This window comes from Shewanella algidipiscicola, from assembly GCF_900380485.1.
Taxonomy (GTDB): Bacteria; Pseudomonadota; Gammaproteobacteria; order Enterobacterales; family Shewanellaceae; genus Shewanella; species Shewanella algidipiscicola.
In genome coordinates this window covers 1-57,671 of sequence record NZ_OXJV01000019.1, presented here as the reverse complement: position 1 = coordinate 57,671, position 57,671 = coordinate 1, and the positions used below count along the sequence as shown (strand labels likewise).

Genomic DNA, 57,671 nt, shown 5'->3' with positions numbered 1-57,671 from the left:
GAGTCAAACTGTTACTCATTTCATCATCGAAATTTAGCCAGCATTGTTATAATTTTTCGCAAGTATACCAAAAATTTACGCTTTAATTCTAATTCCTGCCATGCATTAGCATTGATTCTGTGGATAAATGGAGAAATGTAACCAACATGCAAACAAAAAAGCCCTACACCCAAGGCAAGTGTAGGGGAAATGTAGCCATATAAGGCCTACCAGAGAAGATGCAACAGTTCGCAGTTATTCTAACAATAGTTTCTGAGGGGGATTCATTAGGGGATAAGCTGTCAACTCTGGTACTTGTTGACGCAATTGCGACTCCAGCGCAACCAGCTGCTGAAAGTCATCACACAGTTTGTCGGCACGCTGCTGCAAATCATTACTTTGTTGCTCAATTTGCACTTCGATATCTTTACCGACATTATCCATCTTGGTAGCGAACGCTTGCATTTTTTGCTCAAACGAGTCGCCATCACCTTTCATCATCTCGCTACCTAACGTCATCATCATGCTACCAATAGAGCTTTGCACTAACTGCTCCATCTGTTGCTCAAATTCTTGGCCGAAAGTCTCTTCCAGTGAAGACTCTGTAGCACCTAGGTAAAATTTATCACCATTTTGATAAGCAACAGTATCAATTCGCTGACTTAACCCCGTCATCATTTCATCAATTTTTGCGCCACTCGCATCACCAAGTAAAGGGGTTAATGCCATACTGACCGCTGTTGATGCGATACTAACAGCATCATGAACAAGATCGATAACCTCTGGCAGCTGTCTCGACACTTCATCGGCATATTGGTTAATCAAGGTTCGTTGTTTGGCATCGAGTTGCACCTCTACGCCATCGACATACAATTTACCGACCTCGATGCGATACACCTCTTTTTCGGCCTCTGATATCACCAGTTTCTGAGGCTCTACCGCCACATCATAATTGAGGCTAACTTCACACTGGCTATTATCATTGCTAAAAGAGAAATGATTACCTTTTTCGCTGGCCTGCACACTACTGCTGACAGCCAGTAATGCACACAATCCCAAAGAGGTATTGATGTAATTCATATTATTAATCCTTAATCATAAATTGCCGATATCGATTGCTATCTGTATCACGCTGTCGTCATCATCAGATATTGGGCATGAGATACCACTATAGTTAACACTCGATAAGTTGACTTTAACTAAGCCAAATGAATACAGATTTTATGCCAAAACACATATACATTATATTATCAATCAGTTATCAAGTTTAGGTGCAGGTGTTTAACCGAGGCGTTAGCAATTTTGACCAGTAGTTAGTCGCTATTGCTAACTCATAAAAGATTAGAAAATCGAGCGACCCAGAGATTGAGATAGCATTTCAAGGGCTGCGGTACCAGCAAGTGAATTACCATTTTTATCTAACTCAGGCGACCAAACACACACGCTCATATCACCTGGAATAACGGCAATAATGCCTCCGCCAACACCACTTTTACCCGGCATGCCGACGCGATAAGCAAACTCCCCTGCACCATCGTACAGGCCAGATGTAGCCAATAAGGCATTGAGTTTACGTGTCTGAATAGGTGACACAATCGCCTCACCCGATAAACTTTTACCGCCATTCGCCAAGTAAAGCATCGCCTTAGACAGATCGGCGCAGCTCATGCGCATGGCACAATAATGAAAATAGTTTTTTAAGACTCTATTGACATCATTATTGAAATTACCAAAAGATTTCATCAAGTAGGCAATAGCCGCATTTCGGGCGCTGTGATCATATTCTGATGCAGCCACCTGCTTGTCATAGACTATATGTGGGTTACCGCTGAGGGCTCTGACAATTTCCAGCATACGCTGTTTAGGTGCGCCAAGGCGTGTGTGCAACAGATCGGCAATAATTAAAGCGCCAGCATTAATAAACGGATTACGCGGCACGCCACGTTCAAGTTCAATTTGCACTAGGGAATTAAATGATTGTCCCGACGGCTCTTTTCCTACGCGAGACCAGATATCTAGTTCTTCATACAGGGTGAGAGCCACAGTCAGGCTAAATACTTTGGAGATACTTTGTATCGAAAAAGGCTCTAAATAATCACCAGCACCTATGGTAGTACCATCAATGGTGGTGACGGCAATGCCTAACTTACCGGGATCGACATTAGCTAATGCAGGAATATAATCGGCGACCTTGCCTTGGCCGAGCAGGGGGCGAACTTGCGCCACCACCTGCTCTAATAATGCCTGTTCGGGCATTAATTCCACCAAATATCATAAAGCTCGCTAACTTCAACCTTGGTTGTCGGTTGTTGCTGCCAAAACGCACGTACCGCTTCACGGTCTTCTTCGGTGCACTTACCGATAGACTGAGTGGCAATAATACCTTCCCACTCTTTATGTCCACCACCGTGGAAGCCTAACTTACGCGCCTCTATCACTTGGGCAATAAACTGATCCACTATAGTGTCGATCTGCTCTTCTGACACTGAATCGTCAAATGTCCAGTTAACATCAAATCCAAACTCTTGAAACTCATCAATACGCAGTTTTTTGCGAAGACGACGGCTACGTGTTGCCATATTTTACCCCGTTAATTGCTAACAATACTTACTCAAATACAGCCAAATTAATCATTTGATTATCATGGCAATGTTAAAATCTTATTCACAGCGTTCGAACATTAGATCCCATACGCCATGGCCGAGGCGATGACCACGGGCTTCAAACTTAGTTAAGGGACGATGCTCTGGTCGTGGCACAAAATCGCCGGTAACAGACTGATTTTTATAACCAGGTGCCGCGCTCATTACCTCAAGCATATGCTCGCTGTAATTTTCCCAATCGGTTGCCAAATGAAACACACCACCAATCTTAAGGCTGTTACGAATCGTCTGCACAAATTCAGGCTGCACAATACGACGCTTGTGATGACGTTTTTTGTGCCAAGGATCGGGGAAAAACAGCTGCACCCGCGCAAGAGAGCCAGGTAAGATACTGTTTTCGAGCACTTCAACCGCATCATGATGGAACACGCGTAAATTGGTCACGCCCGCTTCGGCGGCATCGGCTAAACATGCGCCAACCCCTGGCTTATGCACTTCGATACCAATAAAGTTCAGCTCAGGAGCGGCCTTAGCCATCTCAACCAGCGAGGCCCCCATACCGAAACCTATCTCAAGTACGGTATCTGCTTCACGGCCAAATATGGCGGCTAAATCCAGTGGCTGTGGCGAGTAATCTAGCCCCATCACTGGCCATTGTTGCTCCATTGCAACCGCTTGACCTTTTGTTAAACGCCCTTCTCGTAATACAAAGCTTCTTACTTTACGAAGGTATTTACCCTCTTCATTAAATTCAGCGGTGGTAACGTCACTCATTGTTTTAGCCTCAATAATCTGCCAGCGATGGCCATATAGTCTCTGATGTAGCTTAAATTAGGGTTATCTGCCGATAACGGCGCCTCACCAGCAAGATTGTAGTTAACCTTGATACTAGGGCCTGTTGATCTTTGCTGGTTGAATTTTGTTCTAGACAAAAACGTTTTAATCGAGGCGAGTGGATTGCAGCCTAGTCATCTAAGCAAAATTCACTTAACAAAGAGTAAAACGTTTTTAGCCGAACCCTTCGGGCAGCGTTTGTTGGGTATTTTTACTGCGTTCTCAGCTTTTTATGTAGAATAACTACACTACAACGCTTCTGCCTTGTATAAATACCCAGCAATTCGCTGCAAAAACAACCTTGAAAGATCAACAGGCCCTAATATATTTGGAAATCATAAAAAGAAAGGCATTATGCAAAGTTACTGGTGCAGTGCAAGCCCTATTGTCGCCAAAGTATACCAATAATCATCATAGATGCGACCAACGCTATAGGTTAACGCCTATTTAGGTTGAGAAACCAAGATACGCTCTATACACTGTGCGCCATGAAAAAAGAGCCATTTCACCAGCGCATTGTTAGCTGGTACGCCGAACACGGCCGTAAGCACCTTCCTTGGCAACAAGATAAAACCCCTTATAAAGTATGGGTGTCAGAGATCATGTTGCAGCAGACGCAAGTCGCAACCGTTATTCCCTATTTCGAAGCCTTTATGCAGCGGTTTCCGAGCATAAAAGAGCTCGCACTGGCCGAGCAAGATGAAGTCCTGCACCATTGGACAGGCCTAGGCTACTATGCCAGAGCCCGAAACTTGCATAAAAGTGCCCAGCTTATCGTCACCCAGCATGGCGGCGAGTTTCCTACCGAATTTGAACAAGTATTAGCCCTACCTGGCATTGGTCGCTCCACAGCAGGGGCGGTGTTATCGCTATCTCTTGGTCAACATCATCCGATTTTAGATGGCAATGTAAAAAGAGTGCTCGCGCGCCACGGCGCCATCGCTGGCTGGCCAGGAAAAAAGCAGGTTGAGGAGCAACTATGGCAGCTTACCGATGCCCTTACTCCAAAACAGCACATTACCCAATACAATCAAGCGATGATGGATATTGGTGCCAGCATCTGTACTCGCGCTAAACCTAAGTGCGAACAGTGCCCTGTAGCTGTCGATTGCAAAGCCCAGTTAATGGGGCGCCAAACCGAGTTCCCAGGGAAAAAACCTAAAAAAAGCATCCCAGAAAAACAAGCCTTTATGTTGGTGCTCCGTGATGACAAGCAAGTGATGATGATTAAACGTCCTCCGGCAGGCATTTGGGGCGGGCTCTGGTGTTTCCCTCAATTTTCCTCTCGAGCCGAGTTGGATAACTATGCCCAGCAACAGGCAATTAGGCTGCACTTAACCGAGCCGCTCACCAGCTTTAGGCACACCTTTAGCCATTTCCATCTCGATATCACCGCCATAGAGGGCACCATAGTCCAAAGTGACAGCCAAGATAAAGTGGCCGCGAAAGCCCATCTGGTAATGGAAGATGATGCATCACTCTGGTATAACATAACCAATCCACCGAAAGTTGGCCTTGCTGCGGCAACCGAGCGTATTTTAGCCAGCCTAGGTTCAGTAGTCATTAAGGAGTAATCATGGCGCGTATAGTGAATTGCCAATATCTAAAGAAAGAGGCTGACGGCCTAGCCTTCCAACTTTACCCTGGAGAGTTGGGTAAACGTATTTTTGACAATATTAGTCAAGAGGCATGGACACTTTGGCAAGCAAAACAAACCATGCTTATCAACGAGAAAAAGCTCAACATGATGAATGTTGACGACCGTAAGTTCCTCGAAGAACAGATGGTCAACTTTTTATTTGAAGGTAAAGAGGTCGAAATTGAAGGTTATGTCCCCCAGAAGGATGACCAGTAAATCCTCCTCGCATAACCTCGCAATAAATAGGCGCCACTTAACGATGAGTTAATGGCGCCTGTTTGCATTTATGGCAAGTCAGCCTTACCTGCCAAGCCACCTCTATTCAGCCTATTTGCTTTATCCTAGGGCCTGTTGATCTTTGCTGGTTGAATGTTGTTCGAGACAAAAACGTGTTAATCGAGGCGAGTGGATTGCAGCCTAGTCATCTAAGCAAAATTCACTTAACAAAGAGTAAAACGTTTTTAGCCGACCCCTTCGGGCAGCGTTTGTTGGGTATTTTTACTGCGTTCTCAGCTTTTTATGTAGAATAACTACACAACAAAGCTTCTGCCTTGTATAAATACGCAACAACTCCCTGCAAAAACAACCTTGAAAGATCAACAGGCCCTAGGCGCAGCTTGCCTATGCCACCACAATATCACCTTAATTTAAGTGCCCCCATACAAGGTGAATCAACATAGATATGACTGCCTTTAATGGCTAACAGTGCAAGACCCATCAAACAGAAAACCCTTAATGCTGACATTAAGGGTTTTTGGCTAAGCGTTAATGGCAATTAAAGCCGGCTATAGAGTCACATTAAAATTTATGCTCTAAACCGAAACCGAAGTATTTTTCATCGTTAACTTCAACTTCTAATGAACGGTTGGTATAGAAAGCAAATAGCTTAGTCGGTTTACCCAGTTTGTAATCACCACCCACTGACCATGAATCACCCAGATCTTCCATATCTTGATACTGCGCTTTCAGCACGATAGCCTCTATGGTGTAAGCCGCACTTAACAAGTAGCCCGTTTTACTCTCGGCGCCGACAACCGCTTCACCCAACTTAGTGTAAGTCGCCTCTTGCTGCTGATACATACCACCTAACACTAAATCGGCAATTTTACCTTGCACCGTGGCGCGCACCACCTCGTAGCCTTTTACGTCTGCATCATAGGCAACCGAGGCGAAGATAGGCGATTTTTTCAACTTAGCATCACCATACATGGCTGCAACGCTAAATCCATCTTGAGCATATTGTGAACTCGCACCTTCTGCGGCATAGGTCACCCCAAGGGTAAAACCGCTAAAGGCTGGCGTAATATAAGTCGCAGTCTGCTCGATACGGTTTTCACCTTTAAATAAGTTTTTCAGATCACCCGAGAGATCGTTAAACTGGTCAACCTTCCCCTGAGACACCTTAAGCATAGTATCGTTACGGCCAACAGAAAAAGCCCCGAAGTTACCTTTAAGGCCAACAAACTGATTGCGCGCCTTGAAGTTTTCCTTGGCTGAGTCACCGGTATCGACTTCATATTCCACAGTATAGAAAGCTTCGAGCGATTGGCTTAACTCAAAATCCCCTTTAACACCAAAGCGTGACGCGTTACTTTGAATCGTCGTTGTTGCATCACCATCGACATCATTAGATTGAGCCGTCACATTTAACTTTCCGTAAACAGTCAATGGATCCGCCGCCTGTGCAGATGCAAGAGTGGCAGTCGCTAACGCAGAAGCAAGCAGAGTTTTACAAAAAACGTTCATCATTAAATCCTTTCGACGTATGTTCGTCTGGGTTATTGGTTTGGACGGCCGAAAGTGTGCAATTTTTATGTTGCAGTTTTATTTCATGTTTTGGCATTGCCATCGCACTAAGCGTATGAAGACGATAAGATTGGCTCTCAAAGCCATACAGAGTAAGGCTTTGAGCAAGACTAAAAGTAATGTGACAGTTTGATGAATTATGCTAAAAGCGAACTTTTTATGACATTTTGCCGCTAAGCGATAGCGGTTTACCCGACGTCGACAATGGCTTACACTGCGGCTTTATTTTTGATTGGGCGCCTATCATGTGGTTTAAAAATCTTACTGTTTATCGTTTTAATAAACCTTTCTCTGTCGATACAGAAGCGCTAGAGAAGTCACTTGAAGACTTTACCTTTTCTCCCTGCTCAAGTCAGGACATCAGCAAGTTTGGCTTTTCAAAAGCATTAGGCAAACTCGGGCACACCTTAGTCCATAGCGCAGGTGACAGACACCTTATTTGTGTCACCAAAGAGGAGAAAATTCTCCCATCACAAGTGATTAAAGAAGCACTTGATGAAAAAGTGACGCAAATTGAAGATGCTGAAAATCGTAAACTGGCGAAAAAAGAGAAAGATGCATTAAAAGATGAGATCACCACGACCTTGTTACCACGCGCTTTTTCTCGTCGTAGCCAGACTCATGCGTTGATCTTGCCCGAAATCGATATGATTTTAGTCGACAGCTCAAGCGCCGCTAAGGCTGAAGAGTTACTCGCGCTACTGCGAAAGGCATTAGGCTCGCTACCAGTTATTCCATTGAGCTTTAAAACGCCTATCGAAACTCAGTTAACCGATTGGTTAAAAGCCAATAGCGCACCAGCGCCGTTTGAGATGCAAGATGAAGCCGAACTCAAATCTGACTCAGATGAAGGTGGTATTGTACGCTTCAAGCAGCAAGATCTGACCGAAAACGAGGTCCTTGCCCATATCGAAACGGGTAAGCAAGTACATAAGTTAGCACTACATTTTGCTCAATCCATTGCGTTTGTACTGCAATCAGATGCTGGCATTAAACGCCTGAAGTTTTCTGAAGAGTTTAGAGCAGGCAATGACGAAGTGGGCACCGAAGATCCTATCGCACGGCTGGACGCAGACTTTGCCTTAATGGGCAGTGAATTAATTGCTTTGATGAACGCCTTAGTTGAAGTGCTTGGCGGTTTCGAAGATAGCCTGTAAAGCACTTAATCACTAAGTTAGTGAGCAAGGCTTAACCCCCTTATGGGTTAACTGAGCTGCAATTGATAAAAAGCCACCGCAATCCGCGGTGGCTTTTTTGTCTTAGGTCTCTTGCCCCAATATTTTGACACATATAGGGTTTCATATGACAACCATATCCGCACGCATTAAGCGTTAACACCAGATATGCTAAAAACGTTAGATTGCTGCTTGCTGGCGACGTTACTCAAGACAACATAATCGCGGCCCATACTTAACCTTGAACTCATGTGACACAGCGCCGACGTCATAGGTAATGAAAGTGGATAAAGAGACCTCTTCAGATCAGGCTTTGATAACAGGTTATCCCTGCATTTAAAGCGAGAATTAAAACCTAACGGCTTAAGCTTATCGATCACCCTTGATACTTATTTTTACCTATTCGCGGTAAGTTAACCGTCAAGATGATCGCATCTGTTATTGCTTCGCCCATCACACCTCAAGCTTAACCGAGACAAGCCAGAGTTAGACTAAAGTCGAAATGACATTTGACTTCAGCATAAGAGAGGGCAATAAAAAGACATTTAAAATCAAAATCAAGTGCATAGCTGGTTTCTCACACACCAGCTTCTGTTATTATTGCTGCCTTATAAGGTTCGTGATTAAAACCTAAAATAGTATTGAGTTACGGACATAATTCCAAAATCATAATAAGCCCTTAACAAGGTGGTTGCGAGATACCCATGCGCGCTTTTTTCTACTGTCTATTAGTACCTGCATTCTTGTATTGCTCTGTGGCGACTGCTGCGTATAGTCAACTTCAACTCGTGTCGCAAGAGGTTAAATTGAGGGAAACGCCGAGTCAGCTTTTTCAGGAGATGATGCAATCCCTCAACTTTGATCTCAGCTTTAATAATGACACTGAATTTAGGCAAATAGCTCATGAGCATGGATTCGATGCTGAGGAGTTAGAAGAGCAACTGCAATGGCTGGCGCGCATTTACCTTGAATCTGACTTAGGGGAAAACGCCAGCATATCCAAAGCCTCAGCCATTATTACATCATTAGAAACCATTGCCGACACGCCTTATGATATGAGTAAATTATATATGCTAAAGGCACGCAAAATTGGCAGAGAAAAGCAAGATTACCAACAAGCTATCGCACTCTACACCCAAGCGCTTAATCAACTGGATAGCTCTGAAGATGTTCGTACTGTGCTGCTTAGGCACAATATTCATCATCAATTAGGCGACCTCTACCGTATCACCTTACACACCGCTCAGGCTCAGTTCCACCTTAATCAATATCGACAGCTAGCCTATCAGCTCAATAATGACTATCTCAGCGCCAACGCTGAAGCGGCACTAGGTAAGTTTTACACTAAAAATGAACAGTTTAACAAAGCATTACAGCATTACACCCAGGCTATTCGTCGCTCAGAAAACATCAACCAGCCCTTCTTGAATGCGATATTATCACTTAGGCTAGCGCGGGTTTATCGCGAACTGCAATCTTGGGATGAAGCACTACAATATGCTCACAAAGCGGCAGACGGTTTTAAAGCGCTCAACAACAATAATTACTTATCCAGTTGCATGACTGCCATCGCGATTGTTTATGCCGAGCAAGGATTATGGAATCAAGCCATCGATTATTATCTTAATGCGCAACAAATTGATGTTAAAAGCGGTAACCTCACCGCGCAGGCGCTTAACTTCCATAATTTAGGTGAAGCCTATTTTAATAACAATGAAGCCCAAACAGCATTAGACTTTTTAATAAAAGCCAACAGCTTATTTTTACAGAAAAAAAGCAAACATTATTTGGTATACAACGACTTACTTATCGCTCAAGTTGCCAGCAGTATTGAGGATTGGCACATGGTTAATAATTATGCCGCTAAGGCCTTTGTTTTGGCTAAAGAAAAAAGTCTCTTAGAGCAGATGGTTGAGGCATTACGCTATCGTACTCAGGCCTTTATAGCGCTTGGTGACACAGAGAAAGCTCACAACGCGTTGACTCAACTGCTCGATCTTAGCGATGAGCTTAATCAACAAGCCAATGAAAAGCCTGAATCCAACGAAAATAGTCTGGCAGAACAAAAACTTGTGCTGCAATTGAGCCAATTAAAAACTACGAGCAATATCCAACAGCAACAAAGTGCTCAATTTAAAACAGCATTAGTGATTAGCCTAGTCTTGGCAGCCATATTGTTATTAACCTGTATTTATCAATGGCGCAGTAAGCAACAAATTAGCCTACGAAAAGGGGCGTTAAAAAAGCGACTCACTAATGAGCCCGTCAGCGAAATTAATGGCTACCGTGGATTAACTGAATCCCTAAGCCAAGCCGATAAACTGGCCATGGTGGGATTAATCTCGCTAACTAACAAACACAATATTGACATCCAATGGGGGGTAGACGCCTACCAGCAAGTGATGCTGAAATTTATGTCGCAATTAGATCTACAGTTAGAATGCGACAGCTATTTAATTCGCCCCGGTGTGCTGGCTATCACCCTCAAGCAATCGATAGCACCAATGATGCTATTAGGCGATATTCGCCGCGTGCTTGAAACCCAACCGAAGCTTAATGATGCTCAGTTACATTTAGGCATATTAAGCTTGCCACTATTACAAGATCCCGATATTAAGCTCGAACCTAATATCTATTTTAACGTGCTTCAGATGATGGTGGCTGGTGCAATAAGTCTTGGCCATAATAAAGACTATTTTGTCTCTATTATTCCGCTGAGTTTTGCCCCTGTTGCTATATTTTCTCCGCCGCTCTACTCACACTTAGAAAAAGGTATCAGTCGCGGCTTGGTTAAAGTGGAATGCAACGATGATAAAACACTTATTCGTTGGCCAAGTGATCATATAACCATTGATTAAAAGGTTAAAATTGCGGATAAGCACGCATCTCTAGTCTAAAGTTCATTTGCTAAGGCTCATGAATGATATACCATTAGTGTTATCGAAATTTGCTTTAAAGTGCTATGCAACTGAACGATTGCTAGATGCGCTGCATAAGATATTTTTACCATTATGATTACGCTCAATTACAATTATAAGGTCTAGCATGAAAGACTCCATGGCAAGTGTGTCCCAACTATCACTTCTGCAGCAGAAGCTTCATAGTGCTAAAACCGCATTGAATGAGCTAAGCGAACAAAAAAACCAAAACCAACATGCTTTGCTGCAGTTTATTAGCCAGCTCAGTCTCGCCTGCAAAGGCCAAAGTATCGAACTCGATAACAAGTTAGCCAAATTGCGCCATAATCTGGCAAGTATCGAACATATCGAAGAGGTCTTGCCTGAGTTAGTCGAAGTTGAGCATTTAGTTAAACAGCAATATCACTATATGATGGCGCAGTTAGAAGATGGCCGCGCCAACTTAACTAAAGTGGTGCGCCAGCTACAGCGATTTGACTCATTACCCGACAAACTCACAAAAGAGCTCGCCTATTTTAAGCAAGATTTGGGTAAACCGTTTTACACCTGCTGGGATTACTTCCCTAAGGTAAAAAGTCTTGTCAATTTTTATAATGCAATTTTACAGGCACAATTAGCCCAAGATGATGCCCTCTCTGTGTTACCTAAACACCGCCAACTCGCCCATGAATTGGCTCAGATGGTCTCAGAAATCGAATTTCGCAAAGATCAGCGCGATCAAGTTTTAGTCATCAAAGACTATTTAGCCGGTGAGATTGATATTGACGGCCTCATCGATGCCTATCAAACCGTATTAACGCTATTGCTGGAAAATATTGCGCTAGAGAAAAGTGCCTCAAAAGAATTTTTGTATGTACTCAACGATGCGCTATCGGCTGTACGAGAAGTGGTCACCGACTCCTATAACAATAGTCAACGCAGTTTCCAACTCAAGCTACAGCTTAATCGAGAAATTAATTCGCGGGTGGATAACGTGGGTGAAGCAGTCATTGATATTAATGATATTGACCAGCTCAAATCACAGGTGGCTGAACAACTGGTTTCGATCCGCACCGCCCTCGGCCGCAAAGAAGCACTAGAGCAACGTGAACAAGCCCTGCTACGCAAATCCATCGAAACCATGCGTGATGAGCTTAATGAGCTAAGTAAAGAAGCCAGTGTCTACAAGGAACGACTATTTGAGCAACAAAAGCTCACTATGCTTGACTCCTTAACACAACTGCCTAATCGAGCGGCGCTTGAAGAGCGTATGGAGCTCGAATACCGCAATTACCAACGTCACAAACATCCACTATGGGTGGCTGTGGCCGATATAGACCACTTCAAAGCGATTAATGATAGTTTTGGTCACAGCACGGGCGATAAAACCTTACAGGTGATCTCCATGGCGCTGAAAAACTCCTTGAGGGATTCTGAATTTGTAGCCCGTTACGGCGGTGAAGAATTTGTACTACTTATCCCCGATGTCTCTGCTACCGATATAAAACATCTGCTCAATCGTGTAAGGGAAAAAGTAAAAAATATTCCTTTTAAATTTAAAAATCAGAGAATTACAGTTACAGTGTCTATAGGTGCTGCACAACTTCTCGATACTGAGCAGATAAATGAAACTTTCGAGCGAGCCGATGCAGCCCTCTACCAGGCTAAACACGAAAGCAGAGACAGAGTGATTATTGACGCGTAACCCGAAGCACAAACCGAAGATTTAGCCATCGACTTAAGTCCCCTGGCATAGTCATATCGCTAAGGCCTCATCACTTACACCATAGTGAACATCGGGCTTTCTCCTGTCATCTTCATGCGTCACTCTGTACATAAGGAGATGCCATGATCGTCAATATCAGCCCTAGAGGCAGTATGGATCAACTTTCACAACTGGAAGTCGATCGCCTCAAACAAAACGCCAGCAGTGAGCTGTATCAATTATTTCGCAGTTGCGCACTCGCGGTACTCGCCTCAGGTTCCCATACCGATGATGCCTTACAACTGTTTGAACAGTATCGTGATTTTAATATCAATGTGCTACGCCGTGAGCGGGGCATAAAGATAGAATTAATCAATCCGCCAGAAGCGGCTTTTGTCGATGGTAATATTATTGCGGGCATTCAAGAACACTTGTTCGCCGTCTTACGCGATATCGTCTATTTAAGTGACCGCTACGACAACCTCAAGCATATCAACCTCACGAATTCGAGCCACATCACTAATGTAGTATTTGATATTTTACGTAATGCTCAAGCCATTCCTCGCCGCGAGCCCAATATTGTCGTGTGTTGGGGTGGCCATAGTATTAATGCAGATGAATACCAATACACCCGCGAAGTCGGCTATCAGTTAGGTTTACGTAATCTCGATATTTGTACCGGTTGTGGCCCTGGCGCGATGGAAGGGCCCATGAAAGGCGCGGCGATAGGTCACGCCAAACAACGGGTTCGCGATGCAAGATACATAGGCTTAACCGAACCCAGCATCATCGCCGCCGAGCCTCCCAATCAAATTGTGAATGAACTCATCATTCTCCCTGATATCGAAAAGCGCCTAGAAGCTTTTGTACGCCTTGGCCATGGCATCATTATCTTCCCTGGCGGTGCCGGAACCGCCGAAGAGCTACTCTATCTACTGGGTATTTTACTCAATAAAGAAAATCAGCCATTACCCTTCCCTCTCATTTTAACTGGGCCAAAAGAGAGTGAGGACTATTTTCGTAAAATTGATGAATTTATTGCCGCGACATTAGGCCAAGAAGCACAGAATAAGTACCAAATCATCATAGATGATCCCGTGCATGTTGCTCGCATTATGAGCCATGGCATGGATGACATTAAGCACTACCGCAAAGAAATTGGCGACTCTTACCAGTATAATTGGTCACTAAAAATTGAACCCGAATTTCAATTACCTTTTACTCCAACCCACGAAGTAATGAGTAACTTAAACCTTTATTTTATTAATAATAAAGCAGAGCTTGCCGCCAACTTAAGGCGTGCATTTTCTGGAATCGTAGCAGGAAATGTGAAGATGGATACCATCAGAGATGTTCAAAAGTTTGGTCCATTTGAGCTTAAAGGCGACCCCAAACTCATGGCGATAATGGATACATTATTGCAAGCCTTTGTCGCCCAGCAACGCATGAAATTACCCGGAAGCACCTATCTTCCTTGCTATAAAATAGTCACCTAATCCATAACGACTTACCTTAAATAGGTAGGTTAATTATCAGCTAAACCAGAGACCCGATACATTTTATGAATACGTTTTTAATCATCGATGGACTGAATCTGGTGCGGCGCATCCATGCCGCACAACCTAATGAAAACGATGTTAATGGCTTACCCCAACGTGTCGGATCCGCCTGCTTAAAACTACTCAAAACCCACACCCCATCCCATGTTGCTATTGTGTGGGACGGGGATGCCATTTCTTGGCGCAAACGTTTATATGAAGATTATAAAAAAGGCCGAAAGCCTATGCCTGATGCGCTAGCAAAGGCATTAAAGGGCATTAAAGGTCACTTGGCAGAGCTCGGAATAAACTCTATCAACGCGCAAGCGGAAGCCGATGATGTCATAGCCACACTCGCCACTAAAATGAGTCAAGCACACAAGGCCATTATCGTCTCGACCGATAAAGGCTTCACGCAATTACTGCACTCCAATATTTTACTGTGGGACTACTTTAATCAGTGTGAAATCAGTATCGCAGAGCGCGAGCAAAAGCTGGGAGTCGATCGCAGTCAATTTATCGACTTTTTAGCGCTAGCTGGTGATAACGGTAACAAGATCCCTGGCGTGCCAGGCATTGGTCCTAAATCGGCTGCAGAACTATTAAAAACCTATAGAACCTTAGCCAATATCTATGCTTCTCTAGACAATGTAGGGGCTAAACAGGCAAAAAAACTTGAGCAAGGAAAACCACTTGCCAGACTTAGCTATAAATTAGTCCAACTTCAAACAAACATGCCACTCAATACTCATTTAGCCTATTTTAGGGTCACACAGTCAAATGGCGCGTAAACATTGGCTTACTGAATAAATCAACATATTTACTAAGCTAACGCTATCTTCATCATTTCATCTGCCTTATATTGTAAAGGTTATGTTAACTACTTAGGCGATACTGTGATCACCGTCCAATATAAGGAACCTGTACAGGCATGAAATCAAAAGTCCCCGTTATTATTGGTACTCTGTTTGCGGCTTACGTCGCTTTTGTACTTGTAGTGGTATTGGTTTATGAACCAAGCCCAGAGGATATGGATTGGCAAGACAGAGAGGCATACAATAAAGCAAAACTCAGTGAGTTAACCCTAGGCCAACCCTTAGATACGGTCACATTGGTACTAGGTAAAGCCGATTTTTCAGAGGCAAAAACTGTCAAGCAGGACTCGCTGCAAGTGTTATTTTACCGTACTCATCACACTAAGTCTGACGGTGAAACCACCCGAGATGAATGCACCCCACTGCTGTTTAAAAACAATAAACTTATCGCATGGGGCCAAGATACTTATCAGCAATATTTAACCACTAATATCGGCGGTTAATACGCACAAAATCGCGCTGGCTAGTCAGCAGGAGGCAGCGCTAACACCAGCGCCTAACACCAGCGCCTAACACGCTGACAATACTCGCCATAGACCTTGGGAAAGCGTGCCCGCAGATAACGCTCCTCAGCCTTAATAGCAATATAATACACACCCACGCAACTCGGGATCACACTTAGCATCACCCATAACGAGTCCAGTATCGTTCCCAGCCCGAGGGGGTAAATACAAAAAATCATATAAATCGGATTACGCGAGTAACGATAGTAGCCAGTGGAGATGATGCATGAGGCTGGCCCCCAAGGTTCTATAGAGGTGTGTTTTCGCTTAAAAATCAATAGCAAATGCACAAGCATCAATAAGCCAAGCAACATCAGCACCTGCGCCAGCACCTTTAGTACTTGGGGCAATGCAATACCCGAAGGATAATACTGCTCGGCCACATAGGCTAACACCATCATAATGATAAAGACGAGCGGTGGTGGAAACCTCACCTTAGCGCCTTGATTGTCAGGGTCTTGTTTGTCAGGGCCTTGTTTGTTAGCAAGGATATTAACTCGCTGTTTATTGTTAGTATCTACATCGTTATTTTTAACTGTCATGGACACCCCCGCTGTTATTTTGGATAACAAAAAGCCGATCAAGGGTACGCTCGGCTTTGATTCTATTTGCTCATTGCCTTTGCATTAAGATATCTCTTAATCAGCTTTTTTATACTCAGTATACGCTTCGCCTTGCTGTAGCCATTGCGGTGCAGGCGTGCCTTTAAGATAATGATCGAAGTACTGCATCATACGTAGGCTGTAGTCCAGTTTATTGGGGTACTTTTTCAGATGATGAGGCTCATCTTCATACTGTAAAAACACCACCTCTTTACCCGCTCGTCGCATGGCTAAATAAAGCTCAACGCCTTGCTCCCACGGCACGGCATCATCTTTATCACCAAACATGATCATCATAGGTGTTTTAATCCGCTCGGCATAAAATATCGGTGAATTTTCGATATATTTTTGCGGCGCATTAAACAAACTTTCACCTATACGACTCTGACCCGTTTCGTACTGAAACTGACGGGCAAGGCCTGTTCCGTGACGTATCCCACTGTAAGCACTGGTCATGTTTGCCACTGGCGCCCCTGTTACCGCCGCTTTAAATATATGGGTTTGAGTCACCGCAAATGCGGTTTGATACCCGCCCCACGAATGACCTTGAATACCAATCGCCTCTCTATCGGCAATCCCCATTTCAATCAAATGCTGTACACCAGAAGTTAAGGCCTGAACCGATGCCGCCCCCGGATACCCTACTTCAAACCGAATATCGGGTAAGAGAATGGCATAACCATTATCGGCATACCAAGCAAAATTGGGGCGATGGTTTAGTTTCATTTGCGGAAAAGCATGTAACCTGTCACTCATGAAACGGTAAAAATAAACCAGTACAGGATAACGCTTACCCGCTTGATAATTGCTCGGTTTAATTAAAACCCCGTCCAATGGTTGACCATCACCATTAGTCCAGTGTACTAGCTCAGCATTACCCCAATCGAGACCACGTCTTTGACTATCTAGGTCGGTTTGACGCACTGCGTGCTGCGGCGTGCTAATATTGCTGCTGTATATATCGGGGTACAGGTCATAACGCTGCTTACTATATAGTACCGTATCACTGAGCTCTGCACGGGCTAAAGGCGTGAGTTTATAATCGCCTTGCATCAATACTTTAATCCCAGCTCCGCCAACCTTAGCCTGATAAAAACCATCACCTTTAGTACGCTCGTTATAGCCATGCAATAACACGCCTTGGCCATCGGTTAAGATTGTGGGTTTATCTTTATGCTCCACTAAACCTGCGAGTCGATACTGGATCTGCTGCTGACGGCCTTGGCCCGCCGTAATAGTAAAGCCCGTTAGTGATTTGGTATTAAATTGCCAAATATCATATTTATCATAAGCTAAAAACGCCGAGCCATCTTCAAGCCAGGGACCCAAACCGTAACTAGGGGCGGCCGAGGGGTAATCGTGATCTTCGTCGGCAAAAGGCGTATCTATATCTTTAGTCAGGTGCACTCGTCGATCTTGTGCTATCTGATAGAGAAATAGCTCTCCTTGCTGGTAATAGGCCGCAAAACGTTCATTGGGCGATAGCCTTGGTGCTTCACCACTAGGTTGTTGGGGTAAAAACAACTTTTTGCGCCCCGTATTAATGTCGACAATATAGTAGTCGCGGTAAAAACCCGCCCAGGTGATCATTTTAAGGTAAGGCTTATCAGAACTGGCGATCAGATAGCGCTGCTGCTGTTGCAGCTCAATATCGGGTACTTGTCGATCCGCTAGTTGCATCACTTGATTGTTATTAAGGTGCAGCACCGCGAGATAACTGCGCTTAAGATCTTTTTTATATTGCTTTATTTCATTAGGTTTAATCCTAGGATCGTCGCCATGCCAAAGTTTAAGTCCACGCTGAGCGGTGATCATACTAGGGTCAAAAAGATCGGACTCTGACGCCACTGTAGGCAGCTCAAGCTGTTGGTTAACCTGAGGTACACGACCAAAAAATAGGCGTTTACTGTCTTCAGAGAAGGTCAGTTCACTATAACGATTAAGGGTCCATTCATCTGTATTGGGAACCTTATGGGTGCGGCCATCGGCCAAATGATACAAGCTCAATTGGTATTCACGGCCAAAAGGCGCCTCAGACGCTGTGCCAAATGTGTAAGCGACAAAGCGGCCATCTTCGCTTACTGATACCGCACCAATTTGTTGGTCTACATACGCTTGCAACACTGTTTGCTTATCGGTATTAAGATCGATCAACACCAAGTTATGCACATTAGCGTTGATATCATTTTGCGCCACCAGCGCATAACGGCCAGCCTTATCAAAATAATAAGCGGTAACTTGGTCGATTTTTTGGCTGCTAGCACCGTTTAAGTTTACCAATTCTAAGGTACGGCCTTTATCGTATTTATCCACTTTAGGGACACTTGCATCTGCCTTAGCGCTAGTAACCTCAGCAGTCGCCGTTTCTTGAAGGTCACTTTCCGCTTTAGCATCACTTTCATCGGAAGCCTCATCGGCGGCATACCAGATAGCCATATGCGAGCCAGCCTGATTAAAAGCAAATTTCTCGACGCTGGCATACTGCACTTGGCTACCGGTATCGGTATTGAGTAATACCAACCCCGACTTTAATTGCTTACGCGCCTTATCAGTAGCCATCTCTTGCTCGAGTAAAGTCGGCTCAATCACAAATGCGGCAAAACGACCATCACGATTGATTTGAGGTTTAGATCCGCCTTTCACTGTAAATGAGTTGTTTGAATCGAGTCGTTTCGCTAAACCGTGACTATCGCCGCGATCGGGGGCAACTTCAACTGCAAAGGCGCTCCCTTGAGCTGCTAATACTGGCTTATGCAGGGACTCAAATTTCATGATGGCGTTGGGGGTGACATCTGCGGCAAACGAACCGGCAGAAAAAAGGCTGACACATAACATGGTCAGTGATGCTGTAGGTAATAACTTCAAGGCTTTCCTCATTATAATTATTTTATTAACAACTTTATCGCATTCTGTCGCTATATCTTAGACTAAAGTAGACTTTTTTAACGCTTAATGATCAATCATCGTCATTAGTCCTTATTAATGCAAGTTAAGCGCAACAAATAATGTGATTTTGCTCACTATTTCCTGTAAAACTTGCGCGAAAGTGGTTAAAATGGAGCGGATAAGTTTCTAAACAATTCATAGTCATAAAACCGTGTCTTCGACATGGTCAGACAATAGCAGTAACGACCAACCGTGGAAGGACTCTCCATGTCAAAAAGAACAATTACCGTGATCCCTGGTGATGGGATTGGACCTAGTATTATCGACTCAGCAATCAAAATTTTAGATAAAGCAGGCTGTGATTTTGAGTATGAGTTTGCCGATGCAGGTTTGGCTGCGCTAGAGAAGCAAGGTGAGCTTCTTCCGCAACGTACTCTCGATTTAATTGAAAAAAATCGTATTACCCTTAAAGGTCCGCTTACCACTCCAGTTGGCGAAGGATTTACTTCAATCAACGTAACTTTACGTAAGCGATTCAGCCTTTACGCTAACGTACGACCTGTATTGTCTTTTAAAGGTACTCAAGCCCGTTACGACAATATCGACATTATTACCGTACGTGAAAACACCGAAGGTATGTATTCTGGCCTTGGGCAAACTATCTCGGCCGATGGTGACACTGCCGAAGCCACCAGCATCATTACGCGTCAAGGCGCTGAGCAGATCACCACATTTGCTTATGAACTTGCTCGTAAAGAAGGCCGTAAGAAAGTCACTATCGTGCATAAAGCCAACATCATGAAGTCAACTTCGGGTCTATTCCTGAAAGTGGCACGTGAAGTGAGCCTACGATACCCTGACATCACGACCGAAGAGATGATTGTTGACGCAACTTGCATGAAGCTGGTGATGAACCCAGAAAACTTCGATGTGATTGTGACGACTAACCTATTTGGCGACATTTTGTCAGATTTGTGTGCCGGTCTTGTCGGTGGCCTAGGTATGGCTCCTGGCGCCAACATTGGTAAAAATGCCGCGATCTTCGAAGCCGTTCATGGCAGCGCACCTGACATTGCGGGTAAAAACTTGGCAAACCCAACTTCAGTGATCTTGGCTTCTATCCAGATGCTCGAGTACTTGGGAATGTCTGACAAAGCCGAAGCGATTCGTAGCGCTGTGTCGGCAGTTATCGCCGAAGGCGATCGTACTACCCGCGACTTAGGCGGTACTCACGGTACTACCGATTTCACTCAAGCTGTGATTGACCGTCTTTAATGGTTTAACATCCCATTAAAAAAGCCCCGCATAAGCAATTATGTGGGGCTTTTTAATATCATGCAGTCCAAGATAAGGCTTAGTTCCAAGCCGTATTAGGGCGCAACCATAAGTGCACAGTCACTTCATCACGATCGTGATACAAATGCTTACAGGCTAAATGAAACTCTTCGATGCCATTCTCTTTTAAGATGGTCTTCATGGTGTCTAATATTGTCGACACCTCTTTATAACGGCTCTTCATTGGCAGTTTAAGATTAAAAATAGCCTCTTTAAACCAGCCATTAATTGCCCATGCTTCTATCAGCTCCGCCACTCGCGAAGGCTTCTCAACCATGTCGCACACTAACCAGTAAATATTTTTACGCGGCGGTTCAAAACGAAAACCATCGGCTTGATAATGTTTTACCTGTCCGGTGTCCATTAGGCCTTGATCCATAGGGCCATTATCGACAGCGGCCACAAACATGCCTCGACGCACCAATTGATAAGTCCAACCACCAGGGCATGCGCCTAAATCGACGGCATTCATTCCGCTACGTAAACGCTGATCTTGTTGATCCTTAGGAATAAAATGGATAAAGGCTTCATCCAGTTTAAGCGTTGAGCGACTCGGCGCATCCGCAGCCATCTTTAAACGCGGGATCCCCATAAAGTAGGGCGAGCTGTTATTGCTGAGCGAGTAACCCACATACGCCGTGCCCGAGCCAACAAAACAGACATGAATAATCGGGCGTTTTGGATTTTCTTTTTCTAGCAGAGTACCACTGCGCTTTAAGGCTTGGCGAAGCGGTACCGTAAACTTACGGCAGAAGTTAGATAACTCTTTCGCTTCATTGGTATCTGGAGTTTCAACCCTCAACTCACCCGCTTTACTCACTTTGGCTAGCGCTTCAACGATTGGCGTGACGCGATCGTTTTCAGGCAGTGATTTTAGCAACTCATTGGCGGCGAACATCTGACGGGTAAAAATGAGCGAATCTAACTCCAGCTTTTTAGCCAGAATATCGGCGTCGCCAGCTTGAAAACATTGAAAAATAACGTAACCGTCATTTTTGTTGGTTTTGACAAAGCCACCAATATCCAATTCAGCAGCGCGATGCTGGATCTCGGCGGCGCACTCTTTCTCGTAGCCAGCACGGCAATATAAAAATAGGTTAATCATCAGAACTTCCTGAATAAAAAATGGCGACCAAAACAATCGGCCGCCATTCTACACTTTCTACTAAACGAATACGATTGCCATAACAGGCAAGGCACTAATCATCCAGCTCAATCACCCTGTCACGCCATACCGCAACGGCAATAAACAGCCAACCAAGTAAGAAGCAAAATCCCCCCATCGGCGTTACAGGCCCGGTCCATTTAGCGCCGAGTAAGGCATACAAGTAAAGCGAGCCTGAAAACAGCACGATACCTAACATAAACAGGTATCCAGCCCAGGTGATTAAACGCGACTTTAACCAATGACCACCAAAGGCCACCGCGATTAAGGCAAAGGTGTGATAAAACTGATACTCAACGCCCAGATTAAAGATAGTTATCATCTCGGCACTCGTGACCTGCTTTAACCCGTGTGCGGCAAAGGCGCCTAATGCCACGGCCATAAAACCACTGAGCGCCGCCATGAGTAAAAATCCTTTATGCATGTAACCCCCTAATAAAACTCACGCTATAAGATATTGCCTGTTGCAGATTAGCCGCTTGCGTGGTGCCTGACGACTTTCGCGGCGCAAAACTATGATCGCCATCGCTTAACCATAGTAACTGCGCAGAATATGGAGCAAGCCATGGCTCGACTTGCCCCTTAGCGCCAAATTTATCGCGCTCCCCTTGTATCACCAGCAATGGCGCGGGACACAAAGCAATCGGCTCGAGTCTAGGGTCGCCCCCTTTCGGTGGCACAAATGGATACCCCAAGCAAATCACGGCATCGACCGCCACTTCGCTCGATACCATAGCGGCCATACGCCCGCCCATAGACTTACCCATTAAAATCAGTTGCCGCGGACGGTATAGTTTACGTATCGCCTCAATATGTAATTTAAAATCATTCAGGAGTTTAGGCGCCCTATCTGGCGGGCGTCGTTTTCCATCAATGGCATTGTTACGCATATAAGGGAAATTAAAGCGCACGACACTCATTCCTGTAGCACTTAATCCAGCAGCCAAATCGGCCATAAAGGGATGCGCCATATTGGCACCGGCGCCATGGGCCAACAAAATCAGCGTGTCGATATCTGTGCCTTTGCTTGCCACAGGCCCTGAAAGCCAACATTCGCTACTCGGCAATGCGTTATCAAACATAGGTTGCTCAAGCAACACACGGCTAAAAGTCGCCGCCTTAGTGTCTTGACTATCCGTAGGATTAACCTGGTAACAACTCACTACGAGACTCCTCTTCAAACATATCTAACATCCACTGCCTAAAGGCGGCAATCTTACCGATTTCGGCATGATTTTGCTGACACACCAGATAATAGGCATCCTTGCTTACCAGCACTTCAGAGAAGGGGCAGACTAAACGGCCAGCTTTAATATCGGGTCTCGCCAAGACACTGTAACCTAATGCAACTCCTTGACCATGAGCGGCCGCCTGTAAGACTAACGATGAATGACTAAAAATGGGACCTTGGTTCACATTAATATCATTAATGCCACATTGCCGAAACCAAGCCTGCCAATCGTGACGACTTGAGTCATGTAATAGGGTGTGATATTTCAAATCACTTGGCTGCTGAAGTGGTTTGGGCCCATTGAGTAACATAGGTGAACACACCGGAATTAATACCTCATTACGCAGCTTATCGGCACGCACCCCAGGCCAGTTTCCCATACCATAATAGATGGCTACATCGACATCATCGGTAAGTGAACTGGTTTCATCGTCGACAGCTTTAATACGCACGTCAATATCGGGATTCTTTTCACTGAAATTAGATAAACGAGGTACCAGCCATTGAATTGCGAAACTCGGCGAGGTACTGACGGTAAGGGATCCTACGGCACTTCGAGCAAGTAAACGATCTGTTGCATCGGCCAGCTGAATGAAAATATCTTTGATATCGAGAAAATACCCCTGCCCCTCTTCTGTTAGCAGCAAAGAGCGATTTTTACGACGGAATAATTTTAAGCCTAAATACTCCTCCAGCGCCTTAATTTGATGGCTTACAGCAGCTTGCGTTACAAACAATTCTTCAGCCGCTCGCGTAAAGCTTAAATGCCTGGCAGCGGCTTCAAATGCTTTGACCGCATTCAACGGAGGTAGACGTCTAGACATAGTGATCCCTGTCGCATACTTTGATTAGTTTTTCTAATCATGATTGTTACATTTTATCGTTTGTAAAGAAACAGATAATTGGTAAAATTTGCGCCAATCAAACGATGAAATTAGACAGCCTCTACGACGAGAAAAGGGGGAGTGTCTAATCCCCAATAGCAATCGCTCGGAGACGATTAATATGATTAACTTTAAGACTGTTTTTGCCATGGCCTTGCTCTCTGGCTCGACTGTCGTAAACGCAGATGAAATCCTGGTAGATACTACAGATTTACATGCGTCGATCAGTGCAAAGTTAGCCGAAGGGTTAACCCAGATGCAACAAGATCTCAATGATGACCTCAACGCTATTTTAATTGCACATGAAGATGAGCAATTAAAGACCGAAGCCGTTAGCGCACAACTTGCAGAGTAGCACAAGTTGCATCACCCCGAGCAATAGTGCTTATTGCAAGTTATAAAAAGCCGCATATTTTAATGCGGCTTTTTTATTACCACTCATTATTGCCACTTATTCAACCTTTGAGCCAAGCAAAGTAGCTTATTGATAATATTATCAATATTCTTCTTGCACCATTATAGCCATCAGCTAGGCCCATTGATGACAGTGCCTCCCATTGTGACTTTGACCTCAGGAAGCCAATCGCTTAGCGTTACCATGTCGCTTTGTATCACTGTTTAAGTCAGCTGGACTCAATCAAGTTATACAAACTAAATCATCCTAATACACTGTCATGAAAGCGGTATCAAGTTACAGTCCAAATGAGTAGCCATGGTATGTTAACCAGAGTACATACAGGCTACCGAGTGAGCGTCAGATAACAAAAAGCCGCCTGTTAGGCGGCTTTTAAAAGCTAAATAACGATTACGGGCGATAAACCTTCACGTTATTATAGCCTTGCTCTTGCAGATACAAGGCTTGCAACTTACTCATTACCCCTCTATCGCAGTACAATAGATAGGTTTTATCCTTATCGAGGGCGGCAAACTGAGTGGCCAACTTAAAGAATGGAATGGTTTTAATCTCGACCCCTTCAATTGCTAATGGGCTCTGCTCTTGCTCTTCTGGAGCACGAATGTCGATGACAACCTCGCCACCACCAATTGAGTCAACGGTTTCAGTTGCCGTGATCTTAGTATCCATGCTGGTTGCTATCTCCCTAATATCAATAATTTCGGCATCGGCAATCACCCTATCTAACAGATCGTCAGAAAACTTAGCTTCTTCGGTCTCGATTTTTGATAATACCGCTTTTACCGTAGGTTTTTGTGAAATAACACCGCAGTATTCGGGTATCGACTTAGCGAAATCTTCGGTGCCAATTTGACGACTCAGATTAATAATATCTTGCTTATCCATCACAATAAGTGGGCGTAAAATAAGCATATCGGTACAGCGGTCAATCACATTGAGATTAGTCAAGGTCTGACTCGACACCTGCCCCATGGCCTCACCAGTCACTAATGCCTGAATACCCATTTTTTCGGCAACCCGAGTCGCAGCACGCATCATCATCCGTTTAAGGATAACGCCCATCTGACCATTGTCGACTTTTTCTAAAATCTCGGTCACGACAGGATCAAACGGGACTGAAACAAATTTAACCTTATGAGATTCACCGTATTTTTGCCATAAGTGGTAAGCAACCTGCTTTACACCGATCTCATGTTGATCGCCGCCAAGATTAAAGAAGCAGTAATGGGTTCGCGAGCCACGCTTAATAAACTGGTAACTCGACACTCCAGAGTCAAATCCACCAGACAACAAAGAAAGTACATCTTCTTGGGTCGCCATAGGAAAACCGCCGAGTCCGTCGATACGTTTTTCAACCAGATAAAGGTGTTCTCTATCGATCTCTAAGTTAACCGTCATATCGGGGTTTTTAAGCCTAACGCCAGTGGCGTCGGTAAACTGGTTCAAGCCACCGCCCACATACCGCTCAACTTCAATTGAGTTAAACTCATGCTTACCACTACGCTTTACCCTTACACAGAAGGTTTTTCCGGCAAGTTGGTCTTTATATAAAGCTAGCGTCTGCTGATAGATATCGTCAACCGACTCAAAGGTGCTCTCTTTAACTTGCAGCACATGGGCGATCCCAGGTATACAGGCTAAACGCTCGGCATATACAGCCACCATTTCAGGTTTATCAGCGGGTACCATAACCATGATTTTATCCCACTGGCGCTGGACTTTTGCGTCCTCATCGACCTTGCGCAGTACATTACGAATATTGGTTTCAAGCATCTTGGTAAACCGCATTCTTACCGGTTTGCTTTTCATCATGATTTCGGGAAACAGTTTTACGATAAATTTCATTGAAGTTCCGAGGGGGATAAATTTAGACAGCAATTTAGCCATTATATCAAGGTCACTGCACAAATGCCTATTATGCAGCGCTAAAAGATCGCAATTTTAAGCAGGATTAAATCAAACGAGCCCCATAAGGGGCCCGTTCTCGAATCGCTATGGTATGAGTCAACCGTTATTGTCCAACCCGGATCTCGTCAGTTTCTTTCGCTTTACCTTGCTCAATAGCAATTTCAACACGCCGATTGCGCGTACGATGTTCAGCCGAATCATTAGCCACCAAAGGGTCTGAGCTCGCCATACCGACCACTTTCATCCGTTGTGGTTTAAAGCCGTCGACTTTGATTAACTCATGGGCGACAGCCACCGCTCGTTTACTGGATAGATCCCAATTGGAGCTATAGAGTTCATTATTGATGCTCATGTCATCGGTATGCCCAGATACTGTCACCACACCGGGCACATCTTTTAGCAGCTCGCCAACACGGCGCACTACAGGCTTAAATCTAGGCTGTAAGAAGCCAGATCCCGATGCGAAGGCGCCTTTTTCACGAATGCGAATAATGATCTGTTGTCCTAATGATTCAATTTCAATCGCCCCATCAACAATCTCTTTATTGAGGGCTTGGGCCATTTTTTTGACTTGATCGTTAATCTGATCTTGCGAAGAGGCATCTTGCTGAGACTGAGCTTCGGCCTCGGCATCCGCCTGCTCTTGCGCGGTCGACGCTGCATCGCCACCCCGTTGAGCACCACGTTGCTGCTGTATACCACCAGCACTATCATCTTCCCCCGCCTGCACTTCAATCGTCGGCTCAGTCATCTCGTTGGTTTGCTGATTAATGATTTCAATCGGTGTTGGTTCGGGCTTGCCGGGGCGAAACTCTAGGGCAATAACAGAGGTTCCCTTAGGAATATCTTTAACCTCGACCTTATTCTGCACCCCAAAGGCGTATTTCATCGAGCCTGCTATCTGCTTAAACTTCATCACATCCATTTCTGAAAATGCCAGCAGCAGCACGAAAAAACACATCAGCAACGACATCAAATCGGCAAAGGTCGCCAACCATTTCGGCGCCCCAGGCGGACAATCGCATTTGACCTGCTTAGCCATACGACTATTCCCCGTCCGTTGTATCGATTGTGCGTTGTTTTTCTGATAAATAGTTTTTCAAAAAACCTTCAATCACCCGAGGGTTTTGACCATCTTGAATGGCTAATACCGCATCCATGATCAAGTTACGATTGAGCATCTCTTCACTCATACGCAGGGTCAATTTATCGGCAATCGGAATTGCTATCATATTGGCAATGATGGCGCCATATAAGGTCGTCAACAGGGCGACCGCCATCGCAGGACCAATAGACTTAGGATCGTCCATATTAGACAACATGGCCACCAAGCCGATTAGGGTGCCTATCATGCCCATAGCGGGGGCGACATCACCTAACGCCTTAAAAATACCAATCCCAATTTTGTGACGATCTTCTGTGAGCGAGATATCCTTTTCCAGTGCTTCACGAACCACTTCGCCATCGTGACCATCGACCAACATATCGACCGCTTTTTGCATAAAACTGTTACTAATTTCAGCCTCTTCCAATGCTAAAAAGCCGCCTTTACGGGCTGCATCAGCCATGGTAACTGACTGTTCAATCAGCTCATCTGGTTTATCGATTTTAAAGATAAAAGCTTTGGCGGCAATTTTTACTGCGCCTAAAAACTGCTTTAAGTTGTATTTCATCATGACCACAAACAGTGAGCCTATCATCACGATCAGTACCGAGGGCACATCAATAAAGATAGCAATGCCACCACTGGTGAACATGGCGCCGATAATAAAAGCAAACGCACCAATTAGGCCTATCAGTGTCGCTAAATCCACAACTCTTCCTTAATCTATAAAATGGCTGTCTCTAACTTAGTCATCAAAGCGACAAGAGTTAATCAGCTCGATAAAACGCAAAAAATAGGGCCTTTGATATTAACCCCCATACTTCCCTAACACAGGCAATTATACGATGTATCTCTGCCAGATAAAGTCATTATTGGCAACTTATCACCTTAACGAGCTACACCTGTTTAGGGTATAATACTCGACAAAATTGAGTCTTGATCTATTACCATTATCGGACAGCTTACACGCAAGTTTAGCTATAAATTCAATTTTTTATAAAAAAACCTCCTTAAAGCGTGCTGTTGCACAAATATACGGCAGCGTAATTTGACCCTTAAGGTTGACTGAGATACTTTGTGTGTCGCTAATTTCTTGGGAAAATCACTGTGGCTAAAAAACCTGAAAACCTCACTTTTGAAGAATCCTTATCCGAGTTAGAACGGATTGTCGGCGACTTAGAACAAGGTGATGTATCGCTCGATGACGCATTGAAACAGTTTGAGCGCGGTATCAACCTAGTCAGAAACAGCCAAGCAAAGTTAGAGCAGGCACAACAAAAAGTGTCTATTCTAACCCAAGAGCAAGATCAACCCAGTTTGCACCCCTATATTGCCGAGGGCGAATAATTGTTAACCGATGCGATAACCCAATATCAGCAGCGTGTCGATGACCAGCTGCGCCATTTTATTCTTGCTCAAGATGACACTGAGCCGAAACTCAAAGCCGCGATGGAGCATGGCGCATTACTGGGGGGCAAACGTATTCGGCCCTTCTTAGTGTACGCTGTAGGCGACATGCTTAATATCCCCTTGCAGCAGCTCGACGCCTGCGCCGCCGCCATCGAATGCATCCATGCCTACTCGCTTATTCACGACGACTTACCGGCCATGGACGATGATGCCTTGCGCCGCGGTCAACCGACAGTGCATATCGCCTTCGATGAAGCCACGGCGATTTTAGCCGGCGATGCTTTGCAGACCTTAGCCTTTGAAATTATTAGCCAAGAGCAGTCAGGCTTACAACCAAGTCAGCAATTGGCCATGGTGCGCTCACTGGCCAAGGCCTCTGGATATCATGGTATGTGTGGTGGTCAAGCGATGGATCTTAATGCCACCGATAAACAGATAGATTTAACCACATTAACACGCTTACATCGTTTAAAAACTGGCGCACTCATCCGCTGCGCAGTGGAATTACCTATCATTGCCGCTGGCATCACAGATACCGAACGCGATCTACTGTTAGAATTTGCCGACGCAGTGGGCTTAGCCTTTCAAGTTCAAGACGATGTACTCGACATTACCTCGAGTACCGAAGAGCTTGGAAAACCACAAGGTTCTGACTGTGAGTCCAATAAGAGCACCTACCCTAAACTGCTAGGCTTGTCTGGTGCACAAGCAACCGCTAAAAGTTTGATCCATGACGCCCTATCAGCGCTGGCTAAATTACCATACAATAGCCAGTTAATTGCCGAATTCGCCCGTTTTATCATTGAGCGAAGAGTATAATAAAGAGCCAAAGAATCTCGCTATGAGTTTGGATATAACGAAATACCCTGTGTTAGCACAGGCCAACACCCCTGATGAGCTGAGACAGTTGCCACAGGGCGTGCTCCCAAAACTTGCTGATGAACTCAGAAGTTTTCTGCTGCAATCGGTAGGCATTTCAAGTGGCCACTTTGCCTCAGGACTAGGCACAGTCGAACTCACCGTTGCCTTGCACTATGTCTATAACACCCCATTCGATAGACTCGTATGGGATGTGGGACATCAAGCCTATCCACATAAAATTTTAACCGGTCGGCGCGATAAGATGCACACCATACGTCAAAAGGGAGGCATACATCCCTTCCCTTGGCGTGAAGAAAGTGAATATGACACCTTTAGCGTGGGCCACTCTGGAACCTCCATCAGTGCCGCGTTAGCGATGGCCGTTGCGGCTGAAAAAGAGCAAGCCGGGCGCAAAGTGGTCGCCGTAATTGGCGATGGTGCCATGACTGGCGGTATGGTGTTTGAGGCGATGAACCATGCCGGAGACCTACACAACGACATGTTAGTCGTGCTCAATGATAACGAGATGTCGATTTCAGAAAACGTCGGCGCTCTCAATAATCATCTAGCCCAACTGATGTCCGGCCGCTTATACACCACCATTCGTGAAAGCAGTAAAAAAGTGCTTAAAGGGATGCCAGTCATCAAAGAGATGGCTAAGCGAACCGAAGAGCACCTTAAAGGTATGGTCGTGCCTGGCACCATGTTTGAAGAGCTGGGCTTTAACTATATTGGCCCTATCGATGGTCACGATGTCGATGCCTTAGTCGAAACCATGCGCAACATGCGCAATTTATCTGGGCCGCAGATTTTACATATCATGACCAAGAAAGGTCGTGGTTACGAACCGGCAGAAAAAGATCCCATAGGCTGGCATGCCGTGCCTAAATTTGATCCATCAACCTTTGCCAAGCCGGCTGCAAAGCCGTCAAATCCAACCTTTTCTCAAGTATTTGGCCGTTGGCTATGTGATATGGCAGAAAAGGATGACAAAGTCTTGGGGATCACTCCCGCCATGCGTGAAGGCTCTGGCATGGTTGAGTTTTCTCAACGTTTCCCGGCGCAATATTTCGATGCGGCGATTGCCGAGCAGCATGCAGTGACATTAGCCGCTGGCTTTGCTTGTGAAGGGTATAAACCCGTTGTGGCCATCTATTCAACCTTTTTACAACGCGGTTATGATCAGTTAATTCATGACGTGGCCCTGCAAAAGCTACCGGTTGTCTTTGCTATCGACCGCGGTGGTATTGTGGGTGCCGATGGCCCAACCCATCAAGGCGCGTTCGACTTAAGCTTTATGCGCACTGTACCTAATATGGTGATCATGGCGCCGTCTGACGAAAACGAATGCCGGCAAATGCTCTATACGGGCTATTGTTACAACGATGGCCCAACTGCCATCCGTTACCCGAGAGGCAGCGCCACTGGCGAGCCGCAAGTGGACACCATGACGGCGATGGAAGTGGGTAAGGGGTTGATTAAGCGTCAAGGCCAGAAAATTGCCATCCTTAACTTTGGCACAACTTTGGCTGCAGCAGATTACGCAGCCCAAGCCTTAGGTGCCACACTGGCTGACATGCGCTTTGTTAAGCCATTAGATGCCGAACTGGTTAAGCAATTAGCCACCAGCCACGACCTGTTAGTGACAGTGGAAGAAAATGCCATTATGGGCGGTGCGGGGTCTGGCGTATTGGAACTACTGCAACAACTGAAATTACCCATGCCGGTGCTCAATATCGGTTTGCCCGATGAGTTTATTAAACACGGTGAGTCGGCGGAGATTTTGGCAGAGTTGAAACTCGATGGCGAAGGGATTTTACATCAAATCAACGCCTATATCGGTGCGTGATCAGTCAGTATATCTAGTCAAATAGTGACAAAAAAATAGGCCTCAACTTGAGGCCTATTTTTATAATAACGTCTTTTTATACTAACGACATCGAATACCTATTAGGCTTGGGTATCGATTGAGCCTGTATCGGCCGAGTCAGCACTACCTTGCGACACCATCACCATGGCTGGACGCAGTAGACGGTCGTTAAGAATGTAACCTTTTTGCATGACCATCATGACAGTGTTTGCCGGAAAATCATCACTTGGCTGCATACCAATGGCTTGATGATGATCAGGGTTAAAGGCTTCACCTTGTGGGTTCAATGGTGATAGACCAAACTTTTCAACCGCTGTAGTAAAGCTCTTAAGCGTCAGCTCAACCCCTTCATAAATCGCCTTGGTGGTCTGATCTTCTGCATTGGTTCCTTGAAGCGCTCGCTCCATGTTATCAATAACAGGTAAAAGTTCATTGGCAAACTTTTCGAGGGCGAACTTGTGGGCCTTTTCCACATCCATGGCAGCACGACGACGGACATTATCCACTTCTGCAGCAGCGCGGATCACCGAGTCTTTCTGCTCTTCGACTTTCGCTTCTGCCGCAGCTAATGCTTGTTCAAGCTCTTCTATACGAAAATTAGCTTGGGTCAGCTCATCCATCAAATTTGCCGCATCTTCAACCACCTCGGTGTCGACTTCTGGCGCGATATTGTTATCAATCTGTGGCTCTTGTGCTTTATTTGATTCGTTGCTCATTGTTACTCCAGCTAAAAATGCTTTGTTTCTGCATACTCTGGGCATATTATGGGGATCAAATTTGAGGTTTCAAGCCCTAAGGCATGGATCAAAGACAAATATGAGCAAAGCGTTCCACACAATTGGCTTAATTGGCAAACCCCATCACATTGGGACACATAACACCCTGAAACAGCTACATCATTGGTTAACCCAAAACGGGTATGATGTTTATGTTGAGGAGAGAGTTTCCGCCGAAATAGGCGCCCATGTCAAATCGGTCGACTTACTGCAAATAGGTGAATACTGTGATTTGGCTATCGTTGTCGGCGGTGACGGCAATATGCTAGGGGCTGCGCGCGTGTTGGCTCGCTTTGATATTGGGGTCATCGGCGTCAACCGCGGTAATTTAGGCTTCTTGACCGATCTACCACCCGAGGGGTTTGAACCTGCATTAACGAAAGTACTCGAAGGGGATTATAAAACCGAATACCGTTTCTTACTCGAATCGGAAGTCCATCGTCACGGCAATGTAAAGGCCAGCAATACCGCCGTCAACGAAACCGTGCTCCATCCCGGTAAAATTGCGCATATGATTGAGTTTGAAGTCTATATTGACGATAACTTTATGTACAGTCAGCGCGCCGATGGCATGATAGTGTCGACCCCAACGGGCTCTACAGCCTATTCACTTTCTGCAGGGGGCGCCATTTTAACCCCTAATCTTGAGGCGCTCATTTTAGTGCCTATGTTTCCGCATACTTTGTCCTGCCGGCCGATTGTGGTCGATGCGTGCAGCACCATCAAACTGGTTGTGTCACCAGATAATGATGATGCCTTAGAAGTCAGCTGTGATGGTCATGTCACTTTAGCGGTACTACCAGGCGATGAAATAATTATCCGCCGCAGCAAGGAGCGCTTACATTTGATCCACCCAACGGGATATAACTACTTTAACGTGCTGAGAAGTAAACTCGGGTGGGGCAGTAAGTTATTTTAACTAAGTGTCTTGCTTATGGTTACAGCTCACAACGTCTCTCACCACTGTATCACGTCAATCATGGGCACTAGATACCTTTACCAGCTCAAAAGCCCATTAGATCTATCAGCCAGTGGTAAATCAAAAATAAGCCCTCGTCATTACGCGAGGGCTTATGAGTTAACTAGTTCGATTAAGTGCTTTAATAGCTGAAAACACTGCTTACTCAACCGCTTGAGTCATACAGAGCAAACGTTAACCTTGTACTTCAAACAATAATCTTACTGTGGTTTGCGCCGCAACGGGCTTACCATCGACAAACTTAGGCGCATAACGCCATTGCTTTATCGCCTTCAGCGACTCTTTTATAAATAAAGGGCCGCCTTCAGAGGCCACTGTAACCGGATCTTGGACAAACCCTTGTTCATCGACAGTAAATTCAATCTGCGACCATCCTTCGCGTCCAGCACGGATATAGGACATAGGATATTGAGGCGACGAACGAAACAGCGGCGTTTGCTCTTGCTGATCATCCCAAGGCGTCATACTACCAATCGCAATACAGTGTGCTGTGGCCTGCTCGCTCTCGCCCTCATGCTCATATAGCTCGACTAAACGTGCATGGGCTGACAGCTTATAGGGATGACTAAAATCGAGCACAGCAAACTGCTTGACCACCTCTTCTAGATGGCTAATAGCATCACTGTATCGCTTTTCACTCGCCTTTATCACGCCAACGTAATAAGTTGCCGTTATCCGGCGGATATCATTATTAGGCAGCTGCTGATAGATCTCATAGGCATCTAATACATCACTGCGAATATCACGACCGTAATATTCCGTCGACACCAACGCCTTAAAAGCCAATAACTTGACCTCGGCGGTAAGTAACAGGTTATCGCTTGTCTGTGCAATGGAGATAGCTTCTTTAAACAGCGACTTTTGCTCTTTAGACGCCGATATGGTTTGCGCAGCGCCCAGTAGTGGGTCGATAACCTCAATGGCATCCGCCCCAAAATATGACCTATAAGTCTCTAAAACCTGCAAAAACTGTTGATGTGCGGCCTCGAGATCGCCTTTGGCCTGCAAGGATGTTGCCCAATTCAATTGCAGGTGAGTAATGTCGATAGCGCCAGGCTCAAAATACCCCTGACCGAGCAGATAGGTTTGCTGTGCATACTGCTCAGCAGCCTGAATATCTTTAACTTCAATGGCGTGTTGATAAGCGGCATAACTGTCGCTAAAAGGTGAGGCGCCAAGCGATGCAGAATTGATTAACAGTACTGCACTTAGCGCCAATAGCGGTAATTTTAAAACCATATAAACAAATATCCTTATTTGTGAAAATAAACTAACGCAGCTTTTCCCTGCTTTATATTAGGTAAACTCGACTTATTTTAGACAAGCATTTCACTGGTTAAAAGCCATCCTATCAGCCTCCCCAATTATTGCAAACTCTTGTAAAGTGAGCTTAATCGCCTAACCATCCATAAGGTCAGTAAGGCGCTACAACACGCCAAAGAGATCCACACGCCTGTCACCCCAAACGCCCAAGCAAACAGATAAATAATAACGGCAATTAATATTAACTTGCTGCCGGTTAACATGGCCGCGTCTTTAGGGCGATTGATCGCCTGGAAAAATGCCGCGCCGGTAAGAATAACACCTTCAAAAGGCAGTCCCCAAAAATAGAGCCGCATCCCTTCGATAGCCACAGGTGTTAACTCAGCATTATCGCCGGCAAAAATATACACTAAATATTTCGGCAGCAGATAGATAAACAATAGACCTATGACCGCCGTCACTAAGGTCATCAAAGTCGCAATCTTGAATGTCTGGAACACCCTATCGAACCGGTTAGCTCCCGCATTAAAGCTGAAAATGGGTTGCGTGCCGAGCGCTATCCCTTCAAAAATCAAATAAAATAATGCCTCGGTGTAACTCACCACTCCATAAGCGGCGACATGTATTGGCCCACCGACCCATAAAAACGCCATATTATGCAACGTTAAGACTATCGAGAGATACAGGTTCATTAAAAAACTGGGAAAGCCCACTTTAACAATGTTGAAGCAGTGATCTAGAGTCAGCTTCATCTGCTCAATATTGATACCGAGACGCGTTTTTGCCGTAAAAAAATGTTGCAGACAAGCCAAGCCTGTCACTGCTTGACAGATCATGGTAGCAATGGCGGCACCTGCTAGCCCGAAAGGAAACACCACAATAAACAGCCAATCGAGTAGCGCATTAAGGCAACCGCTGATGATCAATACCCAAGTTACAAAACCTGGACGACCATCGTTTCTTAACAGCGCTGCAAACGCGATGGCCAAAATAGGAAACACACCTAATGCAAAATACCAAAACAGGTATTCATAGGCGCTGCGCAACACTTCTCCCTCGGCGCCCAGCCAAATTAAGATATCACGACTGAAAAAGGTGCCCACCAGCGCAAATAAAACGCCGGAAATTAAACAGAGGGTAAAGGTATTACCGAGTATTTTTCGCGCTCGCGCTGGATCATTGCGTCCCAAATTGATAGACACTAATGAGGCGCCGCCCATCCCCAACAGCGCACCAACGGCATACAAAATCGCCCCAACCGGATACGCAAGCATCATTCCGGCCAAGCCGACTTCACCCAGATAATGGCCAATAAACATGCCGTCTATCACCATATACACCCCAGTCACTAACATAGATAAGATCGTGGGGATGGTGTAACGCCATACTAATGTTGGGATGGGTTCTGTCGCTAACGATTGATCTTGTGGTACGTCTTGCATAGTCAGTTATCTATCTGCTCAGTAAAAAGACAAAGAAATCATATTAACCATTCACGATAACGCGGCACTAGCCGCTAACTTACCGACAATGTTAGGCGCTACGCCGTTAAACGATGTCACGCTTAGCAAGCGACAGCAGTTGCTGCTCGGTTGCGGATATAGTGATCGGCTGGCGAGAAATCAACTCAATACGAGAGTCCAGCGCATCATCAAGCTCAACAACCTGTAGCTGCTGATCAACATAGTTAAGGGTGGCAATACCCTCATCGCAAATTAGTAAGGCTTTTAAACGCAGGCAGTCCTGACGCTTTACCCAGGCGACAATGGCTTCAAAGTCGAATTCATAATGGCAATCAAATACCCAGCCAGCACTGTATATCCCCTCATGCTGATTATCATTGCGATAGATTCCAAGCTCATCAAACACTATGGTCGGCGGCATGGAGGGCTCGGATATGCTGGAAAGTGGGCTCAGGGGCGAGACAGAAAAGAGTGATGGGCTTGAGTCTGGCGAGTTTACTGGCGCTTTAGTGGGGGCCAGAGCACCAACGCTATCTCTATCACAATCTAACACCTGCTCAGCTAACCGATTAAATAACGCCGGAGTTTGGCTCTCTTGCTCGCGGGTTAAGTTGATTGCTTGCACTGGCGCGCTAATAGACTGCTGGGCAAGAAAGGTGTGCAACTGTGCCAAATTCTCATCTGCCGCTAAATCACCTTTGGTGACAAAAATCAGGTCGGCAACGGCTAGCTGTTGCTTAAAAATATCGCTTTCTCGATAGCGGTTGTCGCTCACCTTACGTGCATCCACTAAGCAGATGGTACTTTTTAAGGCGATCACCTGCTGATAATGCGGCTGGCTCAGGGTATCGATAATCGCTTTAGGATGCCCAAGCCCTGTAGGTTCAATCAATAACCGGTCGGGCTTAGCTTGTGCAAGCAACTGATTCACCGCCACTTGAATAGGCACGCCTGCCGCGCAGCAAATACAGCCACCAGCCACCTCTTTTATTTGCACCTTACCCGATTGCTTGCCGATAAAACTGGCATCGATACCGACCTCACCGAACTCATTAACTAACACAGCCCATACTTGGTTAGCGGGCTTATTCGCTAATAAATATTTAATGAGCGTAGTCTTACCCACACCTAAAAAGCCGGTGATCACATTGGTTGCAACGGGCTGAGTTATTATCGGTTTACGCATCTTATTCTCGCTATGGTTGCATTACGGTCCGGCTCATCAGCTTGGCTAACCTTTAGGCTAACCAATCTTGTATCAACTGATAGACTCGTCGACGAGTTAACTCATTGCTATCGCCATGGCGCAGTATCGGTAGCCTAGACGACAATGTTGCCAATCCCCCTTATACCTTGCGCGACTTATTAGCCCGTCGGCTGGCATAACTGTGATGTTGGTTGTCGCGTGCTGAAGGGCGCTTCGCTCGCTTGGGTTTATGTGATGGACTGGTCGTTTCCAGTTGCAACTCGCGGTAACGGGCAGGTAGCGGCGCACCTATCTCATATCCAGGCACTATGTGTCTTGGCAAGGTTTGTCCAATTAAGGCTTCGATTTCTTGTAGCATTTTTTCATCATTTAATGCCACAAATGAGATGGCATGACCAGCTAAACCTGCGCGGCCGGTGCGGCCAATACGATGCACATAATCTTCGGCATCCAGCGGTAATTCAAGGTTAATCACCAGTGGTAACGCCGCGATATCCAGTCCTCTAGCGGCAACGTCGGTTGCAACCATCACTCTGAGTTCACCCGATTTAAACTGCTCGAGCGCCCGATTTCGTGCTCCTTGGGTCTTATCACCATGGAACACGGCATTTTTTATACCGTCTAGTTTTAGCTCTTTGTGCAATGTCTCTGCACTCTCTTTACTGCTGACAAAGACCAATACTTGTTGCCAATTATTACGCCCAATTAGTTCGGCCAAGAGCTCGGCTTTACGGCGCTTATCTACCGGATAAACCTCCTGCTTTATATTGGCTGCGGTGGTGTTTTGCGTCACATTGATCCACTCGGGATCGTCTAGCATCTTAGTGGCTAGCACCTTAATCGCCTTGCTAAAGGTCGCCGAAAATAGTTGAGTGGAATGGCGCGGGGCGATATGATTTTTAACTCGCTCAATGTCTTTAACAAAGCCTAAATCCAACATACGGTCGGCTTCATCGATAACCAGCTGCTCGACCGACGACAGATCCAAGCCATGCTGGCCTATTAGGTCAAATAAACGTCCTGGGGTGGCAATTAAAATATCGACCCCCTTTGCCAGAGCCTTACGCTGAGGGTTAATATTAGCGCCACCGTAAACCGCCAATGACGTTAATGGCGTCAACTGACTGTACTTGGCAATACTCTCGCCCACTTGTATCGCTAATTCACGGGTTGGCGTCAGCACCAGCACACTAAGCTGGCCTAATGGCCTGTCACTCTCAAGCAGCTTGTGTAGGAAAGGTAGGCTGAAGGCCGCTGTTTTACCCGTGCCCGTTTCGGCGCAGGCCATCACATCACGGCCTTGCAATGCAATCGGAATCACCTTGCCCTGCACTTGGGTTAATTGTTGATAACCGCATAGCGCTGTCGCTTGGATAAGCAGAGGATGCAGAGGGAGTGAATCAAAATTCATAATGGGCTCGATGGTCAATGGCTATTGGGTCAAAACTGAGCGCGGAGTCTATCAAAAACCGCGCCATAAGGATAACGATTCAACATGATTAGACTGTCACTGGCCGTTAATATAGAGCGCTAGCCACTTAACGAGTTCCCTCAATGAAGCCTGACGAGCTTGAACGCTGATTTAAGTAAACTTGTTCAAACTCCGCTTGCGGCAACGGCCGAGCAAACAGGTAGCCTTGGGCATAATCACAACCAGCCTTGGCTAAAAAGTCACGTTGGAATTCAGTTTCAACTCCTTCGGCAATCACTTTGATCCCTAACTTGTGGGCCATCACGATAATGGCTTCGCACAAGGCCACGCCATCGGTGTCGGTTTCTAAGTTGCGGGTAAAAGATTGATCTATTTTGAGATAATCGATATCAAATTTTTTCAGGTAGGCTAACGATGAATAACCCGTCCCAAAATCATCTAGCGAAACTTGAATACCAGCATCACGATAGGCGAGTAACTTTTCGGTGACCCCCATAGATGCATCCAATAACAACCCTTCGGTTATTTCGACGCAGATGGCATTGCTGGACAGCTCGAGATGCTGCAATAAGGTGAGCCAGTCACTAAAGGTGTCACCGTCATCGCGAAACTGCACTGGCGATTTATTAATGCTTATCTGAATTTCAGTGCCAAACTGCTTGCGCCACTCGGCACTTTGATGTGCCGCCTTTTCAAACACCCAGTTACCGATATCGTTGATTAACCCCGTCTCTTCGGCGACCGAAATAAACTCACTGGGTGACACCATGCCCCTCGAAGCGTGATTCCAGCGGATCAAGGCTTCCACCTTATAAATATCACCACTGTTCATATCGATGATCGGTTGATAATAAAGCTCAAACTCTTTATGACTAATGGCATGACGTAGATCTTTAATCAACGCCATACGATAACGGGCGAACTCTTGCATCGAAGGAGTAAAATAATGAAAGCGATTTCGTCCTTGCTCTTTGGCGGCATACATCGCCTGATCCGCATGTTTTAATAACCCTTCAATGCTGGTCGCATCGTCGGGATACATAGTAATCCCAATACTGGCGCTGATATACGCAGTTTCATCACCTAAGTGATAAGGTTCACTAATGCGCTGTAAAATGCACTGCGCCACCCGCTCGACTCCGCTGGGAAAATCAATGCCCGACAACACCACGGTAAATTCATCTCCCCCCAATCTGGCACACATATCGAGTTCACGGATACAGCCCTTTAACCGTTTAGCGGTTTCTTGTAGCAGTAAGTCGCCCATATCGTGACCTAAGGTATCGTTCACCTCTTTAAAAAAGTCTAAATCTAAAAACATTAAGGCAAAATGGCTCTCATCACGGTCAATACGCAACATCTCACTGCTTAAATATTCGAGCAACATACGTCGATTGGGTAAGCCGGTAAGTGGATCGTAATTAGCCTGCTTCCAGATAATCTGTTCGGCTTGTTTTTTATCAGTAATATCAGAAAATAATGCTACGCGACGAAAAACCTCACCCTGCTGGTCATAAATGGTATTAATGGTAAACCACACCATATACTCACCGCCTTGCTTGCTTTTCAAGCATAGCTCTCCCTGCCAACGCCCAACGTCACTAACGGCTTGCGCTAACTGTTCATATTGTGATTTATCACAGTATTCACATTGTAAAAGACTGATATCTTTATTGAGCACCTCTTGTGGTTGGTAACCGGTAATCGCAGTGAAGGCGGCGTTAACCGTGATAATTTTACCTTGATGATCTTGCACGCTCATCGCTTCGCTGGAGTTATTGTAGACCGAAGCGGCAAGCTCTAATGACTCCTGTACCTGCCGTTGTTCAGTAATATCGCTGTGCACGCCACACATCCGCAGTGGTCGGCCGTGATTATCATAACTCACCGTTTTTCCCGTATCGACTATCCAGCGCTCCTCACCCGTTAAGGTGATCAGCCGATATTCGGCAATATACTTGGGAGCTTCCCCCTTGAGATGCTTATCCATGGCATTTAAAACAGCGGCTCTGTCTTGCGGATGAATGGCATCTCCCCAAAGCCGCTGGTCGTTATTGAGGCGTTCTAATTCACAGCCAAGTACCTTAGCGCACCATGGATTACGCTCTGTTTTATTGTGGCTGATATCCCAATCCCACAAGCCTAAATCACTACTTTCTAAAACTAACGCTAATCTTTCTTGGCTGGTTCTTACCGCCAATTCGGCTTGTTTATTGGCTGTGATATCGATAATACCGGCAATCACCATATTGACCTGATGATTCACACGTCGACACGCGACCGCCAGATGGGTATAAACAATTTCGCCATCTTTGGCCACATAACGCTTATCCATCTCGTAGGCGTCAATCTCTCCATTAAGCAACCGCTTATACTGATCTTCATCGGCTTTAAGATCGTCAAAATAGGTCAACTCAGACCAAGTGCGCTGGAGCAGTTCTTGCTCGGAGTATTTCAGCATCTTGCACAACCTCGGGTTGACTTTCATCCAGCGTTGATCGACTGAAGTGATGGCAATCCCCATGTTGCCAATGTCAAATTGAGAGCGAAAAATAAAATCATCTTGCAACTTAATCTTGGCGTCACGTTCCACTTCGAGCCGACGCGACAATAGCAGCCCAATTAATGCCGTCACTAACGGAAAGATCGTCATCATTGGCAACGCGGCAATAGATAAAATATCGACAAATAACTCAAAAGGCAGTAGCGCTAATAGGGATAGAGTGAGCAGATGCAAAACAGTCCCAAATAGCAATAACTCTTTAAAGGTCATATCGGCAATGTCATTTTTACGATAGTAACGCCATAGACTGCCCAAGCTGGCGGCCACAATCATCACCATAATGCCGGTAAGCATCGCTGGGCCACCTTCCAATACACGAAAGGTGATCCCCACAAGCGTGGCAACTAAAGTGGGTAAACCACCAAAAAACAGTCCTGATATTCCTAAAATAACCGCTCGCGCATCGACAAAAATACCCGTTTGGTATTCCCATGAGGTGATCATGGTGATCACTGTCACCACGCCAATCAGTAAACCGGCCAGCACACGCCACAACCAAAAATATTGGTGACGTCGCTGACGCGGAACAGCATCATAGATAAAAACTAATACCAACAAAATTGCGGCATTTTGAAAAAAAACGGATAACGTATCTTGGTTCATAGGCAACTTAACATCTTATTATCAAGTAGATAACACCCAGCAGAGTGTAACAGAATTAGAGTAAAAAAATACGCTCAACAATGATTGAAAGTAACAATTTATAAAGGTAATACGTCATTTAGGAACAAATTGTCCATGCTAACCAATGACTGAATAACGGTTTAAATAATAGTGCCGCCCTGCGGGACACTGCGCTCAAATACCGCCTTAGATAAGCCACTTCACGCAAGTTGCCAGTATCAGTAAGCGGCATAGGCACTACCGCATCGCAAAGATTAAAAACTGGTATGGCAACAGCTTATCTTCTACCCCTGTATTTCACAGCCCATTAAAACCACGCCCAAACAGCAAGGCTGACATCGGGCCTGAATACTTGTCATACAGTGAGCAGCGCAAGGCTCGTCGTTCTGCGAGTTACCCTATCGGTTCGTGCCCGCCAAAGCAGATGCTGAACGTAACGATAAGCCTAGCGCTATGTCTATTGCGCTAACAGAGCGATAATTGGCCAACATCAATAACGGCTCACATAGCTTCCCTAGTGTAGCTACAGCGACCGTAATCCCTTGAGACTGAATAGCAAATAGGTAAGATGCCCCACTTAACTCAATATGTTAAGCTAACGGCCTTTATCATCGCCACTCACATTTTGTATATGAAGCAGCCAGCACAAACGCAATACAGCACCCAGTTTCATTTTCCGGTGCAGATATATTATGAGGATACCGATTTTTCAGGTGTGGTGTATCACCCTAATTTCTTGAAGTATTTTGAACGCGCCAGAGAACATGTCATAGGTGCCGAAACCTTGGCTCGCCTTTGGGCTCAACAAGGTTTAGGTTTTGCAGTCTATCGCAGCGATATGCTATGTCATGATGGGATCGAGTTTGCAGAGATTGTCGATGTGCGTACTCAGTTTTCTTTTGAGAGTAAATATCGCACTGTATGGCGACAAGAGATCTGGCGACCACAAGGCAAAAAGCCGGCAGTTACCGCGCAAATTGAGATGGTATGTATGAATAAAGCGCGGCAGATGGCCCCAATGTCAGCAGAACTTATCGCCGAGCTCAGTCGTCATATCACAGGCTAGGAGTGACGCCTCCCCTTAAGATGCTTCGCCAATGGGCCGATTGAGTTCCGGCCAATACATTTCAAGCTCGGCCGCGCTCATCGGTTTAGCAAACAACTCCCCCTGAATTTTATCGACGCCCATCTGTTGCAGTAACATCAACTCAGTTTGGGTTTCGACACCTTCCACCGTGACCGTAAATCCAAGCCCTTGGGCTAAAGAAACCGCGCTACTAAGAATATGCTGACCACGACAGTCGGTCGCCACATTCTCTAAAAAGGCTTTATCTACCTTAACCTCGTTAACGGGTAGGTATTTAAGATACGCCAAAGAGGAGTGCCCCGTGCCAAAGTCGTCGATTGCAGCGTTAATGCCAGCACGTTTGAGGCATTCAAGTACATTAACCGTGCGCTGCATATCCGTCATTAATTGACTCTCGGTCACCTCAATTGCTAACACATCGGCACTCAATTGCCACTGCTGTAGCTGTGTCACTATCCACTGACACAACTGACGGGCGCATAAATCATCTAGCGCCAAATTCACCGCCACCTGCAACCTCATGCCGCTTTGGCGCCACAGACTTTGCTGGTGAAGCACCTGCTTAATAACCCATTGGCTGAGCATAGTGATCATGCCAGCACGCTCGAGCAAAGGGATAAATTCTGCCGGCGAAACCCTACCTAGCAATGGGCTTTCCCAGCGGATAAGCGCCTCGACGTGACTGCAATTTTCGCTGACAAGATTGTATTTAGCCTGATACACCACATAGAGTTCATTTTGTGCTAACGCCCTAGGAAAACAGCGAATAATAGTCAGCTGTCGATGCTGACTCGTATCGTCCCCCGCTTGATAAGAGGCGATTAAGCCAGAGCTCGACTTTGCTCGTACTAAGGCCAAATCGATACGCCTAAGCATCTGACTAACGTCGGCATAGTGCAGTGAAATATCCAAATACCCAAGCTGCACCTGTAGATTTATCACTGTATCATTAATAGAAAATGGCTGTTGCAAGTGACTTTGCAATGCCTTTAGCTCGTCATCGCTTAATGGCACTTTAAACACCACTAAAAACTCATCTTCATTCATGCGCGCCACAATATCTTGGTCATTGAGCTGCTGTTTAATTCGCTCACTCATGGCCAACAGTAACTGATCGCCAAACGAGAAACCAAACAGGTCGTTAACATAGCGAAAGCGATGAATATCAATAAGAACAAACATGCCTTGATTAAGAGGCATAAGGCGAGATAAACGTGATTTCAGCCCAACCCGATTAAACAAGCCGGTGAGCTTATCTCGCCCAAGCGGTGGAGGTAACTGGGTTAACAATCGCTGCAACTGCAGGTATAGCGGAATATAATCGCTAGGAACAGCGTCAATGGCTAGCGGCTTGCGGACTTTATCTTGTTGCTGTAATTGGCTGGTTAGTTGTCGCAAAAAGCGTAGGCCTGTGCGTCTATGCCAGTACCAATAAAGGGTACCAGCGACGCCAATGGCTATAATATAAGCCATTATCCAATAGAGATTTGCAACATCCACACAAGGCCTTCATGTTTACGAAACAGAAAAATTAACACTATTATTAACAGACTTAATCGCCGGTCACAACTATTCGTAACTCATCTTAATAGAATGATAATTATCGAGAAATTCATCAGAGCCTAAATACTCTGGCGATACGGGCAAGCCACGTTTGGCAAACACATCTAAACGCTCTGCAAGCTCATGACCCGCTCTTAGCTCGCCGGTATAAAAGGCCGCCGAACGCACAAAATCTAAATAGGTCACCCGCTCAGGTAAATAAGGTAAGTCGGCCCATCGCTCAACCACTTCCATCACCTCAGGCGAAAAGTCCCAACTTTTCAATACGGCTCGGCCTATCGGTCCCTGCATTTTGCGCACCAAGGCGCGTAATTGATCTATGCTGGTAAACAGATGCGGATTAGCTTCCGCCTCGGTTAATACCGGTAAGGCGCCAATATTATGCACTAAGCTGGCAAGCGTCAGAGTGTCATAATTTAAGCCGCAACCTTTATGCGTCTTAGCATACTTGAGTAGCAGAGCACAGGCCGCTGAAGTCACCTCGATTGACGAGCGCCACACTTCATCCATCACCTCCCATACCATCTCATTAGTAGAGATAAACAATTGCTCCATAGCAACCGACGTCGCGATAGACTTTATCTGGGTTAAGCCGATACGGGTTACGGCGCTGTTGATGTTTTCTGCTTTAGTGCCACGGCTATACATAGCGCTGTTGGCGACTTTTATCATGCGCGCCGATATCGCCGCATCTTGACCAATAATTTCCGCCACCTGTTTGGGGCTGGAATCAGGCCTAGCAACGACCTCTTGGACGCGCATTGCTACCTCGGGTAAAGTTGGCAGCACTAACGCATCGGCCTTTAACTTTTTTAATAACCCAACCAGTAGTTGATGCTCGCTAGACATACTGACTCCTCAATAAAATATCACCGCTTAATAATGCGCTAGAGTATATCAGGACTGATTGCCAAGCGTGATGGTAAAATGGCTTAGCTAGAAATATCGCTCAAATTTAAGTAGATAAATTAAGGTCCGTTGCTATTTTAAGCGTAAATATTAGTCAAAGGGTCATCATGCAGCAACACATATTGGCTGGTAAAAGCCTTAGCAGCAGGTGTAACTCCGCCTATTTTTAGCCGACTAACAACAAGCGATCACCGACGACATGGTTCAGCGATAGCCGCTGCGCCCTAAAACACACCAACTGGGCGTGATAGCCACCCACAAGAGCAGCAATCATCGTCATCAGGCAACAAGGGCAAGTATGCGGCGTAAAACAGTGAAATAGGAAGCCTATTAATGGCGGCAATGGGCGCTTGACCACAGAATAAACAAGGTTACTATTTGCATAAGACTCCCTCCATTGAGTAAAATGCCGCCCCAAGTTGTTTGATACCTGTTAATTGAGAGAAATTATGTTTAAACCTGAGCTACTGTCTCCTGCTGGGACCTTAAAAAATATGCGTTACGCGTTTGCCTATGGCGCGGATGCGGTCTACGCCGGCCAGCCTAGATACAGCCTGCGTGTTAGAAACAATGATTTCAAAATGGAAAATCTCGCTACCGGTATTCAAGAAGCCCATGCTTTGGGCAAAAAACTGTACGTGGTAAGCAACATCGCGCCGCATAACACCAAATTGAAAACCTATATCAAGGATATGGAGCCAGTGGTTGCCATGCAACCTGATGCGCTGATCATGTCAGATCCCGGGCTTATCATGATGGTACGTGAAGCGTTTCCCGATCAAGTGGTGCACCTGTCTGTACAAGCCAACGCCATCAACTGGGCCTCGGTTAAGTTTTGGCAACAACAAGGCATTAAGCGGGTGATCTTATCCCGTGAACTGTCGCTCGATGAGATTGAAGAGATCCGTCAGCGCTGCCCCGATATCGAGCTTGAAGTCTTTGTGCACGGCGCCTTGTGTATGGCTTATTCTGGCCGCTGCCTGCTGTCGGGTTACATCAACAAACGCGATCCCAACCAAGGTACTTGCACCAATGCGTGTCGTTGGAAATATGACGCCCATGAAGCAGTGCAAACCGACACTGGTGACATTGTCGCGGTGAACCCAGATGTACAACTGCATAACCCTACCCTAGGCGCCGGCGCACCGAGTAATGAGGTGGTGTTACTGCAAGAAGCGGGACGCCCAGGTGAATACATGCCCGCCTTTGAAGATGAGCATGGCACCTACATCATGAACTCTAAAGACTTACGTGCCATCCAGCATGTTGAGCGCCTGACCAAAATGGGCATCGACTCGCTTAAAATCGAAGGCCGCACCAAGTCATTTTATTACGTGGCACGTACCGCACAGCTTTATCGCCAAGCGATTGAAGATGCCGCTTCTGGTCGTGAGTTTAACCCAGCACTGATGCACCAACTGGAAGGACTGGCCCACAGGGGATACACCGAAGGCTTCTTGCGTCGCCATGTACATGATGAATACCAAAATTACGACTACGGTTATTCTATTAGTGACACTCAACAATTTGTGGGGGAATTCACTGGCAAACGTAACGATAAAGGCATGGCCGAAGTGGATGTAAAAAACAAATTTTCGGTTGGCGACAGTGTTGAGTTAATGACGCCACAAGGCAATATAAACCTGACCATCGAACATTTAGAAAACCGTAAGGGCGAAGCCGTCGAGGCCGGACTCGGTTCGGGCCACTTTGTGTTTTTACCGGTACCGCAAGAAGTGAATGTCGATAAAGCGATACTAATGCGTAACCTTAATAGCGGACAAAACACCCGCAACCCGCACCAAGCGGTGTAATTGGACCCAGATAATGGCATTACTGATAGACGATAGCTGCATTAACTGCAACTTCGATATCTGTACTCCTGTTTTATAACCCTTTAATAACAGTAAAATAAAAGAAAACACCTCAGTGTTACGGCTCAAAAATTATTTTTTAGCCGTAACACAAACGATGTCTCATCCAAGGCCACTTGCAACCCAAACCGGCTATTTAGCCTTTTCACCCCCACCAATATCACGTTTAACCCCCCTCACGATTCAGGTGTCAGTTCCACTCTATTCCTGCTCTGAGGTTTCACCCATGGCAAGTGCGCAATTTTCATCCACTAGACCATTGTTCAAGAACATCACTGTTAACCTAAACTGTGAGTGGGAATGAAGCCTGCCAAAACGCACAATACCACTGTTATTTATGAATTTAGTTATTTAACAGTGAACGTGTAAGGTTGGCGAGTAAGTGCCTATCGATATCTCTAAGCTGCCTGTGCGGCAGTGAACATAACATCAGTGGTTAAGAAAGCGCTGCCAGATTTCTAAGCTGCCTGTGCGGCAGTGAACTATCTCGATACTGTGTGTTCTCTAATGTAAAATTTCTAAGCTGCCTGTGCGGCAGTGAACTCACCTGTTAAACACTCGGCTAGCGCACTGGATTTCTAAGCTGCCTGTGCGGCAGTGAACGTTGCGCTGGATAGCCGCCCGTTTGCACAATTTTTCTAAGCTGCCTGTGCGACAGTGAACCTAGTTGTTGCCGCGAAACCGAGTTTCATAGCTTTCTAAGCTGCCTGTGCGGCAGTGAACTGTTGGTTGTATTGTTTTCCCTGTCCTGTTGTTTTCTAAGCTGCCTGTGCGGCAGTGAACGGTGTATCGCGCAGCACTAGCTGAATTCGCGGTTTCTAAGCTGCCTGTGCGGCAGTGAACCCAGCTGATTTCATTAGGACATAGCGGCGGCTTTTCTAAGCTGCCTGTGCGGCAGTGAACTTCATGTAGAGTTTCTAGCTCTGGCTGTGCGTTTTCTAAGCTGCCTGTGCGGCAGTGAACCGTAACCATCTTCAAAGACGACCCGACAAAGCTTTCTAAGCTGCCTGTGCGGCAGTGAACGAATAAAAAGTTGCACCTGATGCAGTGGTGACTTTCTAAGCTGCCTGTGCGGCAGTGAACCATCGAATCAATTTGGGGGCAAGGGTTCGCCATTTCTAAGCTGCCTGTGCGGCAGTGAACCCTATACCGACTTTAACTCAGCAACCGTTGCATTTCTAAGCTGCCTGTGCGGCAGTGAACACAGCGCGACGAACTCCACAATCACCGGAGAATTTCTAAGCTGCCTGTGCGGCAGTGAACGCCGATTAACACGCCTGACCGATAAGATCTTTTTCTAAGCTGCCTGTGCGGCAGTGAACTTGCAGTCGGGCAATCCCGAACAGCGCGCACATTTCTAAGCTGCCTGTGCGGCAGTGAACAAAGCTGATGGTCAGTTTAAATCAACTAACTCTTTCTAAGCTGCCTGTGCGGCAGTGAACGGGAAACTGAAAAAGGTCGTAGTACCTCAATGTTTCTAAGCTGCCTGTGCGGCAGTGAACGCTGGCAATAATCACATCTAATTCAGGGACGATTTCTAAGCTGCCTGTGCGGCAGTGAACAATCCCCAAAGCGCGTGGCAAACTATTTAGACTTTCTAAGCTGCCTGTGCGGCAGTGAACGATTTAACCCACCGCGCAATGCAATGGTAATATTTCTAAGCTGCCTGTGCGGCAGTGAACCAGTAACCACAGGTACAGGCTCTTTACATATATTTCTAAGCTGCCTGTGCGGCAGTGAACCAATAAAGCGAACTAAGCTACAATTCCCGCATTTTCTAAGCTGCCTGTGCGGCAGTGAACTTGTTATTGATGGTTATTTGCAGATTCATCATTTTCTAAGCTGCCTGTGCGGCAGTGAACAAACGGTCAGTTTAAAGGTGGAACGCTTCAATTTTCTAAGCTGCCTGTGCGGCAGTGAACGTTGCGCTTATGGCGGTTATTCCGTGCTTTATTTTCTAAGCTGCCTGTGCGGCAGTGAACTTTGAGCATGATGCGCCGCGCGGCCCAGGTACTTTCTAAGCTGCCTGTGCGGCAGTGAACCCCAAACCATCCTTCTTGCAAAGTGTCATCATTTTCTAAGCTGCCTGTGCGGCAGTGAACTAAAAGGGCTACAAGGAACTCAGAATAAGAAATTTCTAAGCTGCCTGTGCGGCAGTGAACTGTGGCAAAATTGGTTTTCTTGGATGCCTATTTTTCTAAGCTGCCTGTGCGGCAGTGAACTGATGAGCGAATGCGCGGTACCGATTTATTCATTTCTAAGCTGCCTGTGCGGCAGTGAACCATTAATGCTCTTTGCACTATGGTGTCTTGGTTTTCTAAGCTGCCTGTGCGGCAGTGAACTAGTTGCTCACGAGCTGCCTTGCTCCATTTTTTTTCTAAGCTGCCTGTGCGGCAGTGAACTATGACTTAAAAGCAAACGATCTCGCACCTCATTTCTAAGCTGCCTGTGCGGCAGTGAACTACTGAATTTCAGTCAATACTTCATTCTTGATTTTCTAAGCTGCCTGTGCGGCAGTGAACTATCGCTGTTACAACTGGGAGTTAGACGACTCTTTCTAAGCTGCCTGTGCGGCAGTGAACCCCAGCGAATGCTGAGGCTTGGGTATTCAAATTTTCTAAGCTGCCTGTGCGGCAGTGAACACCATCGCGGTTTCTTTGATGATCCGCTCGATTTTCTAAGCTGCCTGTGCGGCAGTGAACAATAGAATATCAACATAAAAATAAGTTACAACAAGTCGTTAGGTTAAAAACTTCAATTTAACCTTATAAAAAATGACCCGTTGTAACTTACTGTTTTTATACCACATTGTTAAAGAGCGTTTTTTATTGGTTAAAACTTTGGTAATACACCTTCACCACTTAAGCCATAAGTATTGAACATGACTCGTTGTGACGATGCTTCTACCTCTTTTCGAATAATGCTCATACAAAACTCATTATCACTGTGTAGGCTTTTCATTCTGATAAAGGGTAAATCTTTATCTTCTTTTGCCATCTTGTAACCTTGATAAAATGCTACCGCTTGCTCCAATGTTTCGTTGTGGCGTTGCATGCGTCGTTTAATGTGCTTATCAGGCGAGCCTGATTTACGGCGACGATTAAACGATTCATAACCCATTACTTCACTTGGCACCTCGGCAATGCTTTTCATGTGAACATAGTCTTCAAGACGATTTAACCATTTCCCAAGATTCAAACGCTCAAGCGAGCTTTTGTCATTCGAAAGCAATCTAAGTTTGTTACCAATAAATCCCAATTTTTCGTTCGATTTTACTTGGTATTTGGGAAAGCTCACCGCTATAGGCACTTGCTTTTTGTCGTCTTGAATTTCTACTAGAGCAAGGTGCACTTGCATCATTAGTTTTGACCACAAAAAGTGAACGCCAATGTCGTCACTGGGTAACAAGGTTATGTCTATGTAGTGTTTCATAAGCACCTCTATTCTGATTTACCACCGAATACACCACCACGAATTAAATTAGCCAGAACAAAATTTTTGTCGTTTTCACCAACCTCTTTATCATTAACCCATTTCATCATCAATGTATAAAGGTCGGTTTTCGTTTTTCTATATGCCTGTCCTTGCTGGGTAACTGCTCCAAATGGCTCTACTGCAATTGGGAATTCTGCATTCTCATACCAATCATCAATTGTTCGGATTGCATTGCCGATTTTCACACTATGCATAGCTGCACAGTTATCCAGCTTAAAAAGCACTTTTTTCTTTTCGCCCATATTCATTTCTTGCGAAGGAAATACATGTTGTCCTTTGCCAAGTTTCACGAAAGCCTCAATGGTTAAACAAACAAACGTCTCATCACTATTTAAGCCTTCAAAAATAGCATTGGAGACTTTCAGTAAATCTGTATTCTCACGCTGTTGTTCAAAGTTTTTAAGCGAAAACTCGTAACCATCAAATGGAATAGCATCCTGCTCATTCACTGCAACTCTAATACATAGTTGATCTACCCCAACTCGGTTGCGCCATAAAAAACGCCCTGCAGCAATGTTATATGCGTAACGATACGCCAGTTCTTTTAAGCCCTCCGATTTATACTCCGAAACTTTCTCTTTGATTGCCCGAGTAAAATCTGGGGCGTTGCAACCAAAAGGAACGCCTAAGTTGCCAATTGCACGTAGAGTAAAGCTCACTTTTAACGTATCTAAATCATTGGGTAAATAAGCATCATCGCCTTCAGAAATGTTGTTATCTTCTCTGTCGCCCTTATCTAAATTAAACTGGCTTTTAGTTCCTCTTAAAGTCCTAGGTAATACACTTATTTTTGTGTCAACCCATAATTTTTCTAGATTGTCCCAATTTCCTGCCGTCATCAAAGCATCTGATGTTTCTAACTTTCGTTCAAATGCCAACATACTTGGTAAGCTGATTTCTTTAGTCATTTTTTAAATCCTTCTTCTATTAAATTAATTCATCGATTGGGTCAAAAAGTTCTGCTACTTGCTGATCTAAATCATTTTCATGGTTTTCTGATTGTTTAGTTTGCTGGCATAAATACCAGCCATTTTCATATTCGTAATTCCACAGGCTACTGACGATATCTTCGTTATTCTTTAAGCGATTAATACCTAACCACTCGCCCACTGAATGGACAGACTCAACAAAACACACTGGTGTTTCACTATCACGTGTATTAGCGACATCACGATTGTCATAAACAGGAGAAATGGCTTTATATCCGGTCATAATAGGTACTAGATATCCGGGGTTGGGCTTTGATAAATACTCCCACTTCGCATCAGTTTTATTTGTTGGGTTTACGTATTCATTCCATTGTTTTAACAATGGCTTTGTCTTTTTTGTCTCTTCTAATTGGGAAAAGTAATCAATTAATTCTTGAGGAATATTTGCGCTGTAAGGTTGCGCTAAATGCTTAAGCCAAATATCGTATAATCTTACTTCATCCAAACCCTGCAAGTGCTTAGCAATCAAAGCTGATAAGGGTCTTGCCTGCTGCTTTAATGCAGAGAAATCTAACCATGCTTCAAGTTGTTCAGCTTCCAAGTTTTTATCTAAACAAGCTTGATAATACTCAGCTAAATAATTCGCTCTATCCATTAATGCAAAGCCTGGCATAAGCACGCGTTTTAATTTAAAGAAATCCTGTTGGCTTTTACCATCGAATAACTGAACGTCGTCAATAGATAAAATGCTTCCTCCTGCTAGTCTCTGCATTAAGCATTGCTGCTTTATCCAACTGAGCAACTCGCTTACTTCGCGACCTAAAAAGCCGTCAAGATCTATGACCAGTGTTACTATCATATTCATTTTTCCCTCTTCAACGATAGAGGGTGCCCGACCTTGAACCACCTTATTTACATCACCCGACAAATAAGCTGGATTTTTACTTTGTAAAAATTTGTCGTTGTATTTGCCAAAGGTATGTACATGGTGTTCATGAGCAACTACAGCACAGCCATTTAAGCTGACGTGCTGATACTTTGATTTTTTTAATTTTAAAGAAAGGTTATGCGTAAACCCCAAAAAATGAGTAATAGCAGGGAAGCCCCATGTAAAACCAGAAATCGCGTTCGCATTCTGAACTTTAATTCGATTTAATAATAAATATTGGGTCATGCGGTTTCCTCCAGTTTTTTAACTATCTCAAGTACTGGATTAAGCTCACGCAGAGCGTTACTCATCAACAATACCCATAACTTGGAGTGCTCGGTTTGCGGTGTAAACTGCTTATCTTTTCCGATTAATTTTCCATTCATCCATTTAGCAAAATCCTTGCTAACATCCAGCTGCCAATTAGTACTTTTACGTGCCGTTTGAAACACGTCATCACCACGATAGGGATCAAGAAAATATTGCTGAGACGATTTGAGCTTAATGTTATCTGTTTCCGTCCAACCCGCAGGCAACATTTGTATTTGCTGTGCATAAAATAAAACTGCATCTGTTAAGCTTTGCCCCCACTTGATCAACCACTTTCTTTTCTGTGGATTGCGTGTGCTTAGTGAAAGTTTTTCATTACGTAACAAAAAGTCGCGTAAATAATCAATATTAGTTTGAACAGCAGAATGTGGGATGCCACGGTAGAACCAAGATTTTTGATAGACAGGTGGTTTAACTTGGCTTAACCATGAAGGCGGCTGGCTGTTGAACAATCTTTGAATACCACCTCTTTTACCATTCAATACCGTTGCGTTTTGATGTTGGCTTTGTGTAATCAAAATTTTACTTACACCAATAAAATTTTGCTGAGGATCTGGAATAAACTTATTAGATTTTCTTGCTTTGGTAAATTGTTCTCGTTTCTTGCGTATCTCTTTATCAAAACACTGCTCATAGAGTTGTTGAGCCAAGGAAGATGACTGAAGTACTGTTAACAAGTGGTGATTTTTAGCTACGGGGAAGTAAAGTTGCTTTAATAAAATATCTGTCTTAGGTTTTTCACTCAGTATTGCTTGGTAACTTTTTATCCAATAATATAATTCTCCATCATTCTCAGAAAAATATGAAAAAACCGCACTATTGCTTTTTTGTATTTCCTGAAAGAGATAAGAACCATTATGTTCGAGCATCAAAAACTTAACTTGTTTTGATAAAGTCGCATTAGGATAAGTGCCGTCAATAATTTTTTCTTGCAAGCTACTGGTGCTTATATAATCAGTTCGACTATTGCCGGATTCGTCTAAAATTGAAGAGCCTGATGAGCTAGAGTGCGTTAACTTAGCGCAATGCGTTGCAGGTAATATCCCCTCACTTATCTCTATAGATCGAGATATCCAAATATTACAAAAATTACTTTTATGGCTTATTTTTTCAATTATGTCGGATATTGACTTAATCCAGCCATTATCTAAAGCGCTTTGATAAAAAGACAAGAATTTATCTTTATTCTTAGCTGTAGCAGGAGTTTTTTTTACATTACCTAATAATTTATTAATTGATTTTTCATCATCCCCCGAAAGATCAGATAATAGCTTTTTGGATATAAATATTGAAAGTAATTCATCAATATATTCATTTTGTTTCTCTTGCTCACCAAGCCCATCTATATACCCTTCTATGACACTTTTCCAATCAAGCTGATTTACATCACTCATCGTCATTAACCTCCTGATACATTCCCAAATTATTGTGATAGCAGTATTCTTGATTACTACTGTTTTCAAATTCCGTGATTCTTAATTCACCAAAGTGCCTTGCTACTTCACTAAGTTCCATATTGAGTTCACCAGCTAATGTTTGATAAATATGTTCTGGAGATTGATCCAACCAAAAATAGTTATTTTCTCCCCTAGATAATTTTGGAACTGGCGATATGCTGATTCCTGACACCTCACCCAATTTAGCTGGACGAACATTTTCATTAAGCCAACGCCAGTAAGGCGGACTACACTCACTATCAAACATTAAATAGTAGGCTTCATCTTTCTGACTTTGCCTAAAACGTTGTTGCCGTTGAACCTCACCACACCAATATGGCATTTGTTTATTTTCGGCATTCCACCAAACCTTGGCATTGTTATCACTAGAAAATAATTGCCATGCCAAAGCTTTGTGCTCCAAACCATTTAAATCGATATAAAAACCAGCCTTGTCAGGATTATATTTCTCCTTTTTTGGCAAAGTTATTCTTGGTATTGCATTAATAATTTCATAATTCTCTTCTGCAACTAAATCGACTAACTTATGAGGTTTAGCACATAGCAGCGTTGCTGTGCTCGATTTCATTTCAAAACCTGGTCTTGTAAAACAAATTTTACTACCACTTAGTGCTTTATAGTTTTGGTTTAACAACACTATGTTTGGTTCTGTTATTGATTTTTCTCTATGTCTTAATACTCGACCGGCTATCTGAATAATGGAACGCATTGAGCTTGGCTCGACAATAGCCCAGTCATAATCGTGATCGCGCCCAACTTCAGCGACGGGAGAAGCTAATACAACAAAAATATGATGTTTTTGTGCATGCTTATTTATTACTTTGCCGACTGGGTGGATATGATCAAAAATATTGTTCTCGTTCTTGCGCTTCAGTGCTGTATCTAACTGATTTTCTATTTCGCTTCTTATCGCTAACGGATAACGGCTATGGTAGATGCATAAATGAATACAGCAGTCATTGCTATCTTCAATTACTGGTGCATCAAACGTCATTATTTGTTTTGCGACGCTAATTAAAGGATTTATGTTAGCCATACGGACTAGTCCGATTGACACTGTTTTGCCATTTATGATCGTATTGTGCCTAACATGTAACTGACTAAGTTGGTTGTAGATTGTTCTAGCCAGTGATTGTGACGGTGAATCACCATCACTTCGTTCAATGTCAGCTATTTTGCCGAGTCGTTTAGCCTGCGATTTTGCTCCGCTTAAAAACGATATGCGGTCTTGGACAAACTTATTATGTTCTGACTTGAATGAAGTTAAATTTGAAATATGGCGCTTTTCAAAGTCTGATACCTTATTTTCATCAAACCAAGCACAGCATATATTTCCTGACCAATCCGTTAAGTTTGCCTTAGCATATTGCTGCCAGCCAGTTCTATATGATTCGTAAAGCGCAAATACTAAAGCAGGAGGCATAGTTGCAGTTGACAGTAAAACCCTACTGCCTAACATGCCAGCCCAGTTAACTAAACGGCAAAGGGCTGGTAAATCGGATAACCCAAAATCATCAGGTTCATCCAGAACAAGATCTGCACTGAGCAAACGCAACATAGCTGCGGTTTGCCTACCGCCCTTTGTTCCTTCAGTGGCAGCAATTAAATGATCGATTGTGCAAACAAGTACAGGCGCGCTGAGCAATTTATCAATATTTTTATCATGTGTTGTCCATTTGCTTAAACTATGGACTGTTTCACCATGATAATGTGTATAAATTTCATCATTTAGATTTTCTTCAGCTGATTCACTGCCACAACTATTCTCATTTATGGCATTTGCTTGATTTTGCGCATTTTCAAAAAGCTGCATAACAGCAGAACCACCTACAGCAATTGCAAGCTGTTCATCATTTAAACCAATGCTGTCTTTAAATTCTCGGCCTGTTTGAAGTGTTAACGTACGCAACCCTAGCGCAACGGTAAATCGCTTACTCCCTGTCTGCTCACCGATTCCGTACATTATTTTTGCATTGGCAATTGTTTTCCCTTTACCTGTAGACGCCATATTGAGGCCGAAAAAACCATTATCAGTTGTATCACTCCCAAGTTTACTTGCGAGTTTTTGAGCATTATTTTGCCAACCATAGTTTTCAAAAATTTCTATTTGAGATTTTTTGATACGCTCCGACAAAAATTCAATATCATTAAGCTTCGGCAAAGTAACTTTTAACCTAGGCAGAGCATTCACAATATCCTTACTGTTTATTGCAACACCAATTAAATGCTCATCGAGCTGTTGTTTTAAACCGGACTTTCCTGATAATTTATCATAGGTATTAGCAAACGTATGGTAAGTAGAGCTTCTCCATTCAGGCGTAACTTCTGGTTGAGAAGAATAATAACGGTCAGCCAACATCATTGCTAACCTAGCTAAATGGCTAGTGAATATTTGATCATTGATATAGTCATTGTTGAAAAATTCTCGTTTTAGTAACTGAGTTTGTGCTATTGATGCGATATTAGACGCTTGAGAACACCATTTTTTACTGTGATAAGGCAGAGCCTTTTCCGCGAAATTCCAATTTTCTTGGATACGAACTTTCTGCTCAACATCATTGCATTGGTAGGAGTTCCAACTCGCATCAAAACTTTTAATTAACCACTGTTCAATGTCTTTCAAAGCTGGCGCATTAATACTATCTTGCCATGCAGGACAAAGCGGCAGCTTATGGTGTGATACGATAATCCAGGCAGTTAACTGTGCAAATGGAGGTAAACTAAGTATTGGATGCGAACCAAATCCTTGGTCGGAGCCATCTTTGAAACAGTCTGGTATATTTTCGAAATTTTGCTCAGCTAAAGCCTCTAGCCATTGAGAGTCATCTTTACTGCCAACAAAAGCTTGAAATAACCTTAATGAAATCCATTCATGCCTATACGGCTCTGAGTTTTCAGTTTTAATGTTTGGATTTATTTTCTTTTGAAATAAATCATTAGCTTTACCAAAGTCATGAAATAAGCCTGCAATCGCCGCAGCATTTTCAATTACATCTAACGTTTTCCAACTTGCACTATCTTTAAATTCAGTCATGTTTTTTTCGGTGGTATTAACAGGTACAACGCCCTGTTCATTAAATTTCAATTTATTTCCTACGACCCACAATAACTGACTACGTGAACGACTTCTGATCCAATGGCAACTCACGGCTGGTAAGCCCCTAATATCTTAGACACTTAACTGTTTCTCAAAGTACTGCTTTTCGAACTGCACAGGAGACAGTCCATTATTACTACCATGACGACGCACTGGATTATAGAAATATTCGATATAGTTAAATATTTCTGAGCGAGCTTCATCTCTGTTTTTATAGATTTTTCTCTTAACTCTATCTTTCTTCAGCAACGAGAAAAAGCTTTCCGCGACGGCATTATCATGACAGTTTCCTCGTCGACTCATACTGGCTTCTAAATTGTGCTCTTTTAAGAAGCTACGCCAATCAGAGCAGGTATATTGCACTCCCTGGTCGGAATGTATCAGCACTTTAGATTTCGGTGAACGTCGCCAGATGGCCATTAATAGTGCATCAATTACCAAGTCAGCTTTAGGTGTATTCTTCATCGTC

Annotated in this window: 44 protein-coding genes and 1 CRISPR repeat array; of the genes, 16 read left to right on the top strand and 28 right to left on the bottom strand. The window is 44.6% G+C overall.

Annotated features, from left to right (window positions below; translation table 11 throughout):
- Nucleotides 1–234: 234 nt before the first annotated feature.
- From DN599_RS15585 to trmB, 4 genes are all read right to left on the bottom strand, one after another.
- Nucleotides 235–1,059, bottom strand: coding sequence for a YggN family protein (locus DN599_RS15585; protein ID WP_110458520.1), 825 nt, complete (start codon nt 1,057–1,059; stop codon nt 235–237).
- A gap of 261 nt (nt 1,060–1,320) precedes the next feature.
- Complete coding sequence (gene glsB / locus DN599_RS15580) at nt 1,321–2,235, bottom strand: glutaminase B (protein WP_110458519.1); 915 nt, start codon at nt 2,233–2,235, stop codon at nt 1,321–1,323.
- A complete protein-coding gene (locus tag DN599_RS15575; RefSeq protein ID WP_110458518.1) occupies nt 2,235–2,558 on the bottom strand; it encodes a YggL family protein in 324 nt (107 codons plus the stop codon). Before DN599_RS15575 ends, glsB begins: the two co-directional genes overlap by 1 nt.
- A gap of 81 nt (nt 2,559–2,639) precedes the next feature.
- Complete coding sequence (gene trmB / locus DN599_RS15570) at nt 2,640–3,356, bottom strand: tRNA (guanosine(46)-N7)-methyltransferase TrmB (protein ID WP_110458517.1); 717 nt, start codon at nt 3,354–3,356, stop codon at nt 2,640–2,642.
- Between the two features lie 548 nt (nt 3,357–3,904).
- On the opposite strand from trmB, the gene mutY reads away from it, so the two are divergent.
- The gene (mutY, locus tag DN599_RS15560; protein WP_110458515.1) at nt 3,905–4,990 is read left to right on the top strand and encodes an A/G-specific adenine glycosylase; all 1,086 of its coding nucleotides are present in this window, start codon (nt 3,905–3,907) and stop codon (nt 4,988–4,990) included.
- Nucleotides 4,991–4,992: 2 nt separating this feature from the next.
- Complete coding sequence (locus tag DN599_RS15555; RefSeq protein WP_110458514.1) at nt 4,993–5,271, top strand: oxidative damage protection protein; 279 nt, start codon at nt 4,993–4,995, stop codon at nt 5,269–5,271.
- Between the two features lie 582 nt (nt 5,272–5,853).
- Here the strand turns inward: DN599_RS15555 and DN599_RS15545 are convergent.
- Entirely contained in the window at nt 5,854–6,804 is a 951-nt protein-coding gene (locus DN599_RS15545) for a porin (RefSeq protein ID WP_162599227.1), read from the bottom strand.
- 302 nt (nt 6,805–7,106) lie between these two features.
- Here DN599_RS15545 and rdgC point away from each other — a divergent pair, with 302 nt between their 5' ends.
- The 6 genes from rdgC (at nt 7,107) to DN599_RS15515 (ending at nt 15,494) form a co-directional block, all read left to right on the top strand.
- Nucleotides 7,107–8,018: a recombination-associated protein RdgC gene (rdgC, locus tag DN599_RS15540; RefSeq protein WP_110458676.1), complete on the top strand. Its 912-nt coding sequence runs from the start codon at nt 7,107–7,109 to the stop codon at nt 8,016–8,018.
- Between the two features lie 722 nt (nt 8,019–8,740).
- Nucleotides 8,741–10,894, top strand: coding sequence for a tetratricopeptide repeat protein (locus DN599_RS15535; RefSeq protein ID WP_110458511.1), 2,154 nt, complete (start codon nt 8,741–8,743; stop codon nt 10,892–10,894).
- A 187-nt stretch (nt 10,895–11,081) separates the two neighbouring features.
- The gene (locus DN599_RS15530) at nt 11,082–12,638 is read left to right on the top strand and encodes a GGDEF domain-containing protein (protein WP_110458510.1); all 1,557 of its coding nucleotides are present in this window, start codon (nt 11,082–11,084) and stop codon (nt 12,636–12,638) included.
- Between the two features lie 143 nt (nt 12,639–12,781).
- Nucleotides 12,782–14,134: a nucleotide 5'-monophosphate nucleosidase PpnN gene (gene ppnN, locus DN599_RS15525; protein ID WP_110458509.1), complete on the top strand. Its 1,353-nt coding sequence runs from the start codon at nt 12,782–12,784 to the stop codon at nt 14,132–14,134.
- Nucleotides 14,135–14,199: 65 nt separating this feature from the next.
- Nucleotides 14,200–14,967: a flap endonuclease Xni gene (xni, locus tag DN599_RS15520; protein ID WP_110458508.1), complete on the top strand. Its 768-nt coding sequence runs from the start codon at nt 14,200–14,202 to the stop codon at nt 14,965–14,967.
- Nucleotides 14,968–15,107: 140 nt separating this feature from the next.
- The gene (locus tag DN599_RS15515) at nt 15,108–15,494 is read left to right on the top strand and encodes a DUF3192 domain-containing protein (RefSeq protein WP_110458507.1); all 387 of its coding nucleotides are present in this window, start codon (nt 15,108–15,110) and stop codon (nt 15,492–15,494) included.
- A 53-nt stretch (nt 15,495–15,547) separates the two neighbouring features.
- Here DN599_RS15515 and DN599_RS15510 read toward each other — a convergent pair whose 3' ends face one another.
- Nucleotides 15,548–16,096: a methyltransferase family protein gene (locus tag DN599_RS15510; RefSeq protein WP_110458506.1), complete on the bottom strand. Its 549-nt coding sequence runs from the start codon at nt 16,094–16,096 to the stop codon at nt 15,548–15,550.
- Nucleotides 16,097–16,192: 96 nt separating this feature from the next.
- The gene (locus DN599_RS15505; protein ID WP_162599226.1) at nt 16,193–19,021 is read right to left on the bottom strand and encodes an alpha/beta hydrolase family protein; all 2,829 of its coding nucleotides are present in this window, start codon (nt 19,019–19,021) and stop codon (nt 16,193–16,195) included.
- A gap of 288 nt (nt 19,022–19,309) precedes the next feature.
- Between DN599_RS15505 and DN599_RS15500 the strand changes: the two genes are divergently transcribed.
- A complete protein-coding gene (locus tag DN599_RS15500) occupies nt 19,310–20,317 on the top strand; it encodes an isocitrate dehydrogenase (RefSeq protein WP_110458504.1) in 1,008 nt (335 codons plus the stop codon).
- Nucleotides 20,318–20,396: 79 nt separating this feature from the next.
- On the opposite strand, the gene rlmM is transcribed toward DN599_RS15500, so the two are convergent.
- From rlmM to DN599_RS15480, 4 genes are all read right to left on the bottom strand, one after another.
- Nucleotides 20,397–21,482 (bottom strand): 23S rRNA (cytidine(2498)-2'-O)-methyltransferase RlmM, encoded by a 1,086-nt coding sequence (gene rlmM, locus DN599_RS15495; protein ID WP_110458503.1) that lies wholly within the window; start codon nt 21,480–21,482, stop codon nt 20,397–20,399.
- Nucleotides 21,483–21,576: 94 nt separating this feature from the next.
- Nucleotides 21,577–21,966, bottom strand: coding sequence for a DUF423 domain-containing protein (locus DN599_RS15490; protein ID WP_110458502.1), 390 nt, complete (start codon nt 21,964–21,966; stop codon nt 21,577–21,579).
- The gene (locus DN599_RS15485; RefSeq protein ID WP_110458675.1) at nt 21,959–22,624 is read right to left on the bottom strand and encodes an alpha/beta fold hydrolase; all 666 of its coding nucleotides are present in this window, start codon (nt 22,622–22,624) and stop codon (nt 21,959–21,961) included. The genes DN599_RS15490 and DN599_RS15485 overlap by 8 nt, the downstream gene beginning before the upstream one ends.
- A gap of 61 nt (nt 22,625–22,685) precedes the next feature.
- A complete protein-coding gene (locus tag DN599_RS15480; protein WP_110458501.1) occupies nt 22,686–23,597 on the bottom strand; it encodes a transcriptional regulator GcvA in 912 nt (303 codons plus the stop codon).
- A 181-nt stretch (nt 23,598–23,778) separates the two neighbouring features.
- Between DN599_RS15480 and DN599_RS15475 the strand changes: the two genes are divergently transcribed.
- Nucleotides 23,779–24,012 (top strand): hypothetical protein, encoded by a 234-nt coding sequence (locus DN599_RS15475; RefSeq protein ID WP_110458500.1) that lies wholly within the window; start codon nt 23,779–23,781, stop codon nt 24,010–24,012.
- Between the two features lie 450 nt (nt 24,013–24,462).
- Here the strand turns inward: DN599_RS15475 and thiI are convergent, their stop codons facing one another.
- The 3 genes from thiI to pomA form a co-directional block, all read right to left on the bottom strand.
- Nucleotides 24,463–25,917, bottom strand: a complete 1,455-nt coding sequence (gene thiI / locus DN599_RS15470) for a tRNA uracil 4-sulfurtransferase ThiI (RefSeq protein WP_110458499.1) — start codon at nt 25,915–25,917, stop codon at nt 24,463–24,465.
- A 166-nt stretch (nt 25,918–26,083) separates the two neighbouring features.
- Nucleotides 26,084–27,022 (bottom strand): flagellar motor protein MotB, encoded by a 939-nt coding sequence (locus DN599_RS15465; protein ID WP_110458498.1) that lies wholly within the window; start codon nt 27,020–27,022, stop codon nt 26,084–26,086.
- Between the two features lie 4 nt (nt 27,023–27,026).
- Entirely contained in the window at nt 27,027–27,794 is a 768-nt protein-coding gene (gene pomA / locus DN599_RS15460) for a flagellar motor protein PomA (protein WP_110458497.1), read from the bottom strand.
- Between the two features lie 398 nt (nt 27,795–28,192).
- Here pomA and xseB point away from each other — a divergent pair, with 398 nt between their 5' ends.
- Genes xseB through dxs form a run of 3 tightly spaced genes read left to right on the top strand, consistent with a single transcriptional unit; the run spans nt 28,193 to nt 31,205 of the window.
- The gene (xseB, locus tag DN599_RS15455) at nt 28,193–28,432 is read left to right on the top strand and encodes an exodeoxyribonuclease VII small subunit (protein WP_110458496.1); all 240 of its coding nucleotides are present in this window, start codon (nt 28,193–28,195) and stop codon (nt 28,430–28,432) included.
- Nucleotides 28,433–29,314: a (2E,6E)-farnesyl diphosphate synthase gene (gene ispA / locus DN599_RS15450; RefSeq protein ID WP_110458495.1), complete on the top strand. Its 882-nt coding sequence runs from the start codon at nt 28,433–28,435 to the stop codon at nt 29,312–29,314.
- Between the two features lie 22 nt (nt 29,315–29,336).
- Complete coding sequence (gene dxs / locus DN599_RS15445; RefSeq protein ID WP_110458494.1) at nt 29,337–31,205, top strand: 1-deoxy-D-xylulose-5-phosphate synthase; 1,869 nt, start codon at nt 29,337–29,339, stop codon at nt 31,203–31,205.
- 101 nt (nt 31,206–31,306) lie between these two features.
- Here dxs and grpE read toward each other — a convergent pair whose 3' ends face one another.
- Nucleotides 31,307–31,942, bottom strand: a complete 636-nt coding sequence (gene grpE, locus DN599_RS15440) for a nucleotide exchange factor GrpE (RefSeq protein WP_110458493.1) — start codon at nt 31,940–31,942, stop codon at nt 31,307–31,309.
- Between the two features lie 100 nt (nt 31,943–32,042).
- On the opposite strand from grpE, the gene nadK reads away from it, so the two are divergent.
- Complete coding sequence (gene nadK, locus DN599_RS15435) at nt 32,043–32,921, top strand: NAD(+) kinase (protein ID WP_110458492.1); 879 nt, start codon at nt 32,043–32,045, stop codon at nt 32,919–32,921.
- 234 nt (nt 32,922–33,155) lie between these two features.
- Here the strand turns inward: nadK and DN599_RS15430 are convergent, their stop codons facing one another.
- The 5 genes from DN599_RS15430 to DN599_RS15410 all read right to left on the bottom strand — a co-directional run bounded on the left by DN599_RS15430 (nt 33,156) and on the right by DN599_RS15410 (nt 41,512).
- Complete coding sequence (locus tag DN599_RS15430; protein WP_110458491.1) at nt 33,156–34,220, bottom strand: TonB family protein; 1,065 nt, start codon at nt 34,218–34,220, stop codon at nt 33,156–33,158.
- 125 nt (nt 34,221–34,345) lie between these two features.
- Nucleotides 34,346–35,686, bottom strand: a complete 1,341-nt coding sequence (locus DN599_RS15425; RefSeq protein ID WP_110458490.1) for an MATE family efflux transporter — start codon at nt 35,684–35,686, stop codon at nt 34,346–34,348.
- Between the two features lie 106 nt (nt 35,687–35,792).
- A complete protein-coding gene (locus tag DN599_RS15420; protein ID WP_110458674.1) occupies nt 35,793–36,881 on the bottom strand; it encodes a CobW family GTP-binding protein in 1,089 nt (362 codons plus the stop codon).
- 172 nt (nt 36,882–37,053) lie between these two features.
- Nucleotides 37,054–38,325: a DEAD/DEAH box helicase gene (locus DN599_RS15415; protein WP_110458489.1), complete on the bottom strand. Its 1,272-nt coding sequence runs from the start codon at nt 38,323–38,325 to the stop codon at nt 37,054–37,056.
- 127 nt (nt 38,326–38,452) lie between these two features.
- Entirely contained in the window at nt 38,453–41,512 is a 3,060-nt protein-coding gene (locus DN599_RS15410; RefSeq protein ID WP_110458488.1) for an EAL domain-containing protein, read from the bottom strand.
- Between the two features lie 652 nt (nt 41,513–42,164).
- Here DN599_RS15410 and DN599_RS15405 point away from each other — a divergent pair.
- Complete coding sequence (locus DN599_RS15405; RefSeq protein ID WP_110458673.1) at nt 42,165–42,599, top strand: thioesterase family protein; 435 nt, start codon at nt 42,165–42,167, stop codon at nt 42,597–42,599.
- Between the two features lie 15 nt (nt 42,600–42,614).
- Here the strand turns inward: DN599_RS15405 and DN599_RS15400 are convergent, their stop codons facing one another.
- Nucleotides 42,615–44,093 carry a putative bifunctional diguanylate cyclase/phosphodiesterase gene (locus tag DN599_RS15400; protein WP_110458487.1) on the bottom strand — a complete coding sequence of 493 codons (1,479 nt, stop codon included), beginning with the start codon at nt 44,091–44,093 and terminating at the stop codon, nt 42,615–42,617.
- A 96-nt stretch (nt 44,094–44,189) separates the two neighbouring features.
- Nucleotides 44,190–45,032 (bottom strand): HDOD domain-containing protein, encoded by an 843-nt coding sequence (locus DN599_RS15395; protein WP_110458486.1) that lies wholly within the window; start codon nt 45,030–45,032, stop codon nt 44,190–44,192.
- A 509-nt stretch (nt 45,033–45,541) separates the two neighbouring features.
- Between DN599_RS15395 and trhP the strand changes: the two genes are divergently transcribed.
- Nucleotides 45,542–46,906, top strand: a complete 1,365-nt coding sequence (trhP, locus tag DN599_RS15390) for a prephenate-dependent tRNA uridine(34) hydroxylase TrhP (RefSeq protein ID WP_110458485.1) — start codon at nt 45,542–45,544, stop codon at nt 46,904–46,906.
- 455 nt (nt 46,907–47,361) lie between these two features.
- Nucleotides 47,362–49,668: a CRISPR direct-repeat array (repeat unit 28 nt; unit sequence TTTCTAAGCTGCCTGTGCGGCAGTGAAC).
- 130 nt (nt 49,669–49,798) lie between these two features.
- Here trhP and cas6f read toward each other — a convergent pair.
- The 6 genes from cas6f to DN599_RS15360 form a co-directional block, all read right to left on the bottom strand.
- Nucleotides 49,799–50,398 carry a type I-F CRISPR-associated endoribonuclease Cas6/Csy4 gene (cas6f, locus tag DN599_RS15385; protein ID WP_110458484.1) on the bottom strand — a complete coding sequence of 200 codons (600 nt, stop codon included), beginning with the start codon at nt 50,396–50,398 and terminating at the stop codon, nt 49,799–49,801.
- A gap of 8 nt (nt 50,399–50,406) precedes the next feature.
- A complete protein-coding gene (csy3, locus tag DN599_RS15380) occupies nt 50,407–51,369 on the bottom strand; it encodes a type I-F CRISPR-associated protein Csy3 (protein WP_110458483.1) in 963 nt (320 codons plus the stop codon).
- Between the two features lie 19 nt (nt 51,370–51,388).
- Complete coding sequence (gene csy2, locus DN599_RS15375; RefSeq protein WP_110458482.1) at nt 51,389–52,564, bottom strand: type I-F CRISPR-associated protein Csy2; 1,176 nt, start codon at nt 52,562–52,564, stop codon at nt 51,389–51,391.
- Entirely contained in the window at nt 52,561–54,042 is a 1,482-nt protein-coding gene (csy1, locus tag DN599_RS15370; RefSeq protein ID WP_162599225.1) for a type I-F CRISPR-associated protein Csy1, read from the bottom strand. The genes csy2 and csy1 overlap by 4 nt, the downstream gene beginning before the upstream one ends.
- Nucleotides 54,035–57,253 carry a type I-F CRISPR-associated helicase Cas3f gene (gene cas3f / locus DN599_RS15365; protein WP_162599224.1) on the bottom strand — a complete coding sequence of 1,073 codons (3,219 nt, stop codon included), beginning with the start codon at nt 57,251–57,253 and terminating at the stop codon, nt 54,035–54,037. The genes csy1 and cas3f overlap by 8 nt, the downstream gene beginning before the upstream one ends.
- 21 nt (nt 57,254–57,274) lie before the next feature.
- Nucleotides 57,275–57,671, bottom strand: a 397-nt coding sequence (locus DN599_RS15360) for an IS3 family transposase (RefSeq protein ID WP_110458479.1), incomplete at its 5' end; no start/stop codon positions are given.

What these genes read in the sequence shown, in the direction of transcription:
- DN599_RS15515 (WP_110458507.1), top strand. Translation starts at nt 15,108, where the DNA reads ATGAAATCAAAAGTCCCCGTTATTATTGGTACTCTGTTTGCGGCTTAC.
- DN599_RS15545 (WP_162599227.1), bottom strand. Translation starts at nt 6,804, where the DNA reads ATGATGAACGTTTTTTGTAAAACTCTGCTTGCTTCTGCGTTAGCGACT.
- DN599_RS15510 (WP_110458506.1), bottom strand. Translation starts at nt 16,096, where the DNA reads ATGACAGTTAAAAATAACGATGTAGATACTAACAATAAACAGCGAGTT.
- xni (WP_110458508.1), top strand. Translation starts at nt 14,200, where the DNA reads ATGAATACGTTTTTAATCATCGATGGACTGAATCTGGTGCGGCGCATC.
- DN599_RS15415 (WP_110458489.1), bottom strand. Translation starts at nt 38,325, where the DNA reads ATGAATTTTGATTCACTCCCTCTGCATCCTCTGCTTATCCAAGCGACA.
- rlmM (WP_110458503.1), bottom strand. Translation starts at nt 21,482, where the DNA reads ATGATTAACCTATTTTTATATTGCCGTGCTGGCTACGAGAAAGAGTGC.
- mutY (WP_110458515.1), top strand. Translation starts at nt 3,905, where the DNA reads ATGAAAAAAGAGCCATTTCACCAGCGCATTGTTAGCTGGTACGCCGAA.
- ppnN (WP_110458509.1), top strand. Translation starts at nt 12,782, where the DNA reads ATGATCGTCAATATCAGCCCTAGAGGCAGTATGGATCAACTTTCACAA.
- DN599_RS15405 (WP_110458673.1), top strand. Translation starts at nt 42,165, where the DNA reads ATGAAGCAGCCAGCACAAACGCAATACAGCACCCAGTTTCATTTTCCG.
- DN599_RS15485 (WP_110458675.1), bottom strand. Translation starts at nt 22,624, where the DNA reads ATGTTTGATAACGCATTGCCGAGTAGCGAATGTTGGCTTTCAGGGCCT.
- cas6f (WP_110458484.1), bottom strand. Translation starts at nt 50,398, where the DNA reads ATGAAACACTACATAGACATAACCTTGTTACCCAGTGACGACATTGGC.
- csy2 (WP_110458482.1), bottom strand. Translation starts at nt 52,564, where the DNA reads ATGACCCAATATTTATTATTAAATCGAATTAAAGTTCAGAATGCGAAC.
- DN599_RS15395 (WP_110458486.1), bottom strand. Translation starts at nt 45,032, where the DNA reads ATGTCTAGCGAGCATCAACTACTGGTTGGGTTATTAAAAAAGTTAAAG.
- DN599_RS15575 (WP_110458518.1), bottom strand. Translation starts at nt 2,558, where the DNA reads ATGGCAACACGTAGCCGTCGTCTTCGCAAAAAACTGCGTATTGATGAG.
- nadK (WP_110458492.1), top strand. Translation starts at nt 32,043, where the DNA reads ATGAGCAAAGCGTTCCACACAATTGGCTTAATTGGCAAACCCCATCAC.
- DN599_RS15475 (WP_110458500.1), top strand. Translation starts at nt 23,779, where the DNA reads ATGATTAACTTTAAGACTGTTTTTGCCATGGCCTTGCTCTCTGGCTCG.
- DN599_RS15410 (WP_110458488.1), bottom strand. Translation starts at nt 41,512, where the DNA reads ATGAACCAAGATACGTTATCCGTTTTTTTTCAAAATGCCGCAATTTTG.
- DN599_RS15500 (WP_110458504.1), top strand. Translation starts at nt 19,310, where the DNA reads ATGTCAAAAAGAACAATTACCGTGATCCCTGGTGATGGGATTGGACCT.
- thiI (WP_110458499.1), bottom strand. Translation starts at nt 25,917, where the DNA reads ATGAAATTTATCGTAAAACTGTTTCCCGAAATCATGATGAAAAGCAAA.
- DN599_RS15465 (WP_110458498.1), bottom strand. Translation starts at nt 27,022, where the DNA reads ATGGCTAAGCAGGTCAAATGCGATTGTCCGCCTGGGGCGCCGAAATGG.
- DN599_RS15585 (WP_110458520.1), bottom strand. Translation starts at nt 1,059, where the DNA reads ATGAATTACATCAATACCTCTTTGGGATTGTGTGCATTACTGGCTGTC.
- DN599_RS15425 (WP_110458490.1), bottom strand. Translation starts at nt 35,686, where the DNA reads ATGCAAGACGTACCACAAGATCAATCGTTAGCGACAGAACCCATCCCA.
- trmB (WP_110458517.1), bottom strand. Translation starts at nt 3,356, where the DNA reads ATGAGTGACGTTACCACCGCTGAATTTAATGAAGAGGGTAAATACCTT.
- csy3 (WP_110458483.1), bottom strand. Translation starts at nt 51,369, where the DNA reads ATGACTAAAGAAATCAGCTTACCAAGTATGTTGGCATTTGAACGAAAG.
- DN599_RS15400 (WP_110458487.1), bottom strand. Translation starts at nt 44,093, where the DNA reads ATGGCTTATATTATAGCCATTGGCGTCGCTGGTACCCTTTATTGGTAC.
- DN599_RS15530 (WP_110458510.1), top strand. Translation starts at nt 11,082, where the DNA reads ATGAAAGACTCCATGGCAAGTGTGTCCCAACTATCACTTCTGCAGCAG.
- DN599_RS15430 (WP_110458491.1), bottom strand. Translation starts at nt 34,220, where the DNA reads ATGGTTTTAAAATTACCGCTATTGGCGCTAAGTGCAGTACTGTTAATC.
- glsB (WP_110458519.1), bottom strand. Translation starts at nt 2,235, where the DNA reads ATGCCCGAACAGGCATTATTAGAGCAGGTGGTGGCGCAAGTTCGCCCC.
- DN599_RS15480 (WP_110458501.1), bottom strand. Translation starts at nt 23,597, where the DNA reads ATGTCTAGACGTCTACCTCCGTTGAATGCGGTCAAAGCATTTGAAGCC.
- grpE (WP_110458493.1), bottom strand. Translation starts at nt 31,942, where the DNA reads ATGAGCAACGAATCAAATAAAGCACAAGAGCCACAGATTGATAACAAT.
- csy1 (WP_162599225.1), bottom strand. Translation starts at nt 54,042, where the DNA reads ATGAGTGATGTAAATCAGCTTGATTGGAAAAGTGTCATAGAAGGGTAT.
- rdgC (WP_110458676.1), top strand. Translation starts at nt 7,107, where the DNA reads ATGTGGTTTAAAAATCTTACTGTTTATCGTTTTAATAAACCTTTCTCT.
- trhP (WP_110458485.1), top strand. Translation starts at nt 45,542, where the DNA reads ATGTTTAAACCTGAGCTACTGTCTCCTGCTGGGACCTTAAAAAATATG.
- DN599_RS15535 (WP_110458511.1), top strand. Translation starts at nt 8,741, where the DNA reads ATGCGCGCTTTTTTCTACTGTCTATTAGTACCTGCATTCTTGTATTGC.
- DN599_RS15490 (WP_110458502.1), bottom strand. Translation starts at nt 21,966, where the DNA reads ATGCATAAAGGATTTTTACTCATGGCGGCGCTCAGTGGTTTTATGGCC.
- dxs (WP_110458494.1), top strand. Translation starts at nt 29,337, where the DNA reads ATGAGTTTGGATATAACGAAATACCCTGTGTTAGCACAGGCCAACACC.
- DN599_RS15555 (WP_110458514.1), top strand. Translation starts at nt 4,993, where the DNA reads ATGGCGCGTATAGTGAATTGCCAATATCTAAAGAAAGAGGCTGACGGC.